Source organism: Gymnodinialimonas phycosphaerae (assembly GCF_019195455.1).
In the GTDB taxonomy this organism is placed as follows: Bacteria; Pseudomonadota; Alphaproteobacteria; order Rhodobacterales; family Rhodobacteraceae; genus Gymnodinialimonas; species Gymnodinialimonas phycosphaerae.
This window is the reverse complement of record NZ_JAIMBW010000001.1, coordinates 2755335-2811950: the sequence shown is the minus strand read 5'-3', so window position 1 is coordinate 2811950 and position 56616 is coordinate 2755335. Positions and strand designations below refer to the sequence as shown.

Genomic DNA, 56616 nt, shown 5'->3' with positions numbered 1-56616 from the left:
CGTAGCAGCCGCCATAGGCGCCGACATCCTCGCCCATCAGAAACACGCGATCGTCGCGGATCATGGCGTCGCGGATCGCCTGTTTGACGGCCTCGCGGTAGGTCATCTCGATCATATTGCCGGATGATGTGGGCAGCGTGGGCGGGTCTGGCTGCGGTCCCAACACATGGGCCGTGAGGGTTTCGACCGGCTCCCATGTGCCGGCCTCAGCGAAGGCGACTGCCTCGGCGATCTCGGCGTCGGCCTCGGCTTCCAAGGCCTCGATTTCTTCTACGTGGATCAGGTTGTTGTCCGTAAGCCAGGTCTGGAACCGCACGATCGGCCCCTTCCTGCGCCAGACCGCGACCTCGGCCTTGTCGCGATAGAGTTGGGCGTCGAACATCGAATGTGGACGGAAGCGATAAGTCAGGCACTCCAACAACATCGGTGCACCGGTATCACGCATGCGGGCCACGGCTTGGCGGGTGGCGGCTTCCACAGCCACGACATCCATGCCATCCACCTGCCGCGCTTCAACCCCGTAGGCGGCGGCCTTCTGCGCGACATTGACCTGCGCCTCGGTCCGGTCCAGCGCCGAGCCCATGGCGTATCCGTTGTTTTCGCACACGAACAGCACCGGAAGCTTCCACAACTGTGCAAGGTTCATCGCCTCGTGGAATTCGCCCTCCGCCACGGCGCCTTCGCCGAAGAAGCATACGGTGACGCTGTCGTTTCCCTTCATGCGATCCGCCAAGGCCCGCCCCGTTGCCAACGGCAGCCCCCCGCCGACAATCGCATTGCCGCCAAGGAAGTTCCTGTCTGCATCGAACAGATGCATGGACCCGCCGCGCCCGCCCGAGCATCCCTCGGCCTTGCCATACATCTCGGCCATGATCGTCGTCATCGGCACACCGCGCACAAGCGCGTGGCCGTGTTCGCGGTAGGTCGCCACGACGGCATCGTCGGGTCTCAGCACCGGGATGACGCCCACGGCCACGGCTTCTTCGCCATCATAAAGGTGCAGGAAACCGCGGATCTTTTGTTGTGTGTAAAGCTCGGCGCATTTGTCTTCGAAGCGGCGGATGCGGATCATGTCGCGGAGCAGCGCACGCACATGATCTTTGTCGAGGCGGGGTTTGAGGGAAGCGTTCATGTCTCATCCGTCTCCAATGTGGAAATGTCACCTTCCGGCAGGCCCAGTTCGCGGGCCTTCAGAAGGCGGCGCATGATCTTGCCCGAGCGGGTCTTGGGAAGGGTCGTGCGAAACACGATCTCACGCGGGGCGACGGCGGGGCCGAGCTTCTTGCGGGCGTGTCCCCGGATCTCACGCTCCAGCGCGCGCGAGGAGCCAAAACCCGGGTTCAGCGTCACATAGGCCTTCACGACCTCGCCCGCTGTCTCATCCGGCAGGCCGATCACGCCCGCTTCAGCCACGGCCTCGTGTTCGATCAACGCGCTTTCGACCTCGAACGGACCGATCAGATGGCCGGATGTCTTGATCAGGTCATCGGCGCGGCCGACGAACCAGAAATATCCCTCGGCATCGCGCATCGCCAGATCGCCGGACAGATACCGCCCATCGACGAAGCATTTGTCGTACCGAGCTTGCTCATGCAGGTACGTGCGCATCATGGAGGGCCACCCGGGGCGCAGAGCCAGTTCGCCGATCTCGCCGTCAGGTAACTCGCGCAAGCCCGCGTCCGTGCGGTCCACGATCCCGGCAGTGATGCCGGGCAGGGGTTTGCCCATAGAGCCGGGCTTGACCGTTTCACCGGGGCAATTGGCGATCATGATGCCGCCGGTTTCCGTTTGCCACCAATTGTCGTGGAAGGGCTGGCCGAAGACCTGCTCGCTCCAGATCACGGCTTCGGGGTTCAGGGGCTCGCCCACGCTGGCCAGAAACCGCAGGGCGGAAAAGTCGAAGGGCTTGGCGGCTTCTGCGCCCGCGCGCATCATCATGCGGATCGCGGTAGGGGCAGAGTACCAGACCTGCACCGCTTCACGTTCCACGATGCCGTACCACCGCTCCAGATCGAACTCCGCCTCATCCACGATCATTGTCACGCGGTTCACCAGGGGCGCGATGATCCCGTAGGACGTGCCGGTCACCCAGCCGGGATCGGCGGTGCACCAGTAGATTGTGCCAGGGTTCAGATCCAGCGCGTGGCGGCCCGAAAACGCGTGATACGCCACCGCGCCGTGGACGTGCACGGCCCCTTTCGGCTTGCCCGTGGTGCCGGACGTGAAGTGGATCAATGCGGGGTCTTCGGGGGCTGTCTTGGCGACGGTGAATTCGGGCGCGGCGGCGGCCATCGCAGGCGCAAGCGCAACGCAGCCATCGGGGGCCTCATCACCAAGAATGAGAACCAGCTTGAGCGAGGGCAGATCGTCCCGCCAGGGCGCAATCTTGCGGTTGTAGATCGACGCCGTCGTCACAAGCACCTTCGCATCGCCGATTTCCATCCGCGTTCGGATCGGTTCAGGACCGAAGGCCGAGAACAAGGGGGTGAAGACCGCACCGGCTTTCAAAGCGCCCAAGGCCGTTGCGTAAAGCTCAGGCACGCGGCCCATCAGGGCGAACAGGCTGTCGCCGGGGGCGCATCCATGAGATGTCAGCACGTTCGCAAACCGAGACGCCATCGCGGAGAGATCCGAATAGGAAATCTCTTGCCGGGTGTCGTCCTTTCCCAGCCAGATCATGGCAATTTCCGTGCCGTGACCGTCTTCAACGTGCCGATCAAGCGCCTCATAGGCGATGTTGAGGGTGCCGTCCTCGCCGAACGTCCGCCCGGAGGGATCGGTGAACTGTCCAACTCTGTCGCGCGTCATCGTGTCGGTCATGGTGGCCCTCCCTTGGGAAAAGCGTGCCAGAGCGCGGTGGGGTGGAATTGACTTCAATCAATCCGATTGCGCGCTCACGACCGCAGGGCCGCGGCGGCATGTGTGCCCATGGGGCGAATGTCGAGGCTGAAATCATCGGTCGTCTGGAAGACGGACGCATTGGGAATGTTGATCCACGTCTCATCTTGCGTCACCGGTTCCGAGGCAATCTCGACCGCGCGGTAATCGATGGTGGGTTCGTGCTTCACATGGGTCTGGCCGCAGACCAGACAGACATGCAGGTGATCGCGCCGCAGGTGCACGAGAGAGCGGTTGAGCCGAGAGCCGACCATCCTTTCTCCATCGGTGAGCACGGTGTTCAGCCCGATGGTCTTTGTCGGGTCGACCTCTCGGCACCATCCGACAATCTGGTCGAGGCCCCGGCGCACGGTTTCCAGAAGGCCAACTTCGGGATGACGCAGAAAAAGGCTCAGCAGGTAGCGGAAGACATGCTCGCTGTCGGTCTCGCCCTGTATCTCGGACCGGTGCAGCGGGTCCATGTGTTCCAGGAACGTCATCCGAAGGGCTTCGAAATTCGGCACGGTGCCGTTGTGCGCGAAGATCCATCGACCGTGATGGAAGGGGTGCGTGTTCTCAAGGCTCGTCTTCCCCACGGTGGCGCGGCGCACGTGGGCCACGGCAGTGCGGGCGTAGACCCGCGCGGCGGCCTTCTGGAAGTGTTCTCCATGGAAGGCGGCCCACGTCTGCTTTTCGACAATCGGCACGCCATCGGGATAGTCGGCGACGCCCCAGCCATGGCCATGCATCATCCCGGTCAAATCGCCCGCACTTTGCGCCATCAAGGCGTTCTGGGCGTTGACCAGGCCGCATTCGACGCGGGTCGGCTCGTTGGCATGCATGGCGTAAAGGCGGCACATTTCGCGGACTCTTTGTCATGGGATTGTACGTCGGATTGGGCGCAATCCTTGCGCCTCTCTTCCAGCCAACGAATTGACGCGGATCAATCGGGGCGTCGAATCGTGACGCCATACTCGGCCATGACACCGCCTGAGCGGCACGAACCGTGTGCCTGCCGAGGGCGACGTGCGAGCGGCAGCCGGAACGGCTTGCCACCATCAACGGAGGATCCTGATATGACGATACAAGGGGCAATCAAAGCGGCACTCCTGCCACTTGCGGTGTGCTTGGCCGCACCCGTCAGTGCGTTCACCGCCTGCCAGATCACGGACACCGGCGGCATTGACGACAACAGCTTCAACCAGACCGCGTGGCGAGGCGTGCTGGAGGCGCAGACCGCCATGGGCATCGATGCACGTTTCCTCGAGTCACAGGCCGAGACGGATTACGAGGCCAACATCACCTCGCTGCTGGGCGGGGAATGTGACATCATCTTCACCATCGGCTTCCTTCTGGGCGACGCCACACAAGAGGCCGCTGCCGCCAACCCCGATCAGCTGTTTTCTATCGTCGACTTCGCCTATGACCCGCCGCTCGATAACGTGCTGGGGCAGGTCTACGCGACGGACGAGGCCGCCTTCATGGCAGGCTACCTGGCCGCAGGAATGACCGAGACGGGCATCGTGGGCACCTTTGGCGGCATCAACATCCCGCCCGTCACGATCTTCATGGATGGGTTCGCCTACGGCATCGATTACTACAATGCGCAACACGGCACCGATGTGACCCTGCTGGGATGGTCCCCGGATACCCGTGAGGGGCTGTTCACCAATAATTTCGAATCCCTCGATGACGGGCGTGCCTTTGCCCAAAACCTTTATGATGAGGGGGCAGACATCATTCTTCCCGTCGCGGGCCCCGTGGGCCTTGGCTCGGCGGCGCTGGCCAATGAACTTGGCGTGGAAGAGCTGATGATCATCGGAGTGGACGCCGATCTATATGAGACCGACCCCGAACGCGGGCATGTCTACTTGACGTCCATCGTCAAGCGCATGGATGCGACCGTCTTTCAGGTGATCGAACGGGTCATGGCCGGTTCGTTCGAAGGCGGCGTGATCGTCGGCACCCTGGCCAATGGCGGCGTCGATCTTGCGTCTTTCCATGACTTCGAGGGCACCGTGCCCGAGGATCTGGTGGCCGAACTCACGGCACTGCGCGCAGGCATCATCGACGGCACCGTCGCGGTGGGGCCGAACTGAACTGAACTGAACGGGCGGCGGGCGAAGGGACACGGACATGGACGTTGAACTGAAAGGCATCACCAAGCGCTTCGGCCCGGTGATCGCCAATGAGGACGTGTCCCTGAGCATCCGCGCAGGCGAGGTCCTTGGCCTGCTGGGCGAAAACGGCGCGGGAAAATCGACCCTGATGAACGTGCTGTGCGGCCTCTACCGCCCCGATGAGGGAGAGATACTGATCGATGGCGTTGCGTCAAAGTTTGACGGTCCCCGTGATGCCATCGAAGCGGGGATCGGCATGGTGCATCAGCACTTCATGCTGGTCCCCATCTTTACCGTTGCCGAAAATGTCGTGCTGGGGGTAGAGCCCGTTGGCCGCCTTGATCACCTTGATCTGGAGACGGCCAGCGCGAAGGTCCGCGACATCGGGGAAAGCTACGGCCTGGCCGTCGATCCCGATGCATTGATCGAAAGCCTGCCGGTTGGCGTTCAGCAGCGCGTCGAAATCATCAAGGTGCTGTTCCGCTCGGCCGATGTCCTGATCCTTGATGAACCCACCGCCGTCCTGACCCCGCAAGAGGTGGAGGAGTTTTTCGGCATCGTCCGCTCTCTGCGCGACGCGGGCAAGGCGATTGTTTTCATCACCCACAAGCTGAATGAAATCCTCGACATTGCGGACCGGATCAGCGTTCTGCGCGCCGGTCGCATCGTGGGCGAGGCGGATCCGAAAACCGCGACAAAGGCAGATCTGGCCGAGTTGATGGTAGGGCGCCCCGTGCATTTCGAGGTCGAGCGGACAGAATTCACCCCCGGCGATCCGATGCTGGAGGTCAAAGATCTTACCGTGTTGCGTGATGAGGCCGTGGCCGTCGATAACGTCAGCCTCACGGTGCGCGCCGGCGAGGTCGTGGGCATCGCGGGCGTGCAGGGCAATGGGCAGTCTGCGCTGATCGAGGCGATTACCGGGCTGATGTCGGTCGCGCAGGGAAGTATCCATTTTCTGGGGCAGGACATCACCCATGCCTCTGTTCGTGCGCGGCACGCAATGGGGCTGGCCCATATCCCCGAAGATCGCCAGCGCATGGGGCTGATCCCTGATTTCACCGTGGCCGAGAACATGGTTCTCGACAGCTATTATGACGCCCGCTACGCCAAGGGCCCACAAGTGCAATGGGGCGTCGTGAACGAGTGGGCCGCCACGGCGGCTGCGCAGTTCGATGTCCGCACGTCGTCCATTTTCGCGGATGCTGGGCATCTGTCAGGCGGCAACCAGCAAAAACTGATCGTGGCCCGCGAGTTGTCCCGAGATACCCGTGCCGTGATCGCGGCACAGCCCACGCGGGGGCTGGATGTGGGGTCTATCGAATATATCCACGCCCGCCTGATGGCCGCGCGCGCCGAGGGGGACGCCGTGCTGATCATGTCGTCCGAGCTCGATGAAATCCTGGCGCTGTCGGACCGCATTGTCGTGATGTTCAAGGGCCGCATCGTGGCCGAGTTCGACGCAACGACCCACCGCCCCGAGAAGGCCGAAATCGGCTTGGCCATGGCCGGAGTAGTAGCATGAGTGTGAATGAAGCCCTCGACACCGCCCGCGACAAGCTGTTGGAGCGCGCCGCGCCGGGGCGTGTTCAGTTCGAAGACCTGGTGATCGTGCCTCTCTTCGCGGTGGTGGCCGCGCTTATGATCGGCGCGCTGGTCATGCTGGCGACGGGCGTCGATCTGGCCACGATCGGGCGGTCCTATGTGGCGCTGGTCGTGGGCTCTGTCGGATCGGTCGCGGCACTCTCGGAAACCTTGGTGGCCGCCGTGCCGCTGGTGCTGGCCGCGCTGGGCCTTGCGATCGGCTTTCGCACCGGCCTGTTCAATATCGGGGCAGAGGGGCAGATCCTGATGGGGGGGCTGGCCGCTGTCATTTTCGGCTTCACCTTCGCCAACCTTCCCTTCGTTCTTCTGATGCCTCTTTCACTGCTGGCTGGCGCCGTGACGGGCGCTTTCTATGCCGGGATCGCGGGCTGGCTGAGGGCGGCAACGGGTGCCCATGAGGTGATTTCCACCATCATGCTCAACCTCATTTCCTACCGCTTGCTGGACTATATGCTGAGCCTTGATTGGGTGCAGCGCGAAGGCCGCGCTGATCCGGTTTCGCGCTCTGTGCCGGACGCGGCGGAACTGCCGAAACTGCTGGAGTGGCTCGACCCGAACCTGCGCGTTCATGCAGGCGTGTTCCTGATGCTTCTGGCCGTGGCGCTGGTCTATTGGCTGATGTTTCGTACCAAGCTGGGGTTCGAGTTTCGCGCCAGCGGCGCCAGCCCGGACGCGGCTCGGTATGCCGGAATTCGCGCCTCGCTGATCATCGTTGTGGCCATGGCCACGGCGGGGGCGCTTGCGGGCCTTGCTGGGGCCAATCAGACGTTGGGTGTTCTGGGCCGTGCGACGCCGGGCTTCTCTGCGGGCATCGGTTTCGATGCCATCGCGGTGGCGCTGATGGGCCGGTCCCACCCGGTTGGCGTGCTGTTTGCGGGGCTGCTGTTCGGCGGGCTGGAGGCAGGCGGGCGGCAAATGCAGGTCGATGCGGGGGTCAGCATTGACCTGATCGGCATCATCCAGGCCCTGATCATCGTGTTCATCGCCGCGCCCCTTCTGGTTTGCGCCATCTTCCCATGGGGTTTCCGAAGTGATCCGAAAGGAGGCGCGCAATGAGCGTTGCTGAAACCTCTCCGACCCGCGCCGTCGATCTGGCCGCCAAGCGCCGGACGCGCATCGTCGGGGCGATTCTCATCCTGCTTGGCGCATTTCTCGTGCTGGTGTTTGGCGATGCTCCGGGCGATGCAACCTTCCGCCTGTCGCGCCCCCGCGACACCTGGGTGCTGCCCGACCTGATCGTGCCTGCGCAGCCGTTCATCTACATCGCGGCGGCGCTTACGGCGTTTTTGGGTGCGCGGCAGTTCCTGCGCGGCGGCGGACGCTGGACGACGCTGTCGCTTGGCCTGGGTCTTGGATTGGCGGTCATGGCGTTCCTGGTTTGGGCAACGGCAGAAAACGCCTTCTCCCTGACGGGCATGCTGCAAGCCACGATGGTCCGCGCGGTGCCGATTGCCTTGGGTGGCTTGGCCGCCGTGATGTGCGAGCGCGTGGCGGTGGTGAATATCGCGGTCGAGGGCATGCTTCTGGCGGGCGCCTTCACCGGGGCCTTGATGGGATCGGTGATCGGAGGCTGGGGCGGGTTGTTGTCGGCCGTCGTCGTCGGCGGCTTCTTCGGTTTCATCCTTGCCGCGCTTGTCGTGACCTATCGAATGGACCAGATCATTGCGGGCGTCGTGATCAACCTCTTCGTGCTGGGGCTGACAAGCTATGTGTCCAGCCAGGTCTTTGCCGACATGCGTCACCTCAACAACGCGCCGGTGTTCCGGTCCATCAAGATCCCGATCCTGGGCGACATCCCGGTCATCGGCCCGATGCTGTTCAACCAGAACCTCTTCGTCTACGGCGCGCTGATCATGGTCGCCGTTTCGACCTACTACCTGTTTCACACCCGCAGCGGCCTGCGTGCCCGTGCCGTGGGCGAGCATCCGCGCGCTGCCGACACCCTTGGCATAGACGTCTACTGGACGCGCTATGTTCACGTCACCATCGGCGGCATGATCGCGGGTTTCGGGGGCGCGTGGTTCACGCTTGGCTCTGTCGGGCGGTTCGATGAAAACATGACGGGCGGGCGCGGCTACATCGGCCTTGCTGCGATGATCTTCGGGCGCTGGCACCCGGTGGGCGCCCTGATGGCGGCGCTGGTGTTCGGTTTCACGGATTCGCTGCAACAGAAGCTGGCGCTTCTCAACACGCCCATCCCGTCCGAATTCCTGGCAATGGCACCCTACATCGCGACGATTATCGTCGTCGCGGGCCTTGTTGGCCGTGCCCGGGCGCCTGCCGCCGATGGCAAGCCCTATGTGAAGGAATAACGCCGCCCGGCGCGGCTTGTGATCCGGGGTGTCGCGCGGCTACTGTCCGCCCAGACCGTTCACAAGGGCTACCCCATGACGCGCTTTTTTTCGGACAAGTCCCGGCCCGTCCATATGGGGCACTATCCAACCGAGCGTTTGGCGCGCACCGCGCAGGCGCCGGACCTGACCCATGTGCCCACTGCAACACCCCTGTCTTTCGACCGACCTGAGGCACCCCATTCGATCCTCAACGCCATGCGCGAGCATCAGGCCATGCTTGACGCGATCCGCGATGGTCTTGTGAACCGCGCCGTGGCCGAGGCACCCACGGACCCGCAGGACCGTGCCGATCACCTGAAGGCGTTCGGGTATTTCCAAGATGCCGCGCTGGTCGGCGTCTGTCGCCTTCCGGGCGCCGCCCTGTTGGACAGGCCCCACGCGAACCCCGATGTCGAACGGCTGGCCCATGACCTGAAGACACGGCAGACCAAGACTCTGGCGGCGGGCATCGACATGATCATGTCGGACCTTAAGGAAAGCATGGAGGCCCCGCCCTCGGGCATCGGCGGTCATACCCATGCGCTGGTATTCTTGTATGAGAACCCTCGCGTGCCCGACGCGGTCGAGCCCGGCACTGCTTGGATTAAGGACGCGGCAGCCCACCGCGCTGGCCTATTGGCGGCAGAGGCGGCCGTCGTTCTGGCGAACTACCTGAGGGTTCTGGGGCACGATGCGCGCGGCCATACGGTTTCCAGCGCCGATGTGGACCTGAACAAACTGGCCGTCGCCGCCGGGCTTGCCACGGTGGAGGGCGGCGCGCTGCACCATCCCTACATCGGCACGCGCTTCGGCCTTTCCGCCGTGACGACGACGTTCGAGGTCGCGCCAGATCTGCCTCTGGTCCCGCTGGACCAACAGCCGAAATCAGCCTTCGGGCTGGGTTGGAAGCTGGGGACAGCCTCGGCGAAGAACGCGCTGAACGCCGAGCCCTTCGCCAAGCGGCGCTTCGTCGACGGCGCCCATCCGTTCGAGACGCTTACCCGTGTCGACACCCCCACCACCTACATCGACGAGGCCCACGTCGCCCGCGTGCCCAAGCGCACCGACATGTTCGCCCGCGCCCAATTCGGTGACATGGGCAAGAAAATGCAGGAGGGCGCGAAGGGCGGGCATTACGTGCGCAAGGCTGCGCCATCCTCGGCCCAACGCCGCGCCTTGGGCGCGTTCGTCTTGTTGCAGGACGGAGAGGCCGCGCCCGAACAGACGCAGATCGATCCACAAGAAGCGGCGGATCTTGTTAAGGCCACCAGTTACTGGCTTGGCGCCGATGCCGTGGGCATTTCACGCTGTCCCGATTGGACGTGGTACAGCCATGACGCTCGCGGCGAACCCATCGACCCGCCCCATGACCAAGCCATCAACATGATCATCGATCAGGGCTATGAGACGATGGAGGGCAGCAGCGGCGACGACTGGATCGCCGTGGCCCAAAGCATGCGCGCCTACCTGAGGTTCTCGTTGATCGGGGGCATCATCGCCAAACAGATCCGCAACCTCGGCTACAAGGCCAAGGCTCACACCGTGATGGACGGCGAGGTTCTGCAACCACCGCTTCTGCTTCTGTCGGGCCTTGGTGAGGTTTCCCGGATCGGAGAGGTCATCTTGAACCCTTTCCTCGGGCCGCGCCTGAAATCGGGCACCGTGACCACGGACCTGCCAATGGCCCATGACAAACCCATCGACTTCGGTCTGCAACGGTTCTGCGAGGCGTGCAACAAATGCGCCCGCGAATGCCCCTCGGGCGCAATCACCGCCGGGCCGAAACTGATGTTCAACGGCTACGAGATCTGGAAATCCGACAGCCAGAAATGCGCCACCTACCGTGTCACCACACCCGGCGGTGCGATGTGTGGCCGCTGCATGAAGACCTGTCCGTGGAACCTGGAAGGCCTGTTCAAGGACAAACCGTTCCGCTGGGCGGCGATGAAGGTGCCAGCGCTCGCGCCCGCCTTGGCGAAGCTGGATGACGTTATGGAAAACGGGACGCTCAACCCGATCAAGAAGTGGTGGTGGGATCTGGAGGTTTGCGACGACGGTGCTTACCGCCCGACACAGCAGCCTGTTAACGCGCGGTCGCTGCAAAAGGACCTTGATCTGCGGTACGAGGACCAGACCCTCGCCGTCTATCCCGCGCCGCTGGCCCCCCATCCCTATCCCTATCCCTTCCCCATGGACCGCGAGGCCGGCATCGCCGCCTATCAGGCGATGATCACGGCTGAGGAATACAAATCCCTGCTGGAACGCGACGAGACAGGGCATCTGCACGTCTACACCGCAGCGGGCGAGAGCCCGGTGATCCAGGTCGAAATCACCCGCGCGGATGTCAGCGCGCAGGGGATCAGCGTCTACGAATTCCAGCCCGTCGGTGGCGGCGAGCTGCCCGAATGGCAGGCGGGCGCGCATCTGGATATCGTCGTGGCGCCCGAGTTCCTGCGCCAATACTCCATGTCCGGCGACCCGGCGGACCGCTCAAAATACCAGATCGCGGTCCTGCGAGAAGACGCGGGGCGTGGCGGCTCCATGTTGTTGCAGCGGATCTTCAACAAGGGGCGGCGGATCTTCATTTCGCGCCCGATCAACCACTTCCCGCTGGATGCCACCGCCACCCATAGCCTGTTGATGGGCGGCGGCATCGGCATCACGCCGATGGTGGCCATGGCCCACGAATTGCACGCCCAGGGCCGCAACTTCACCATGCATTACTCCGGCCGCTCGCGCGCCACGATGGGGCTTTTGGACGAAATCGCCAGCTTCCCCTGGGCCGACCGCGTTTGTCTGCACATCACCGATGAGGGCACGCGCGCCGATGTGGCGGAGATCATGGCGGGTTACCGCGCGGGCTGGCACGTCTACACCTGCGGCGCGGACCGCTACATGGCCGCCGTGATGGAGGCCGCCGAGGCTGCGGGCTTCCCGGAGGATGCGCGCCACCTGGAGTATTTCTCGGTCCCCGAGGTGCCAGACTACGTGAACGACCCGTTCATCTTGAAGCTGGTGAAATCGGGCAAGACGCTGCACGTGCCCGCCGACAAATCCGCCACCGATGTGTTGGCCGAGAACGGCATCCATGTGGATGTGAAATGCTCGGACGGGATCTGTGGCGTGTGCAAATGCACGCTGGTCTCGGGCGATGTCGAGCATCGGGATTTCGTGCTGTCCAAGGCGCAGCGGGAAACCGGCGTGATCCTTTGCCAAAGCCGCGCGGCAGCGGCGGGCGGGGTGATCGAGGTGGATCTTTAGATGGACGGGCGTCGGTTGATTGCGTAAGCAGCGGTAACGAAATGCCCCCTCTGGTGCAGATGACTGAAAGTCCGCCTTGACCATCCGCCTTCTTCGCACCCTTGTTGCCGTCGCCGACGCCAAGACGTTTTCAGCGGCGGCTGAGGTCGTTCATGTCACCCACGCCGCCGTCAGCCAGCAGATGCAGGCGCTGGAGGCTGATCTTGGCGTCGCGCTGTTCAACCGCGCCACGCGCACGCCGGAACTGACGCCGATTGCCCATCAGATTGTCGCGAAAGCCCGCGTGCTATTGGCGGATTATGACGGCCTCGTGGCCTCGGTCCTCGATGAAGACGGCCTTAGCGGGGACCTGCGCCTGGGCGCTTTGGGCACAACGCTGACCGGCCTTACCCCCCGCGCCATGGCGGTCCTGAAAGACCGTTTCCCCGGCATCGGCCTCCACATCCGTCCCGGTCTGACCGGTGAACTCCTGGCCGATATCGAGCGGGGCGCCTTGGACGCGGCCATCGTCAGCAAGCCCCACCTCCTGCCTCCGCGCATCCACTTCCGGCCCTTTGCGCAAGAACCGCTGCAACTGATCGCCCCGTTCGATGAACCCAGCGATGATCCGTTTGAACTGCTGCGCATCCGTCCGTTTATTCGCTTCAATCGCAATGCCGTGCTGGGCACGTTGATCGAGAACTGGATCCTCTCCAAACGGGTCCAGGTCTCCGAGGCGATGGAGCTGAACAGCGCCGAGGCGATTTCGTCGATGGTGCAGGCGGGTCTGGGGGTGTCGATTGTGCCGGACCTTGCGGTCAAGCCGCAGGATGGTGTGCAGGTGAAACGTCTGGCACTGGGGGGCGACGCCCCGATCCGCGTCCTCGGCCTCGCTTCCCACAGGGACCAGATCAAACCCCGCGTCATCGATGAGGTCTTCGACGCCCTCATCAGCGTCATCCCGGATGGGCAAACGATCACCCCATGACGCCCGATCTCATCATTTTCCTGATCCTGGGCGCGGCGGCCGGGGGCTTCATCAACGGGCTTTCGGGCACCGGCACGGCGCTTTTCGCGCTGGGTTTCTACCTCGTGGTGTTGGACCCCGTGACGGCGGTGGCTATCGTCGCGCTGATGTCCGTAGTGGCAGGCGTGCAAGGCGTCTGGGTCGTACGTCGCGCGATCCTCGCCAATCCACGCCGCTTGTTGCGCTTCGTGTTGCCGGGGCTGTTGGGCGTGCCTGTCGGGGTCTGGCTGCTGAACGGTCTGGATGCCAGTGTCTTGCGCCTTGGCGTGGCGGGGTTCCTGATCGTCTACGGCGGATATTTCGCCGTCCGCCGTTCGTTGCCTGCGTTCTCTCGGCCCACACCTGTCGCGGATTGCGTCGTGGGCGGAATTGGCGGCCTTCTGGGCGGGGCGGCGGGCATGTCGGGGGCATTGCCCGCAATGTGGATGTCGCTTCGCCCCTGGACCAAGTTCGAGACGCGCGCGGTGCTGCAACCGTTCAACATGGTGATGCTGACAACGACGGTTACGCTTCTGTTCCTGCGGGGTGCCTACGTAAGCGCGGGCCCGGCGCTGCTGATCACCCTTCCTACGGGGCTGATTGCGGCGCAGATCGGCATCGCCGTCTTTCGCCGCCTGTCAGACACCGCGTTCCGCTGGGTGTTGATCCTGCTGACCCTCGCCATGGGGATCGGGGTTGGTGTCAGCGAGCTGTTCTAGATCACCTCATCCGTGCGATCATCACTCTCGCCATAGCGCTTCAACGTGGCTGGCCGTGTGCCCTCATAAACCCGCGCGACATTCTCGGCGATCTTGGCATTCTCCCGCTCGAACAGGCAGTCGCCGTTCATGTCCGAGGCGACGATAAACGGCCCCATCTTGTTGCATTTCAGAACCCACATCGCCTGCGCGAGGCCCAGTTCCTCGTTCCAATGGACCGCCTCCACGTTCTCCACCCCGCGCCCGAGCAACGCACCCGTGCCATAGCCCACGGTCGACAGGTAAACCGCCCCGTTGGGCACGAAGTATTCCTTGTAGTCCTTCGAGGTCATGCCCCCCTTGCCAACGATCAGCTTTGCCCCGGTCTTGGCCATCCACTCCGGCAACCACTTGGCAAAGCGGAAGGAGGCCGTGGCCGTCACGGCCCCCATATCAAACGAGCCATCAGGGTTGATCCGAGCGGCGGGGGAGCAATGAAAGTTCGCCGCCGACTGCGCGGGCAACTCCATCGGGATATTCGCCCGCTCTTCCAGCGCGCGCATGTAGACGCCCTCCCGCGCCGTATACATCAGGCCCGACAGGTAGACGACATCGCCGAGTTTCAGCTTTGCAATGTCCGCGTCCGAGGGGGTCGTGGACAGGATGATTTCACGAATGCTCATTCCGCCGCCTCCATCGCTGGTTCCCACTCCACGGTCTCACGCCGCTGATAGTCGGTGAACCAATCCGGGTCCGTGCGATGTTCCACCCCCCCATCCTTGTGGATGCGCGCGACCGCGCGGCGCGACGACAGACAGAAAGCGTGCACGGACATCGGCAGGCCGCCGGTGTGGCAGTACCCCACTTCGATGTTGCAATCGATGACCATGTTCTTGCCCACAAACCCCATGGCACCCATGCCGATAGAGTTCCCAAGCTCCTTGAACTCATCCTCCATTTCCGCAATGCGCGGATCAGAATTCCGAGACCCCACAATCCGCAACGTCGAGGCCCGCTTGCCCAAGGTCATGCAGATATCCTTGGACCCACCCAGCCCGATCCCGATGATCGCCGGCTGACACGCCAAGCCCCGCTTGCCGAACGCCATGAGGCTATCGAGGTAGAACCGCTTGATCCCCTGCACCCCGTCACTGGGGAACAGCATCCGGTAGTCCGTTCCGAACAAACCACCCTTGTGGACAGTAATCAGGTCAATCCATTGGGCACTTCCCTCGCCGGGGGCTGGCGGCTCAAACCCATACTCAATCTCCGGGGCGCCGATGCCGACGTTGTTGTTGTGGTCCGTCCGCCACAGCGGATGCACCCGGTTGGGCCGCAGCGGCACGCCGTTGGTCGCATTCGCCGTGGCCCGCCGCAACGCGGCCTCCAGCGCCACCATGCCGCCTTCAACCTGCGCCTCATTGCCCATCTTCACGAACCAGCGCGGCACGCCGGTGTCGCCACACATCGCGCGGCGGTCCTCTTTGGCGGCCTCGTAATTGTCGAGCATCGCCTTCAGGACAAACGACGACAAATCCCCGTCCTCGGTCCGCGCGGCTTCCTGCAACCCATCAAGGTAATCCTGCGGAATCTCGATGGCGGCTTTGTCCATCAGGCCCTCCGCCACCTCTTGAATCAGCGCGATCGGTATCATTCTGCTCCTCCTTCATCTTGCCCATACAACTCCGGGGAGCGCGAGGGGCAGCGCCCCTCGCATTGGGCGGCCTGGCCAAAGGTCAGGGCGCAACCCGTCATTGCGCCGCCACCAACGTTTCGGGCGCACCTTCGGGCAACACCGTCTCGCCGGGCCGCACGATGGTGAATTGCACCGGCTCACGGCCGACCTTCACCCCATTCCCGTCGATACGCGCGACGGTGAACTCGCTGTCCTCCATGGCGCCCGGTTCGGGGAAGTCTTCGCGGAAATGTGCCCCGCGGGAGTTTTCGCGCGCGATCCCGGCTTTCGTGACCACCTCCGAGACATCACAGAGCGAGCGGAGGTTCAGCCAATCGTGCCACGTCAGATTGAACGCCAGGTTGGCGTCGTCCACGCCTATGTCCATCAGCGCGTTCGACACCTCGGCAATGCCTTTCAGGCCTCGTTCCATCCCTGCCGCCGTGCGCATTACGCCGACTTCTTCCCACATCACCTCCTGCAATTGCTTGCGCAGCGGCAGCACCAGATCGGGCTTCTTCGACAACGGATAAATCGCCCGCTCAAACTCAGCCGCCAGCACGTCCTCATCTGGCTCCCGCAAAGACATCGCGCCCACGTCACGGCCCATCGTGTCGCCTGCAATGCCGCCGTAGACGGTGGAATTCGCAACACCATTGCCGCCCAAACGGTTGGATCCGTGGGCGCCGCCCGCGTCTTCCCCGGCCACGTAAAGCCCCTCCATAGCGGTGCGCGTGTCCACGTCCACGATCACACCACCCATGAAGTAATGAGCCGTCGGCACGACCTCCACCTTGCCAGCGGCCAGATCAAACCCGCTGTCGGCACAGCGCTGGACCATGCCTTTGAACTTCTTGCGCACGAAATCCGGCCCGAGGTGGGACATCGAGATGAAGACCCCCTCCTGCTCGGGATTGTTGTTCTTGCGCATCTCGGCGTAGATCCCACGAGAGACGACGTCGCGCGTCGCCCGTTCACCCTTGCCGTCGTAGTCGAACATGAACCGCGCGCCGGAATGGTTGATCAACTGCCCCCCCGCGCCGCGCAACCCTTCCTCCAGAACCGTGCCAGTCATCCGGGTATGATCGCCCGCCAGCAAGCCCGTCGGGTGGAACTGCACCATCTCCATATCGCGAAGCGACAGCCCCGCGCGCAGGGCCATGGCGAGGCCATCCATCGTCTTGTCGCCCGACGGCGTATGGTACTTGTACATCGTGGGCCCGCCGCCGGTGCCCATCATCACGGTCTTGGCGCGGACAAGACGGAACTTGCCCGTCCGCATGTCGATCATCAGAACGCCCGCCAACGCGGATCCGTCCTTCGTCGGGATCAGCCCCACGGCGCGGTGCTCTTGCAGCTTCTCGACCCCGCTCGCCAGGACCTTCTCCATCAGGCGGTTGATGATCTCGATCCCCGTCAGGTCGCCCTTGTGGACGGTGCGATCCGCCGTTTGCCCGGCGAAGGCCTTCTGGTGCAGCGAGCCATCCTTGTTGCGGTCGAAGAAGCAGCCGACCTCATTCTCCAACTCGCGGATGCGCACCACGGCCTGTTCGCACAGCCGCCACGCCATGTCCTGATTGGGCAGCCATTTGCCGCCGTTGATCGTGTCCATGAAGTGCCGCTCCACGGTGTCGCCGCCGCCGAGCGCCACGTTATAGCCGCCCTGTACCATTCGCGTGCAGCCGCATTTGCCGATCAGGCCTTTCACGGCGATGGTGATCTTGGTGCCTTCGGGCGCGGTTTGTTGCGCATGAAGCGCCGCGAAAAGGCCAGCGCCGCCCGTCCCTAAGATCAGGATATCGGTGTCATGGCGTTCGATATCGGAAATGCGCATCAGATGGCCTGCATGAAGAAAAGTGTTGCAATGAAGAAGGACAGGGCGGCGGCGGCTGCGGCGAGGGTCTTTTGCGGGCCGTTCCACGGCAGCCACTCCATCGCCATCAGGCGCAACCCGCCGAACATGTGCACGGCCAGCAGGAACACGAGGCCGAATTCCGCGACCTTCAGAAGGTTCAGGCGGGTTATCTCGGCGAAAGCATCAAAGCGGGCGGGGTTGGTCAGTGTCATCGCCATCACCCAGAAATGTGCGGGCAGGAACAGCGCCAACGCCAGGCCCGACAGGCGGTGGATGATATACGCCAGCCACAGGGGGTGGGCGCGGTTTGCATAGGCTTTCATAGGCCACCTCCAAACGTCACGGCCCAGACGGCGCGGGCGCCGAGCGCGAACAGCCCCGCGCCGACGACCCACATCAGCACCTCCAGTGCCGGACCTTTCACCCCGCCCCATTCATGGACAACGGCGCGCAAGCCGATGGCCCCGTGGATCGAGACGGCCGCCACGAAGGTGCCGTAGAAGGCGAACCACGCCAGCGATCCCTGCGTGCGGCCCAGGATTTCCTCCGCCGAGATCCCGCCCTGAATTGCGTAGATCATCACCGCAAGGTGGCCGATGACCAGGGGTGCCATCAAAAGCGCGGTGATCCGTTGCAGCATGTAAAGCCGTATGGTCAGCATCTCAGCGCCCCCTCCGGAACCAGTTCTTTGCGGTTTCCCGTTTCAGCCCCGCAATCGCCGACATCGGGTCCAGATCGTTGGGGCAATACGCCGTGCATGACCCCATCGAGTGGCAATTGTGGCATCCGCCCGTGCCCGACACCGCGTCGAGAATCGCCGCGCGGCCCTCGTCCTTCGTGTCATTCAGCAGCGTCCAGGCCCGCTGCAACGCCGCCGGGCCAAGGTAATCCGTATTCCCCGCCACCGTATCACAGGCCGCGTAGCAGACCGAGCAGTTGATGCATTCGATCCCCGCGTTTGCCTCTACCCGGCCTGCGCTGCTCTCGTCGACCGGGGCGATGGGATCATCGCGGGTCAGGCCACCATGGTGGACCCCTTCGGCGGCGACCCACTTGTCGAAGAACGGGTCCATATCCACCGCCAGGTCTTTGATAACAGGCAGATTCCTCAACGGCCCAATCGTGACCTCGTTTCCTTCCAATACCTTGGAGATATGGGTCCGGCAGGTCCAACGCGGTACGCCGTTGACCATCATCGCACAACTGCCACACATGCCGACGCGGCAGGCGAAACGGTAGCTCAACGTGGGGTCGGCATTCTGCTGAACCCAGGACACGACGTCGAGGACAGTCTGGCTGTCGTAGGCGGGCACCTCGAACACATCCTGGCCCGCGCCACGCTCGATTGTCACTTTCAGAACGTCTGTTGTCATACTGGCCCGTGCTTCCCATTCCGGCTGGCTTCATGGCAGAGTATATCGGACAGTGCAGCTTTATGAATGCGATAATTTCTTTATCTTCTTGTAAGCAAGCCTAACGAACTGCGGAGAGCCACATGCCACAAGACCCCCTCCCGGCCCGCTACGGCGATGCGCCCGACATGGTCCAAGATGACTTATTGGCCTCCATGGCCGCACGGGGGTCGTGCCGGATGTTTCAGGATCGCGCCGTGCCCGACCCGCTTTTGCAAACCCTCTGCGCCGTGGCGTTGGCCTCGCCCACAAAAAGCGACCTGCAACAGCGCGATATCGTCTTGCTGACGTCGGCAGATGTTCGGGAAGAACTTGCGCGCCTTGTCGGCGGGCAGGCTTGGGTTGCGGGGGCGCCGATGCTCGCCGTGTTCTGTGGCAACAACCGCCGCCAACGGCTTTTGCACCAATGGCACAACATCCCCTTTGCCAACGACCATCTTGATGCGGTGATCAACGCCACCGCTGATGCGGCCATCGCTTTGGGCGCGTTCGTCACGGCGGCAGAGGCAATGGGCCTTGGATGCTGCCCGATCAGCGCTGTGCGCAACAGGGCGCGCGCCGTCGCCGACTTGCTGCACCTGCCGGACCACGTCTTCCCCTTCGCGGGGCTGGCGATTGGCTATCCGGCGCAAACGCCGCCGATTACCCCGCGCCTGCCGCTGTCTGTGACCGTCCACTCCGACCGATATCGCGAAGACAATCTGCAAGAGGCTGTCGCCGCCTACGACAAGACCCGCCCTTACGCGACGCAACGTTTCCCTGATATCTTCGGCACATCGGACGCCTACGGCTGGTCCGAGGACAAAGTCCGCCAATACAGCCAGCCGGAACGCGCTGACTTCGGGGCCTACATCCGGTCCATCGGGTTCAAGCTGGATTAAGCGGTGAAATCCGTGATCACCGCCGTGCCCGGCGCGGTCGGTCCGCCCATGGCACGCAACTCGGCGCTGGCATCCGATAAGCCCACTTCGCGTGCGACCATCGGGCTGATGTCCACGTCGCCGCGCTCGATCATGCCCAACAGCGAGGGGTACTTCCAGGCGGGCATGCCGCGCGTGCCGTAGAACGCCAACTGCTTGGAATAGATCGCACGCATGTTGATCTCCATCATGCCATCGCCCGAGGGCATGCCGACATGGACGTGGCGGCCAAGCGTGGCGAGGCATTCGACCGAGGCATTGGTTGTGGCCGCGATCCCCAGCGCCTCGACCGAGACCTGCGCACCGCCGCCCGTGATGTCCCGGATCGCCTCGGCCGCATTGACCTTGGCCGCGTTCACCGTGGCGTCCGCGCCATGAGCCACGGCGTGGGCCAGCTTGTCGTCAACGATATCGACGACCACAACTTGCGCGCCCAACATCTTCGCCAGCAACAAGACTGACAGCCCGATGCCGCCGGTGCCATGGACGGCGACCCATTCGCCTGCCTTCACGTTGGCACGGTCGGTCAGGGCATGCCACGCGGTTGTCACCCGGCAGCCAAGGCCTGCCGCCAACGCAGGCGTCAGGCTCTCGGGCAGATGAACGAGGTTGTGATCGTACGGGACGGCGACGAATTCCGCGTAAGCGCCGGGCGTCCCGAAGCCGGGGACAATCTGATCGGCGCAGGTGTTGGACGCGCCGGTCTGACACGCGGGGCAGGCGCCGCACCCAAGGATGAAGGGCGCAATCAGCCGATCACCCACCTTGTGGTGCGACCGCGCACCGGCCTCGACCACCGTGCCGCAATACTCGTGCCCCATGATCGAGCCGGCGACGACCTTCGGATGCCCGCCGACCCAGCCGTGGTAGTCCGACCGGCACACGCCGCAGGCCGCGACCTTCAGCACGACGCCATTCTCGGGGCAGACCGGGTCCGGCACCGTTTCAATGGACAGATCCTCGTTGAACTCTCTGACAACCGCTGCGCGCATCATGCCGCTCCCGTTAATCCGCCGATCTTCTCGCGCGCGATATGGCGCGCCACGAATAGGGCCATGATAGCCCCAGTCGCGGCGGCAGTGGAAGTGCCGAACCAGACGCCGATTTCGGACATGCCGAAATAACCGACGTAGAGCCACACGAAAAAGGCCACCCCGAAGGCTTGGCGGTAAAGGCTGATCCACAGCGACCAGATCGGGCGCTTTGCGGCTTGCAGGAAGGATGTGATCGAGAAGTGGATAAGGTAGACATAAAGCATTACAGAGCCCACGCGCAGGTAGTCCCTGCCTACGCGAATGACCTCTGCATCATCGGTAAAGAGGCTGACGAAAAAGGGACCGGCAAACCACAACATGGGCCCCGCGATCATGGCGATCACGGCGCCCGCCTTCCAGCAATAGAACATCGCCTCTCGCACCCGATCAGGGTTCTTGGCGCCAAGGTTCTGGGCCGCAATGGGCAAAAGCGCGCTCGATAGCCCCATCAGCGGCAAGATGATCAACTGCTCCAACCGGATACCGATGCCATAGCCTGCAACCGCATGCTCCCCGAAATCCTTCAGGGCAAACTGCACCACGACGCCGGCAAGGATCATGATCAGGAAGGCAAAGCCCGAGGGGATGACCTGTTCCACGATCTCCCGGTAGCGGGGCATATCGGGCACGAAATGGCGCGTTTCCGTCGCCTCCATCGTATCGAGGAGGACGACCTGACGGATCAGATACACCATGACGCCCGTCTGGCTGACGATGGTCGAGATGGCGAGGCCGGGAAAGCCAAGGCCATCCCAGATGCCGGGAATGCCGAACATCAGAAGGGGGTTCAGGGCGAGGTTGGCGAAGAAGGCCACCACCAGCGCGCGGCGCATCGATCTGCCATCGCCATGGGCCTGCAAAATGCCATTCGCTCCTGCCGCGACGATGAATCCCGGCAGCGCCAGCGTCAGCAGGCGGAAATAGGTGATCGCCGTGGTCTGGTATTCCGCATCCGCCGACACGAATTCGATCAGTCTTGGTCCGTACCACTGACCTGCGCCGCCAAGGATCACGGCCCCCAACAGCCCAAAGCTGATACCTTGTGCGCAGTACCGCCGCGCCAGCCGGTTGTCGCCTTCGCCAAGGGCGTTGCCAACCAATGCGCCCATGGCCGCACCAAGACCCACGCCAAGCGCCATGGACAGAAACAGGATCTGGAACCCCAACGATAGGCCCGCCTGCGCTGCCGTGCTGACAAGGCCCGCGAAATAGACATCCACGACGTTGTAGAGTGTATTGAACAACATCCCCACGGCTGCCGGAATGGCCAGCGCCCAGAAATGTTTCGGGATGGGACCCTTGGTCAGGTCCTTGTCAATTGCCGCCGCCATTCAGGAGTTGGCGTAATAGCCGACGACATCGCCGTCGGTGGTTACGCCAAGCCCGTTGAGCAGACGATTGACGTAGCAGAAATAGCCGACGATCTGGTTGATCTCCAATATCTCTCCGTCGCTCCAACCCGCCGTGCGCAGCGCCTCCACATCCGCCTTTTCCATCGCCCCCGGATGCAGCGTCAGCTTGCGGGCATGGACCAGCGCCTCCAGATGCTTGCCCTCGAACGCCTCGGCCAGATCGCCCTTCAGCGCCGCTTCCACGGCATCGGCCCGCGTGTCATCGCCGATCAGGTGGCGCGCATTAGCCCAATGGTTGGCATAGGAGTAGGGGCAATCGTTCAGCACGGACACCAGTGATGCGATCACTTCCTGAAACCATTCGGGGATCGTGTTGCCATCGTCATGCAGACACGCCCGGTAGAGCGTCACATGCCCATCCATTGTCGAGGGGCGCAGCGAATGCACCCGCATCACGTTGTCCACCGTGCCATGGGGCGTGCGTGCCTTGTCCAGCGACGCCCGAAGCCTCTCGTCTGCGTTTTCATCTGAAATCATTTCAATCCAGGCAGACATGTCAATTTATCCTTGCGCGGGTGTAAAAGTGCAATCTTTGGCGATAGGCTTCATCTCAAGGGGCCCTGATCCCCGATGCCCTCGCATAAGGTAAAGAAATTGCCGGTAAAGCAAGCCTACCCTTCGCCCCGATCCAGCCTAGGTCTGTTGCGAATGCGTCAGAGAGCCGGGACCTATCCACGATGAACGACCAGCAAGTGATTATCGAGGCGACGCACCTCGACAAGTTCTATGGCGATTTCCATGCGCTGAAAGATATCAACTTGAGCGTCCATCAGGGCGAGAAGATGGTCGTCTGCGGCCCATCGGGGTCCGGCAAATCAACCCTGATCCGCTGTTTCAACGGGTTGGAATTCCACAACTCCGGCACGCTTGTGATCGACGGGATCGAAGTCCACGAGAACGCGAAGGAAATCCGCCAGCTGCGCCAAAACGTCGGCATGGTGTTCCAGCAGTTCAACCTCTTTCCCCACCTCACGGTGCTGGAGAATCTGACCATCGGCCCGATGAAAGTCCGCGGCCTTTCCACCTCGGACGCCGAGGCCACGGCGCGCAAGTATCTTGACCGGGTGCATATCCCGGAACAGGCCGACAAGTACCCCTCGGCCCTGTCGGGCGGGCAGCAGCAGCGTGTCGCCATTGCACGATCCTTGTGCATGGAGACCAAGATCATGCTCTTTGATGAACCCACAAGCGCCCTTGATCCCGAAATGATCAACGAGGTTCTCGACGTGATGGCCGAGTTGGTGGACACTGGCATGACCATGGTCGTCGTCACCCACGAGATGGGCTTTGCCCGCAAGGTCGCCGACACCATGGTGTTCATGGAAGAAGGGCGGATCATCGAGACGTCCCCGCCCGAGCAGTTCTTCACCAACCCCTCGTCCGAGCGGTGCCGCATGTTCCTTGACCAGATTCTGGCGCACTGATTTGGCGATGGTCGACCATACGCCGCGTCACGTCCCAAGGGGCGCGGCCTTGCCGCAACCCTCTGCGGTGCAGCGGGTCTTTGGCTCCACCGCCATGTCGGTGCTGATCTACCTGGGTGTCATGGCCGCGATCATCTACGGCTCGTACACCGGGGCCCAGAACATGGGCTACAACTGGCAATGGTCCCGCGTGCCCCAATTCCTGTGGACGTTCACCGACGACGGATTTCAGCTTGGTGAGATTTTCGAGGGCCTTTGGGTGACGCTGCAACTGTCGGCGACCGCCTTTGCGCTGGCCACTGTCCTTGGCCTGCTGATTGCCCTCCTGCGCCTGTCGGATCTGGTGATCGGGTCCGCCGTCGCGGTGGCTTTCCTGGAATTCAACCGCAACATCCCGCTGCTGGTCCTGCTTTACCTGTTCTACTACGTCCTTGGCCCCATCTTCGGGTTTGACCGTTACTGGGCCTCTGTCCTGACGCTGGCCGTGTTCCACTCGGTCCTGATCTCGGAGATCTTTCGCGCGGGCATTAACGCTGTGGACAAGGGCCAATGGGAGGCCGCGAAATCCATCGGCATGACCGAGGGGCAGACCTATCGCTACATCATCCTGCCCCAATCGGTGCGCTTCATGCTGCCGCCGATGTTCGGCGAGGTTGTCCACCTGATCAAATCTTCGGCCATCGTCTCCGTCATCGCCGTGGCGGAACTTACCACGATTGGCCGCAACATCATCTCGGACACGTTCCTGAGCTTCGAGATCTGGTTCACCGTGGCGCTGGTCTACATGGCCGTCACGCTGATCCTTTCCATCGGCGTGTCGTTTGTGGAACGACGATATGCCCAAGACTAACCAACTAAACGATCCAACAAGGAGACTACCCATGACCTTATCTCGCAGACTTTTCGGTGCCGCCCTGGGGGCCGCTGCCGCCATGACGACGCTGCCCGCCACGGCGCAAGACACCGCGCAAATGCTGGCCTCCGAGTCGGTGCTCACCACGATCCAGGAAGAGGGCGTGATCCGCGTCGGCCTGTCGATCTTCACGCCATGGTCCATGCGCGACGTCAACGGCGAGTTGATCGGCTTTGAACTGGACGTGGCCCGTGCCCTGGCCGAAGACCTCGGTGTCGAGGTTGAATTCGTGCCCACCGCTTGGGACGGCATCATCCCCGCGCTTCTGGCGGGCAACTTCGATGTCATCATCTCGGGCATGTCGGTCACGCCGCAGCGTAACCTGACGGTGAACTTCACCGATCCTTACGCCTATTCCGGCATGGCCATCCTCGCCAACATCGAGATGACCGAAGGCATGACGATCGACGATTTCAACTCTCCCGACATCACCTTCGCGGGTCGCCGGGGCGCCACGCCCGCCACGGTCATCGCCGAGATGTTCCCCGAGGCCGAGCTGCTGCTCTTCGACGAAGACGGCGCCTCCACCCAGGAAGTCCTGAACGGCAACGCCCACGCCACGATGTCCTCGCAGCCCACCCCGGACCGCGAAGCGCGCCTGAACCCAGACGTGCTGTACGTGCCGTTTGATGAACTGATCAACCCAACCGGTGAGGCGTTCGCGCTTCGCAAGGGTGACCCGGACGCGCTGAACTTCTTCAACAACTGGATCGCCGCGCGCACGCGTTCCGGCTGGCTGGAAGAGCGTCACGATTACTGGTTCGTCGGTGACGAATGGGCAGATCAAGTTCCTGAATAAGACCTTATCGGGGGGGCGTTCGCGCCCTCCCACCCCCTTCGAAAGCCGCTTCCATTGACAAAGTTCTTCAAACGCCTCCGCTGGCCGGATTACCTGATCGCAGGCCTGCTGGTCGCGTTCTTCGGGTACATCGCCTATGCGATCGAGGGCACGCTGAACTACAACTGGCGCTGGCACCTGATCCCCAATTATATCGTCGGCTGGCACACATCGCGCGAGGAGTGGTTTGCCAACCTTCTTCTGCAAGGCCTTGCCGCGACAATCCGCATCTCCATCTACGCCAGCATATTGGCGCTGATCTTCGGCACCATCCTCGGCATTGCGCGTTGTTCCGGTAACCTGACGATCCGCATGCTGGCGCGGACCTATCTGGAGTTGCTCCGCAACATTCCGCCCGTTGTGGTAGTGTTCATCTTCTTTTTCTTTTTATCGCAACAACTTATCGACCTGCTCAACCTTGAGCGATGGGCGAGGGGCATCGCCCGCCAAGACGACATCGCGGTGTGGGAGTTCTTCTTCGGCGAGATGCGCCGCTTCCCCTCCCTGATCTCGGGCGTGATCGTCCTGGCCCTGTTCGAATCCGCCTTCGTCGGAGAAATCGTCCGCGCCGGTATCCAATCCGTCCCCAAGGGCCAGCGCGAGGCCGCGCGGTCCATCGGGATGAGCCGGGGCCAGGAAATGCGCTACATCGTGCTTCCCCAGGCGATGAAAAAGGTCGTGCCGCCGATGGCCAACCAGTTCATCACGCTGATCAAGGACAGCTCCATCATCTCTCTGATTTCCGTGCAGGAGCTGACCTACAAAACGGTCGAACTCGTCGCCTCCACCCGGATGATCTTCGAGGCCTGGATCACCACCGCCGCCTTCTATTTCATCATCTGCTTCGGCCTCAGCCGTCTGTTCGCGAGGCTAGAGAAGGGGCGGAAGAAGGGGTGATAATATGCGCCCAATAGCGAAGACCCGGATCAGGAAGATATAGACGAACCCATGGATTTGGTGCCGCTGATCGTCTTTCTTTTGTTCATTGCCGTCATCGTTTGGCTGTTTGCTCTTATCGGCGGCATGGCAAGTGATCGCGGGCACAGCCCTTGGCCATGGTGGTTTCTTTCAATTTTTTGGTCGCCGTTCGGGACGATCTTTGTCCTCTGGCTGTTTTTCAGGAAGGTAGATCGCCTGGATGAGGATTGGTGACGGCTCCCATACGGCGTGATTCCGCTTGAATCGTGCCATCTCAAGCCCTCCGCAGATAACCCTTGCTTACCTGCACCAGCCCGCGTAGACGAGCCAAGTTACGTTACCTCTATCGCTTATCTGCTCCTAACGGCTCAGTGACACGATCTAGCACTGACTGGCCGAGCTGCCGCATGTCGCGGGCAGTGATTTATCAGGAGACTTACGATGGCTAATGGCACCGTAAAATGGTTCAACTCTACTAAAGGTTTTGGTTTCATCGCCCCCGAGGGCGGAGCCAAGGATGTGTTCGTTCACATCTCCGCGCTTGAGCGCGCCGGCCTGACCTCGCTGGAAGACAACCAGAAAGTCACGTTCGACATCGAAGCCGGCCGTGACGGCCGCGAAAGCGCCGCCAACTTGGCTCTGGCGTAAGCTGAAGCCCTTCACAGGGCGCAAGCTGAAGTGAATTTCGGGCGCATCGGAAACGGTGCGCCCTTTTCTAGTCCCAGACATGGGCGCACGCAGATTGCCAAAGTGCAAGCTGGCGCTTCACACCAACACCTGCACCATCCCCCCCTCGACCCGAACCTCATAGGTCAGCATCGCCCGCACCGCAGGCGCGCCCACGGCCCGCCCATTCCGGACATCAAACGCCCCCTGATGCAGGGGGCACTCGATGACGTGCCCGTCGAAATATCCGTCGCATAGGTCCGCACCGCCGTGGTTGCACAGCGCCGCTGACGCAAACAGCCCGCTCGGCGTGTCGTAGATCGCCAGAAGCCGCCCACCGACCTTGACCCGCGTCACCCAGCCCTTCTCCAACTCAGCCACGGGAATGGCGTCCCCCCACGCCTTCTCACGCGGCATTATTTGCCCTGATCTGTCGCCATATATCGCGATGCGCCCCGATGTAGCCACCGGGCTCCACATGGATGTGGTCCTTCAACGTCTCGTGCAACCTTGGCAGCGCGTGGAACGGGACGGACGACACGTAGTGATGCTCCGCGTGGTAGTTCATGTTCCAGCACAGGAACCGCATCGGCGCAGAGACCAGATTGGTCCGCGTGTTGTCGCTCATCTGCGGCACCGTTGGGCGGCCGACGTGTTCGGTCATGCGGATGAAACGCATGACCGGCTCGCCCAAGATCAGTGGGATGAGCCATAGCCACACAAGACCCCACCAGCCCGTTACCGCCATCCCGGCAATCACCACCGCGTAGAACCCCAACATCAGTCGCGCATCGCGGGCGACCGCCGCCCATTCTTCCTTCGGGATGAAACCACGCTCGGCCTCGGATAACCCGCCCGAAGCATGCCGAAACACCTCGGTGAATTTGGTTTTCCAATAGGGCAGGGCGCTCAGATACAGGAAGTATGCGCCAAACGATGTCGGCATCGGGATCTGCTCTGGATCTTCGCCCGTCACCTGCGTGTAGGTGTGGTGGTCGCAGTGTTCATACCGAAAGAAGCGGTGCGGCAGCAGGATCGTGTAGCCGCAGATCTGTCCCACAACGTCGTTCAGCCAGCGGGTGCGAAAGACGGTGTAATGCACGCACTCATGTTGCAGCGAGAAGTGATGCACTAGGATTACGCCCTGCACGAACATCGCGGGCCAGATCAGCCAACTGTCCCACGCCAGCACCACCAGCGTCGTAGAGCAGGCCAGCATCACCAGCCACAACGCCACGCGCCGCAGCCCCGGGCCATCGCTGCGTTGCATGAAGTCCTTCAATTGATCGCGGGTCAACTTCCCCTCGGCCAGGGCCTGAGTCAGGGGGGTGACGATCGCTGACGTCTTGGACGTTTGCGTCATTCGGAGGTCTCGTATGCTTTAACCGAAGCGGCAGACGTCCTGCGCATCGGGACCGGAGACGGGAGTGCTCCGCACCATGGCCGCCGTCTATCGCCGCCATTGCGGCCAAGTATAAGCCACCGCTCCCGGCGTTCAAGCCCGCGCGAAGGCAGGCGCGGCGAAGCCGATGGCCCTGTCGGGTCGTGCGAACATCGCGGCGATGTCCGGGTATCGGGCAAGCACCTCTGGTCCGCCGGGGACGCGATGCGCATGGAAGGTGCCGTCCTCCCACACAGGCACGCCGTCCAACGTGATTGTCGGGTCAACGACGTTCCAGCTGATTTCGCCGGGCGCTTGTGCACCGCAGGTGTGGAAATGGGCGATGCGGGGGTTGCCGAAAGCTGTGCCGCCCCAACGCTCCACGTGGTCGGCCATGTTCCACGGGAACCCGCATCCGGGATGGATGCCCGCATGCCAGGAATGCACCGCGGTGCGGTCCAGATTGTAGCGTCGGGCCACGTGATCATAGTGGGCCTCGGCGCGGGCCACCTCATGCGCTGCGCCCTCGAACCGCACCAGCCGTCCTGCGTCGAGCCGCGCAAACAGCGGCCCGTCAAGGTCCAGGTGATAGGGGGTGTAGTAGCGAGAGCCCGTGCCCGTCAGAAACCCCGCCATTGCCACCCGCCCCGAGAACGAATGCGCCGGAATGGGCGCGAAGACCGACAGCGGGAAACGCGTGACCGATGTTTCCGTGCCGTCCATCGCGGGCACCCCGCGCACATCGGTGCCGTTCGGGCAGGTCAGGCGCATCTCACGGGTTCGGCCCAAGGCCCGGTCCGTGGCCGTTTTCAGTGCCTTGAAGCCGTCGTAGTGCCCCGTGCCGAAGGAGGATCCCAATAGCTCCAGCGTGGCCGCGAAACACGTGATGAGGGTCTTGCCCGCTGGCATCTCGGTAAACCTCAACTGGTCGCCAAGGCGGGCCAAAAACACGACGATATCGGCATGCTCCATCTGTGCCAGCAGGGCGGGGGGCAATGTCGGCTTGTCGGGCTCGAACCCTACATCGACCTGGCGCACATGCAGGCCCAATTCCCGGGCTTCGCGCGCCACGCAGGCTGCTACCTTGTCGTCGAAGTAGCCAAGTGCCGGGGGCTCCACGGCGATCAACAGGCTCTGACCGACCCGCGCCTTGGCGCAGTTCTCAAGCAGGTTGCGGGCGCCAACGGCGGGCGACATGGGCAAAGGCTCCTTTTGCAGATAGTGAGTGCCTACAACTTATGAGGGTGTTTCCTATCATTCCATTTGAAAGAGTTAATGAGTTCCATTAGTCTCGCTAATATGATCCTCAACCTTCCCTATGCCTCCCTGCGGGCGTTCGAGGCCGTGGTACGCCTTGGTGGATTTTCGGCGGCGGCGAACGAATTGGGGGTCAGCCAAAGCGCCGTCAGCCAACACGTGAAATCGCTGGAAGAATGGCTGGGGCAAGAGCTTTTGGTGCGTGGCGCGCGCACCTCCAAGGCGACGCGCTACGGGGCGCTTTTGGCGCGCGAGATCGATCGCGGTCTTGGTGGCATTTCCGAAGTTTGCACACAGATCCGCACCGCCTCTCACGTGGATACGACCGTGGTGATTTCCTGCCTGCCGGGCTTCGCCTTCACATGGCTATTCCCACGCCTGCTGCGTTTTGACCTGGCGCACCCGGATCTGTCGATTTCCATTGCCACCGACACCGGTGGGCGCCCGTTCAATCCTGCCGATGCCGATATCGGTATCCGCTACGGCCACGGAGAATTTGCCAACCTGCGTGTCGATCATTTGATGAGTGAGCGGCTTTTCCCCGTTTGCGCCCCCTCGGTCGCTGTGACCCTGACAGACGTGGCCTCCCTGGGAAGTCACACGCTTCTGCAAGACGAGATTCTCAATTTCGGCTCTGCCAATCCGTCGTGGGAATACTGGGCCGAGGCTTGCGGCGTCCTGCTGCCGTCCCGCGCCCGGACACGGCGTTTCGGGCAGTCCAACCTGGTGCTTCAGGCCGCGATCGAGGGCCTGGGCGTGGCGCTGGGGCGTGAACCCCTCGTGTTGGATGCCCTCGCCGATGGTCGCCTTGTGCGGCCCTTCGCGCAGATCACCCGTTCGCCGCTGTCCTACTGGCTGGTAAGACGCGAACAGACCGACGACAGCCCCAAGGTGCAGGAATTTCTCAAATGGATCAAAGAAGAGGCGGAAAGCCAGCCCGATATTCCCGATCCGCTTAATAAGTGCGCCTAATGTGAAGCATTAACGATATCGGATGGATTGCGGGGCCGCGGCCCCGCATATTCAACCCAAACGAAAGGTCCCGCCCATGTTCCTGAAAAACTGTTGGTACGTCGCCGCATGGAGCCATGACATCGACCGCACCCTGCGGGCCGAGACTTTCCTTGGCGAGCACATTGTCCTTTATCGCAAGCAAGACGGCACCCCCGTGGCGCTGGAAGACGCCTGCCCGCACCGCAAACTCCCCCTCAGCGATGGCGCGCTGAATGGCGATGCCGTCGAATGCGGCTACCACGGGCTGACCTTCGATTGCGCCGGGTCCTGCGTTGCGGCCCCCACCCAGAAGGACGCCATTCCGGCGCGTGCGCGGGTCAAATCCTACCCCGTCGTCGACCGCTACCGCTTTACCTGGATCTGGATGGGCGACCCGGACCGCGCCGATCCTGACCTGATCTTCGACATCCCCAACTTCGACGACCCCACCTGGGGCAAGACCGATGGTGGCGTGTTGGACATCGACTGCAACTACCTTTGGGTCGTGGACAACCTGCTGGATCCGTCCCACGTCGCGTGGGTTCATGTGACCAGCTTTGCGGGCGGCGGCACCGACGGTGCGCCACTGGACGTGAAGAAGACCGACCAAGGCGTGCAAGTCACGCGATGGATCTTCGGCCAGCCCCCGTCGCCCTATTACGAGAACCTGCTGGCCTTCAACGGCCCCTGCGACCGCCTGCAACATTACGAGATGACGCGCCCCGCCATGGCGACCAACATGTCGATCTACACGCCGCCGGGCACGGGGGGCTATGGCTCCACGCCGGTGGCGGACACCTTCATCAACGTTTCCTACAACTTCATGACACCGATCACCGAGGACAAGACCCGTTACTTCTGGTTCCAGCACCGCAACTCCGAGCCCGACAATCGAGAGATGTCCGAGACCATGAACAAGGGTGCCATCATGGCCTTCAACGAAGACAAGGCGATCCTGGAAAAGGTCCACAAGGGCATGAAACACGCGGTCACGCCGCATATCGATCTGGGGCTGGATGCCGGGGCGAAGACGTTCCGGCTTGGCCTTGCCAAGGCGATCGAGGCCGAGGGCTAGCGGGTTTCCAGGTAATCCAGCACCTTCATCCACCGGATCACGTATTTCATCCCGAACACCTTCATTCGCCGCAGGGGAATGCCCGCAACCTGCGTCACCGGAAACGGCAAATCCTCGGGGCGCGCGCCCAGGATGCGCTCTGCCATGACCCGGCCCATGACGTTGGACATCGCCACCCCGCGGCCGTTGTAGCCCAAGCCCACGATCAGCCCGGCCTGCGGTTCGTGCAGATGCGGCAGGTGGTCTTCCGTGACCGCGATATTGCCGCCCCAACGGTGGGGCCAGGATACGCCGCGTAGCTGGGGAAACACGCGCTCGGCATCCTTCACCAGCCACTCGAAACCTTTCAGGCCGCCTTTGCCATCGGGCTCTCCGTGACCGCCATAGACCATGCGATTGTCGGGCTCGCGCCGCGCATACATGATGACCCGGCGCGAGTCCGAGATCGTGTGCCCCTTGGGCAGGATGTCCCCCATCACGTCCTCGGGCAGCGGCTCGGTGGCGATCTGGATCGGGCTGACGGGCAGGATCGACGCCGCCAGATCCTTCACCAACCCGTCCGTATACCCGTTTGTCGCCACCACAACCCATTCGGACTTCACCGCGCCGCCGTCCGTGCGGGTGGCCCACGTCTTCGCTTCCTTCAAAAGCCTCGTTACCGCGCTCTGTCCGTATATCGCGACCCCGCGCGCCTTGCCTGCCGCTGCCAGCCCGCGTACGAACATAAGCGGATGTACCGCGCCGCCCTTGGGGTTCAGCGTGCCAGTTCGGTAAGCACGTGTGCCCGAAATGGCGGCGACAGCGTCGCGGTCGATCACCTGCATCTCGGCCCCCACGGCGTTCCACTCGGCAATGTCGGCGCTGGCTTTCGTCTGCGCCGCCTTGCTGTGATGCACGCGCAACCAGCCGTTCTGGCGGGCTTGGCAATCGATCTGATAGGTGTTGATCAGATCGAAGACCTCATCCGCCGACCCCAGCGACTGTTCGGCCAGCTTTTCGAACGTTCGCGCGCCGACCATGGCCTTCACCTGCGCCGGAGAGTTGAACGGCAGCATCGGGTTGACCTGCCCCCCGGTGCGCCCCGAGGCACCCCAACCCACTTCGCCCGCGTCCAGCACGACGACCCGCAATCCCGCCTCCGCCAGCGCCAGCGCCGCGCGCAATCCGGTGTAGCCCGCGCCGATCACGGTGACATCGGCGGTGACCTCTTCACGCAGTGGCGCATGCGCCTCTGACGTTGGGGCGGTGTGCTTCCAAAGCGAGTTGGGCCAAGGGATCTGAGCGGTCATCGTAACACTCTCCTTCCGGGATCGAGCGTGGCTATTGTGCGGTCACCCGCCCGACGGTCAAGGCCTGCCTCAGGTCGCAACATGACCAATCTTTTGGCGATCTTTTCAATCCTTGGGCTGTCGGTGCGCAAAGGTACAGACTCTGCTTGGCCGCCATTTTCACGCCATCTGGCCCTATAGAATCTCCTTGACGCAAAGAAACGCAGACGCCTAGCTTCCGCACGCGGAGCCGGGGTTCCGTGCAATGACAAGGTGGGGCGAAATGCGCCGGAACTGAAAAGAAATGAGTCCAGTGCCGTGTCCGCCGAAACAACAAGACTATCCCGACAGGAGAGACCTGATGAAAAAGACAATCGCATCGTTGCTTGCGGGCACCGCCATTCTGGCGTCCGGACAAGCCGCGCTGGCCGACGGCCACATTGAAGAAATCACCGTCGCCTATTTCCTCGAATGGCCGCTGCCGATGTACGACGCATGGGCCAATGGCGAGTTTGACGAGGCGCTTGGCGTCACCATCAACTGGGTGTCGTTCGAGACCGGCACCGCCATGTCCGCCGCAATGGCATCGGGCGACGTGCATATCGCCGTTTCCCAGGGCCTGCCGCCCTTCGTTGTCGCCGCATCCGCGGGCCAGGACATCGAAGTCGTTGACGTCGCCGTGACCTATTCGGACAACCAGAACTGCGTCGTGCGCTCGGATCTGGAAATTGACGCCGACAACGCGGGTGAACTTGCAGGTCGCCGCGTCGCCGTGCCGCTTGGAACCGCTGCCCACTATGACTTCCTGCGCCAGATGGAGCACTTCGGTGTCGATCTCGCGTCGCTGGAAATCGTCGACATGGCGCCGCCAGAAGGTGCTGCCGCCTTGTCGCAAGGCGCCGTTGACTTCGCTTGCGGCTATGGCGGCGGCTACACCCGCATGCTGGAGTACGGCAACATCCTGTTGACCGGTGCTGAAAAAGAAGAAGTCGGCATCCTGGTGTTCGACGTGATCTCTGCTCCGGCCGAGTTCGTGGCCGAGAACCCCGATCTGGTCGCCTCCTTCCTGGCCGTGACCCAGGCGGCCAACGACCGTTGGAACGAAGCACCCAATGACGAAATGCTGGCCAACATCGCGCAGCAGGCCGGTATGGATCTGGAAGCGGCCCGTGCTGCTATTGCCACGATGGCGTTCCCCTCGGGTGAAACCGTGCTTGGCCCGATCTGGATGGACGGCGGCATGGCCACGTTCATGGCAGGCGTTGCCGGTGTGTTCGTTGAAGCAGGCTCCATCGACGGTGCGCTGGACGATTACACCGACCGCGTGAACCCGGGCCCGCTGTCCGAGGCCATCAACTAAGCGGCGCACGCCCAAGGGGTCCGGCCACCGTTCCAACAGGTCGGCCGGGCCCTTTTTCCTTTGCGTTCCCTCAGACCTCTGACACGGAAGGGCCGCTTATGACCGGCTTGGCCATTCGGAATATCTCCATGCGCTTCGATCTGCCTGGAGGCGGCGCGGTGCAGGCGCTGCAAGATGTCTCCCTTGACATTAAACAAGGTGAAATCATGTCTGTCCTCGGCCCGTCGGGCTGCGGCAAGACCACGCTTCTCAACATCGTCGCAGGCTTTCTTGCCCCCACCGAGGGCGTGATCGAGCTGAATGGTCACGCGGTCCACGGCCCCGACGCCGAACGCGGCATGGTGTTCCAGAAGGGCGCGCTGTTCGAGTGGATGTCCGTGCGCGAAAACGTCAGCTTCGGGCCCCGCATGAAGGGCCAGCGCTCGGCGGAATACAGCGCCAACGTGGATCACCTTCTCGACGTTGTCGGCCTGCAAGACTTCAAGGAAAAGGCGATTTACGAGCTGTCCGGCGGCATGCAGCAGCGTGTGGCCCTGGCCCGCTGCCTTGCCAATGACCCTGACGTTATCTTGATGGACGAGCCCTTGGGCGCGCTAGATGCGCTGACCCGCGAGAAGATGCAAAGCCTTGTGCTGAAGCTCTGGAAAGAGACGGGCAAGACCATCATCCTGATCACCCACTCGGTCGAGGAAGCCCTGCTTCTGGGCGAGCGTCTGATCGTCATGGCCCCGCGCCCGGGTCGCATTCACAAGGAATACGAATTGCCGTTTGCCGATGCCGGCGTCGATGCCGACCTCCGCGAGGTCAAGAAGGACCCCCGGTTCCATGAGGTCCGCGAAGAAATCCTTGGGATGATCTGGGACATGGAAGAAGAAATCATGGGCCGGACGGAGGCAAGCGCATGAAAAATAAACACGCGGAGGCAGCATCATGATTCCCCTCCTTATTTACATCGCCATTTTCATCGGCGCCTTCCTTGCCGTCCGCCTGATCGCGGGCGCCGTGTCGCCCACCGGGTTCGGCTCGCTCAAGACGGTGACCTTCGGAGACGAAAGCGCCGTGATCCCCGATCGCCGCGCCTCGGTCATTTCCGTGCTGGCGCTGTTCTTCCTGTGGTGTTCGTTCACCGGGTCGATCCTGATCCCATCGTTCCTGCACATGCCGGGGCCGCCCCTTGGCCTGCATTCCTTCACCCACACGGTGCAGGATGCCGAGGGAAACACCGACGACGCTACCGTCACCTTCCTTCTGTGGGAGGCCGAGTTTGACGAAGACGGCAATGAGTTGCCCGAGCCCGAGCCGCCCGTGGTCGAGCCGGGTGATGGCTTCGCCCTCAACGACAGCCTGACGATCGAGGCCTACGGGTCCGAGCTGGCGCGCCTGCAAGACAACGATCTACTGACCCGCGACGATGGCACCACGATCATCGCCGTGAACGGCCAGCCGATTGTTGGCGGCGACCGGCTTGATCTGGACTTCGGCACGGTGACCATGTCAACGCGCGGCTCGATCAACATCCTGCCCGACCAGGGCCTTCAGATGGAGCCGATCTGGCTGCCGCCCCCGGAAGACGTCTGGGGCCGCCTGATCGAGATCAGCACCGAAGGTTTCCGCAACTTCACCCTGCTCGAACACCTCGGCTACTCGCTGTTCCGGGTGGTCGTGGGCTTTGCCTTGGGGGCGCTGGTCGGCATTCCGCTTGGCTACGCCATGGGCCTTTCGAACTGGGCGCGGGGCTGGTTTGACCCCATTGTCGAGTTCATGCGCCCCGTGCCGCCGCTGGCGCTGATCCCGCTGGTCATCATCTGGGCCGGGATCGGCGAGCCCGGCAAGATCGTCTTGTTGTTCCTTGCGGCGCTGTGGATCATGGCGATTGCGGCGCGGGCGGGTGTGTCCGGCGTCAACATCTCGAAGGTCCACGCGGCCTATTCGCTGGGGGCCAGCAAGGCGCAGATCATGCGCTACGTCATCGTCCCCAATTCCCTGCCCGAGATTTTCACGGGCGCGCGGGTGGCGATGGGCGTGTGTTGGGGGACCGTTGTGGCGGCGGAACTTGTGGCCGCCGTGCAAGGCGCGGGCATGATGATCATGGTCGCCTCGCGGTTCCAGAACACCGATATCGTGATCCTGGGCATCATCCTGATCGGGATGATCGGCTTTGGCATCGATATCCTGATGCGCATGGCCGAGAAATGGCTCGTGCCCTGGAAGGGCAAAAGCTAACCCGCAAGTCGCGCCAGGCGCGGTCGTTCAAACAAGAAAGGCGCTGGCCCGTCACGGGTCCAGCGCCTTTTCATTCAGCTCAGATGGGCGGCGGTCATGTCGGGGCGGAACACGAAACAGTCGGTCCCCCAATCATAGGGCCCCTCGGTGGGTGCAGGCTTTGCGACCTCCGGGACATGGGTCAGACCCATCGGAGCGAATGTCGTTTGAAGCGCCTTCGGATTGGAAATCGTTGTCATGTTGAACCTCTTGGGCAATTGGATCGGCTCTTGCTCGGCCTTGCCTACTTTTCGCTGACCGAGGTGTCGTAAAACGGCAAAGGACGTGACCAAACTGTGAATGGATTTGCCCAGATTGCGACTTTCCGCGCAGAGTTTCCTAAAATGCCCACAACGCCCAAGGCCCTTCCGTGTCGCTTGTCTCGCCTTCAGGATGGGTTACTGCTAGGCCTCATGCCATGACCAAGACCCCGTTTCATCTGCCCTATTTCCTGCCCTATCTGCTGAATCAGGCCGCCGAGGCTGCCAGCCGCGAGTTTCAGGATTACTACCGCGCCAAATTTGGGATGTTGCGGAACGAATGGCGGGTGCTGTTTCACCTCGGCTGTTATGGGGACCTCTCGGCCAAGCAGATCTGCGAAAAGGCGCTGCTCCACAAAACCAAGGTAAGCCGTGCGGTCGCCGCGCTGGAGGACAAGCGCTACCTGATCCGCACTCCCACCCCCCAGGATCGCCGGATCGAGGTGCTGTCGCTTACCCCCGCGGGCCTAAGGGTCTTCAAGGACCTCAGCGGCGCGGCCGAAGGGTTCGAGGCCAAGCTGCACGACGGCCTGACGCCCATAGAAGTCGAAACACTGCGTCGCGTGCTTCTGACCCTTTCGAACCTGCCGTCCTGAGGGCCGTCGATTCGCGAATTAGCGGTATCCGTCAAGAATTCCGCCCCGATTGCCGGAAGGGGAAAGATCTGGATTGATCTACCATTGATCTACCATCCCCCTCTCTACGTTTCGCCAAGACGTTCCATACGGAACGATTGATATATCCCAACGAGGTTGCCGCCGAAATCGCAGAAATCGCCGATGCGATAACCTGTGGACGGCGGACGCGCATGTCTTCTATCGTCGTCCAAAAGACCAAGAACAAACGAACCACATAAAGATCCGATGGGAGGATTCTAATGACAAAACTTCAAACCCTGCGGCTGACTTGTGCTGCGACCGCTCTGATGGCGGCTGGCGCGGCTTCGGCGGATGAAATCAGCTTCCTTTGCTACCAGAACGGCAATGAATGTGACGTCCTGGGCGGGATTGCCGCTGATTTTGAGGCCGCCACCGGCCACACCGTCGCGATGGAAGTCGTCGGCTACGAGATCATCCGCGACCAGCTTGAAAACCAGCTGCAAACGGGCGCAGCCCCAGATGTGGCGCGCGTGACAAACCTTGGAGGGTTGAACCAGTATTATCTGGATCTGACGCCCTATGTGGACGCTGACTATATGGAATCCGCTTATGGCGCGGTTCTGCCGTGGTACCGCGCCCCCGGCGGCGAGGATACCGGCATCTACGGCTGGCCGACCGAGCTGACCGTCACGGGCCCCTATATCAACGTCACCATGTTCGACGACGCAGGCGTCGACATCCCCGGCGACGGTGCCACTTGGGATGAATGGATGGTCGCCCTTGGGGGGGTACAGGAAACCCTTGGCATGGACGCCGTCTTCGCGATGGACCGCACCGCCCACCGTTGGGCCGGTCCTGCCTTTGCATATGGCGCTGGCTTCTTCGATGATGCAGGCGAGCCTATCCTTGTGGATGACGGTTTCCGTTCCTTCGCCGCGACTTTCGTCGGTTGGCACGAGCAGGGTTTGATGCCTGTCGAAGGCTGGCCCGCAGGCACCGGCACCGCTTATCAGAATGCGGCGCCGCTGTTCCTGTCTGGTTCGGTCGCGATGCACATGTCGGGGTCCTGGATGATCGGCAACTATGCCGAGAACATCACTGATTTCGAATGGCGTGCGGTGCCCGCCCCTTGTGGCCCCGGCGGCTGCGGTGCGATGCCCGGCGGTGCGGGCATCGTAGCGTTCGAATCCAGCGATGTGCCTGAGGCCGCAGCGGCTTTCGTGGCCTTCCTCGCCGAGGAAGAGAATGCCGCCCGCTTCGCGGCCGAGACCCGCTCCATCACAGCGCATCAGGGCTTGCAGGCCTCTGGCGTAGACTATGGTGACGCGGACCCGGCGGTGGCCCAGGCGCTGTCGACCTTTGCGGCTTCCATCGGCGTCTCCGCCGAGACCACGCCCCAGGCCTTCACCTTCCAGGGCTATTCGAAGAACTTCGTGATCTACGGTGTCGTGCCCGACTACATCACGCAGGTCATCACCGGCGAGATGAGCCTGGATGACGCGCTGGCCGCCATAGACGCGGACGTCGCCGCACAGATCGCGGAATAAGGTCGGGCAGGGGCCAGGACGATGTGGACGGCGATTGAAAACGCCTTCGCGGGCTCGTCCTGGCCGCTGGCTTTTCTTGTGTACCTAATCGTGGGGGCGGTCATTGCCCGCCCCTCCGGCACCCTCGGCTCGAAGGCCATGGCCGTGCTTGGCTGGCCGATCGAGTTGGCCCAGAAGATGCGCGGCCATGGGCCGTTGCCGTACCTCTTCCTGTTGCCCAACCTTCTGGTCTTCGGCATTTTCACCTTCGCGCCGCTGTTTATCAACGTCGGCTTCAGCCTCACCGAAGGGCAATCCATCAACTTCGCCGAACGCCCTTACGCCGGTACCGACAACTGGCAGCGCCTGTTGGCCGAGACCCAAATCGACACCGGCAACCCGAACCTTGAAGACGACCAGTTCTACCGCGCCGTTATGGACACATCGGTCTTCGTCATCTTTCAGGTTCCGATCATGGTGCTGTTTTCCCTGATCACGGCCCTCGTCCTGAACCGCGACATCATCGCCCGCGGCTTCTGGCGCTCAATCTTCTTCTACCCTGTCATGCTGTCGCCCGTCGTCGTGGGCTTCCTTTGGACCCTGATCCTGAAACGCCAAGGGGTGCTGTCGATCACGCTGATGGAATGGGGCTGGATAGACGCGCCGATCCAATGGCTGGTCGACCCCGCGTGGACGATGTTCTGGTCCGTCTTCGTGTTCACATGGGCGCATCTGGGCTTCTACATGCTGATCCTGCTGGCGGGTCTGCAAGCGATCCCGGCGGACCTTTATGAAGCCGCCGAGATGGACGGCGCGTCGCCCTGGCGCGTGCTGCGCAAGATCACCCTGCCGCTTCTGATGCCCACGCTACTGGTCGTTACCGTCCTGTCGTTGATCAAGGCGTTTCAGGCCTTTGAAGAGCTTTACGCCATGCAAGTCGGCTGGATCTCCATCGTGGCCTATATCTTCGAGACGGCAGGCCTGCGCGGCAATCCCACGCCCAACGGCCTTGGTATTGCGGCGACGGCCTCGTTGATCATCGCGGGCGCATTGGCCATCTTCTCGATCATCCAGATCTTCCTTTCAGGCAGGAACGCGCGATGAGCATGGTGTGGGATTTCCTGTCGCGCACGCAAGGCCGCGGGCGGCTCACCTGGACGGATTGGCTGTCCTACGCCTACCTGATCTTCGGTTTCCTGATCATTCTCGTGCCCGTCATTTGGCTTGGCCTGAATTCGATCAAATCGCAGTTTCAGATTGAATCCCAAGACCTGTCCCTTCTGCCCGGCGATTTCGACCGCGTTGCCCGCGCCACCGTCAACGGCCCCGATGGCCGAGAGATCTTCGTCATCGCCGATCTGCCCCTGTGGGTGCTGAACTGGTCCGATCTGTCCGAGGCCGAGCAACAGGGCCGCGACGTCACCGCCTACCTTAACGGGTTCGAGGGCAACGCCCTCTACGCCCTCCGCTCCCACCTCGGGCAAGTCAGTAACGCTGCGAGGAGGCTTATTGCCGAGGAGGGGTTGCCCGATTGGCTCAACCGTTACGCCGCGCTGACGCCGCAATCGCGGGAGGCGTTTGACCTCGACGCCGTCGTCGAGATGCTAAACGAAGATCAGCGGCGCCTGATCCTCGAATACCTTGGCGTCGAACCCTATCAGCCCAACCGCATCGTGACACAAGTCCTCGTGACCGCACCGCACCCCGAAACAGGCGAGGTGATGGAATGGGCGATCCCCAACCCCAATGCCTCGTCCGAGTTCTTTCCGGGCCGTGCCGTCCGTGGTGATGCAAGCCAAGTCGTGCGGCTGCCTGCGGAAACGGTCACAGCCAACCGCACCATAGCCCCCTCCTGGGGCAATTATTCCGAGCCGCTGACCGGCACCGCCTACGGCGTCAACGTTGATTTCGCGACCTGCATCACCAATAGCGTGCTTGTAACCGTCATCGCCACGCTGATGACGCTGCTGATCAACTCCATGGCTGCGTTTGCGCTGTCGAAATACACCTTCAAAGGCCAGACGCTGTTCCTTGTGGTGATCCTTGCCACGCTGATGGTGCCAGCCACGATCACGTTGGTGGGCGTGTTCAAGGCAATCAACGCGACGGGGCTTTCTGGCAGTATCTGGGGGGTCATCATCCCGGGCGCGGCAACGCCCGCCGGTGTCTTCCTGCTGCGCCAGTACATGCTGACGATCCCCGACGAATTGCTGGAGGCCGCGCGCATGGACAGCGCGTCCGAATGGAAGGTGTATTGGCGCATCGTCCTGCCGCTGGCGCTGCCCGCCATCGCGGCCCTTGGCATCCTGTCCGTCATCTGGCGCTGGAACGACCTGATCATCCCCATGGTCGCCATCGCCACGAATACCGAGGCCTACACGATCCAGCTGTGTCTGCTGGAATTCCGCGGCGAGCATATCAGCCAGGAACACTACCGCCTTGCGATGACGGTCGTGTCGTTGATCCCCACGACGCTCGTCTTCGTGTTTCTGCAAAAGTACATCACCACCGGCATCGCAAATACGGGGATGAAGTAACCGCGCTCAAGTAGCGAAGCGATAGCGCATAGAAGGTAGTCCAATGGCTTTACTCGAACTCAGAAACGTCAAGAAAGCCTACGGCGAAGTGGAGGTGATCCACGGCGTCGATATCACGGTCAAATCCGGCGAGTTCTGCGTGTTCGTCGGCCCCTCGGGCTGCGGCAAGTCCACGCTTTTGCGGATGATCGCGGGGTTGGAGCAGATCAGCAGCGGTGACATCGCAATTGACGACGAGGTGCTGAACCACGTCCCCGCCTCGAAGCGTGGGCTGGCGATGGTTTTCCAATCCTACGCCCTGTACCCGCATATGTCGGTGCGCAATAACCTGTCCTTCGGGCTGGAAAACATTGGCATGGCCCGGGCCGAGATCGACACGCGCGTGACCGAGGCCGCGCGCATGTTGCAAATCGACGATTACCTCGACCGTCGCCCCGGCCAGCTGTCGGGCGGGCAGCGCCAGCGCGTCGCCATCGGCCGCGCCGTGGTGCGAGAACCGCGCGTGTTCTTGTTTGACGAGCCATTGTCGAACCTTGACGCGGAACTGCGCGTCGCCACACGCGGCGAGATATCTGAACTGCATCAACGCCTTGGCAATACGATGGTCTACGTCACCCACGACCAGGTCGAAGCCATGACCATGGCCGACAAGATCGCCGTTCTGCGTGCGGGACGGCTGGAACAATTCGGCCCCCCGCTGGAGCTGTTCAACGCCCCCGCCAACCGCTTTGTGGCGGGGTTCATAGGCTCGCCCAAGATGAACTTCATCCGCGGCGTGATGGGCGAGGGCGGCGTTTTCGTCTCCGAAGGCGGGGCTGAGGTCGCGCTGGACGTTCGCCGTTTCACCACCCGCCCGGGCCAAGCGGTCGAACTGGGCGTGCGCCCGGGTCATGCAAACCCCGCCGATGGCGCCGGTGTGCCTTTGCAGGTTCGCGCGGTGGAGCAGCTTGGCACAGAGACCTTCGTTTATGGGGCCGTTGCAGGCTCGGACGATTTCGCGATGCAATTGCCGGGTCAGGTGGACATCAAGGCGAAGACCACGCTTCAGGTCGCCATCGACGCTTCTTCCGCGCATCTGTTCGATGTTGAAACGGGCATAAGCTGCGCCGCATCCTGATGAGGCTTGACTCCGCATGTGGAACGTTCCAATTATCTCCCTATAGGAACGTTCCAAAAGAGGTGAGCGATGCGTTGGGGACTGATCGGGGCAAGCACGATTGCGGCGGAACACATGATCGGTGCGATCCGCGCCTCGGGCGGGGAAATCGCCACCGTCCTCAGCTCTAGCCCTGACCGCGCGGTAAGCTACGCGGCCAAGCATGACATCCCCAAAGGCGTCACCGATCTGGACGCCGCGATGGACGGGGTGGATGCCGTCTACATCTCTACCACCAACGAAAAGCACCTGCCTCAGGCCATGGCGGCGATTGCCGCGGGCAAACACGTTCTGTGCGAAAAGCCTTTGGCGATGAGCGTTGCGGATGCCGTGACCATGGTGAAGGCGGCGCAGGCCGCGAATGTGACCTTCGGCACCAACCACCACCTGCGCAATGCGGGCAGCCATCTGGCGATCCGCGAATTGATCGCGACGGGCCGCATCGGCACCGTCCTCTCGGTCCGCGTTTTCCATGCTGTTCATCTGCCACCGCACCTACAAGGCTGGCGTATCGACAACCCGGACGCGGGCGGCGGGGTGATCCCCGATATCACCGTGCACGACGCCGATACCGTGCGATTCCATCTGGGCGAGGACCCTGTCGATGTGGTCGCCATGAAGACGGCCAGCGGCATGGGGCAGGGGGTGGAGGACAGCGCGATGTCCATCTGGTCCATGCCCTCTGGCGCGATGGTGCACACCCACGAAAGCTTTACGCACCGCTTCGCCGGATCGGGGATCGAGGTGCACGGGACCGAAGGATCGATCATCGCACGGGGCGTGATGACCCAAGCGCCTGTGGGCGACGTCACGCTGCGGTTCGAGGGTGGTGAACAGGCTGTCGAATATGCCACCCACGGCCTCTACGACCGGGCTGTTGATCTGTTCTCGAAGGCCTGCGCGGGCGAAGGCCGCCCTGCGGCGGACGGTGTGGATGGGGTCAAATCGCTTGCGGTAGCGGCGGCTGTCGCGAAGGCGGCGGAAACCGGCACGCGCACCGCCGTTGACTACGGCGGGGTCTGAGATGTCGAAGATCGTATCCGGGCAAGAGGCGGCCAAACGCATCAAGGATGGCGCTGTCGTTACAGTATCCTCCTCCAGCGCCTTGGGCTGCCCGGACGCTGTATTGCAGGCCATCGGCGCGCGGTTCGACTTGGAAGGCGCGCCCCGGAACCTGACCACGATCCACCCCATTGCGGCGGGTGACATGTATGGCGTTAAAGGCGTGGATCACATCGCCAAGGACGGTCTTCTATCCCGGATCATCGGCGGCTCCTACCCCTCGGGCCCGTCGTCCCTGCCGATGCCCGCAATCTGGCAGATGGTCGTGGATGACCGCGTCGCCGCCTATAACGTGCCCTCCGGCATTCTCTTTGACATGCACCGCGACGTCGCCGCGCGCCGCCCGGGCGTTTTGACCCAAGTAGGGCTGGAAACCTTCGTGGACCCGATTCGCGAAGGCTGCGCGATGAACGCCCGCGCCGAGGCCGCCCCCATCGTGAGCCGCGTGGACTTCGCGGGCGACACCTGGCTTCACTTCCCCAATATCGTGCCTGACGTTGCCATCATCCGCGCCACCACCGCGGACGAAAACGGCAACCTGACCTATGAGCACGAGGGCGCGTATCTGGGGGGGCTCGATCAGGCGATCGCCACGCGAAACCATGGCGGGCTGGTGATTGCGCAGGTCAAACGGGTGACGGCGGCGGGGTCTCTGCGGCCCCATGACGTGCATGTGCCGGGGCATCTGGTGGACCTGATCGTGGTAGACCCTGATCAGAAGCAGACCACGGAAACGTCCTATGACCCCGCAATTTCCGGCGAAGTGATGCGCCCATGGAGCAGCTTTGCCTTGGCAGAACACGGAGTGGAGAAGATCATCGCGCGCCGCGCCGCGATGGAACTGCGCCGCGGGATGACCGCTAACCTCGGCTTCGGCATCTCGGCGATGGTGCCGCGCATTCTGCTGGAAGAAGGCGTCCACGACGCGGTGACATGGGCGATTGAGCAGGGGGCTGTGGGCGGCATGCCCCTGACCGGCTTCGCCTTCGGCTGTGCCTCCAACGCGGATGCCTTTGTGCCCTCTCCCCAACAATTCGCCTACTTCCAAGGCGGCGGGTTCGACGTAAGCTTCCTGTCGTTCATGGAGGTCGACATAGACGGCAACGTCAACGTCTCCAAGCTTGGCAAAAAGCCCTACCTCACGGCGGGCTGCGGCGGCTTCGTGGATATCACGGCCCATGCAAGGAAGATCGTTTTCAGCGGATTCTTCGAGGCGGGTGCGCAGTTTGAAATCACCGATAGCGGCCTGAACATCGCCAAGCCCGGCAAGTTCACCAAGATGGTCGAGGCCGTGGAACACGTGACCTTTGCGGGCCGCCGCGCCCGGGCGCGGGGGGCAGAGGTGCTTTATATCACCGAGCGTTGTGTCATGCGCCTGCAAGATCAAGGTCTTGTGGCCACCGAGATCATGCCGGGTATCGACCCGGCCAAAGACATCGTCGCCGCCAGCGAAGGCCGCGTCAGCGTGGCCGAAGACGCCATCACCCTGCCGCAGAGCTTGTTGTGCGACAAACCAATGGGATTGCCGGTATGAGCGCCATTCACCTTGCGATCGACGGGGCCATGGCTCGGATCACGCTGGATAACCCGTCCAAGCTGAACGCGTTGACGGTGCAGATGCTGGGGCAGTTGGAAGATGCCTGCGCGACCCTCGAACGGGATCCGCTGGTGCGCATCGTTCTGATCACCGCAGAGGGGGAGCGCGCCTTTTGTGCGGGCGCGGATATTAGCGGATGGGGCGGGCTTTCTCCTACCGATTTCGCGCGCCATTGGGTGCGTGAAGGCCACAGGATCCTGGACCGTCTGGCAGGCCTGTCCAAGCCCACGATTGCGGTCTTGCAAGCCCACGCCTTTGGCGGCGGGCTCGAACTGGCCGCCTGCGCGGACCTGCGGATCATGGCTCCGGGCGCGACGTTGGCCTTGCCTGAAGCCCAGGTCGGCATTGTGCCAGGCTGGGGCGGCAACACACGGCTGTTGCGTTTGCTGCCGGAAGCGGTCGTCAAGGATATGGCGCTGTTTGGTCGCCGGGTCTCGGCGGAAAAGGCGCAGGCGCTGGGGTTTGCCGAGGTGGCAGACAACCCGCTTGCCACGGCAGTCGCCATCGCGAAAGAGGCGATGAAGGCCTCTCCCCGCGCCCATGAGGTTGCGAAATACCAGATCCACGCGGCGGTCGGCGAAGATCGCAATGCGATGATCGAAGCCTTGGGCGGCGGCATGGTCGGCGCGACCGAGGACAAGGCCGAGGGCGTGTCCGCCTTCGCCGAGAAACGCTCACCCGATTTCCGAGGGACTTAGCCCATGACCGAGATGACGATTATTCCCTCCGCCGGCGTTGCGACCCCCGCGCCGTTCACGGGGCGGCACCTGATTGCAGGCGCGTGGTGCGACAGTGCCGATGGCTCGGTGTCAAAGCGACATTCGCCCGCCCATGGCACCCACGTCAGCACGTCCGCCAAAGGCGGCGCGGCCGATGCCCATGCCGCGATTGCAGCGGCGCGCGCTGCGTTTGACCAAGGCGATTGGGCGTTCTCAAGTGGTGCGTCACGGGCGGCGATCCTGCTGAAAGTGGCCGAGTTGATTGAGCGGGATCTGGACCGGATTGCCCTGCTGGAAACGCTCGAATCCGGTAAACCCATCAGCCAGGCCAAGGCCGAGATCGGCGGCGCAGCGGACCTTTGGCGTTATGCGGCCAGTCTTGCGCGGATGATTCACGGCGACAGCCACAACAGCCTTGGGCCGGACATGTTGGGGGTCGTCTTGAAAGAGCCCATCGGCGTCGTGTCGATGATCACGCCCTGGAACTTCCCGTTCCTGATCGTGTCCCAAAAACTGCCCTTCGCCCTGGCGGCGGGCTGCACTGCGGTGGTCAAGCCATCGGAACTGACGCCGTCCACGACCTGCATTCTGGGCGAGTTGCTGATTGAAGCGGGCCTGCCTGCGGGTGTGCTCAATATCGTGCTCGGATTTGGCGACCCGGTGGGGGAGGTGCTGTCCACGGACAGCCGCGTCGATATGATCAGCTTCACCGGCTCCACCGGTGTGGGCAAGCGGATTTCAGCGGCGGCAAGCGGGACGCTGAAAAAGGTCTCGCTAGAGTTGGGCGGCAAGAACCCTCAGGTCATTTTCCCCGATGCGGATCTGGATCAAGCCGCCGATGCGATCACCTTTGGCGTGTACTTCAACGCGGGCGAATGCTGCAATTCAGGCTCGCGCATCATCGTGCATGAGGACGTGGCCGAGGCGCTGACCGAAAAGGTCGTGGCCCTGTCGCGGCGGGTGCCCTTTGGGGATCCCCTGGACCCGGCCACGCAAGTCGGCGCGATCATCTCGCCCGAGCATATGGCGAAAATCGATGGCTACGTTCAGGCTGCCGTTGCCGATGGCGCGCGGGTGGCGATCGGTGGCGCGGCCTTTGGCGTAGACGGCGTGGGGCCACAATTCTATCAGCCCACGGTCGTGACAGACCTGCGCCCCGACATGCCCATCGCGTGTGATGAAGTCTTCGGGCCGGTGCTGGCCGTGCTGACCTTCAAGACCCTCGATGAGGCGTTACGCCTGTGCAATGGCGCGACTTACGGCCTTTCTGCGGGGGTGTGGTCCAAGGACATGTCCACCTGCCTCAGCTTCGCGCGGAGGGTGCATGCCGGGACGGTTTGGACAAATACCTGGATGGACGGCTACCCGGAAATGCCTTTCGGCGGCTTCAAGGAAAGCGGGCAGGGGCGAGAGCTTGGACGCTACGGGCTCGAGGAATTCCTGGAGGTGAAGACCGTGCAGATGCGCATCGGCGACACCCGTCAGCCTTGGGTCGCGTCATCGCAGGGTTTGTCGTGACCGAGTTGCTCGAAATCCGGCTGCAGCAGATGCGTCAGCTCTTCGGAGGGCTCTCCGGCCATACGGCGCAGAAGCATTTCCGCCATCTTGTGCCCAGTCCCGCGCAGGTCTTCGTAGACCGTGTCGATGCGGGGGCGGATGTTGTCGAAGATCGGCGAGGCGCGTTTGGCGAAGATGTCGGCGTCGCGGCCAAGAACGGCGCCGCTGTCGGACAACGCCGAAAGCGTGACCAGCGCCGTGACCTCTCCGACGCAGACGTAGCCGTCAGGCGGGGTATCAGACAGGCGGCTTTCTCGCGTGGCGCGTGCAATATCGCTCGACGAGCTGTCGAGCGTGACACCTTCGACGATCTCATAGTCCACCCCTGCCTCGCGCACGGCGCTGAGGAAGCCGTAGCGCAGGTGTTGGGTGAAGGTGAAACGATCCTCGGGCAGGATCAGGGACAGACGTTTGCGGCCCTTGGCGACAAGGCGTTCCACGGCACGGCGCGCGAAGGCCTCGTTATCGAAATCCACGAAGGGATGGGGCGTGGTGAATTCAGTGCGGCCATGGCTGACGAAGGGAAAATCGGCTTCCAACAGCAGGCGGACACGCGGGTCGAACGCCTCGGTTCGGGTAAAGAGGATGCCATCGGCCAGTTGGTTGCGCAGGATGTTGCGGACCGGTTCCAACCGATCTTCCCCCACGTGATCGGGTACAACATTGACGGAATAGCCGGTGCCGCGCAGGGCCTCGGTGATGCCGGACAGGAATTCATGGGTGAAACCCAGAAATTCATGTTCCGTATTAAGCAGAAGCGTCACCACTTGGGTGCGCCCGGTGCGCAAGCGGCGCGCGGCGCGGTCCGGCACGTAGCCCGCCGCTTCGGCAGCACGCGCCACGGTCGCGCGGGTCTTGGCCGCGATTCGCGGATCATCGGCCAAGGCGCGACTGATCGTGGCCACAGAGTACCCGGTCGCCTCCGCCAAAGAGCGCAGCGTCGGTTTGTCGCCTGTCTGTGTCAGACCGGGATCGCTGCTCATGGGAGGGCATCGCCTTTGGGTTGTGTCGCCAAGTATATTGCGCAGGATTTCAAACGTTTCAATAGCGTGTTTCATCTTGCCTTGCATTCTGCATTGCAGAAAAAACCCCGCAAAACTTGCTGCTTTGCGGCGAAACTTGCAAACGAAAAGCGTAAATTCCGGTTGACTTGACTGGGATTTATAACGTTTTAATTCATGCAGCCCCGGTAAGGGGATTGGTCAATTGGGAGGAAATCGAATGACCTTGATGAAAAAACTGTCCACGGGCGCGGCCGTACTGGCGTTGTCCACGACGGCGATCACGTCCGCCGCTCAGGCGCAGGATGTGGAGGTTCTGCACTGGTGGACGTCCGGCGGCGAAGCGGCTGCCCTGAACGTTCTGCGCGAAGATCTGGCCGGTGGTGGCATCGGTTGGACCGACATGCCCGTCGCCGGTGGTGGTGGCTCTGACGCCATGACCGTTCTGCGCGCGCGTGTGACCGCAGGCGACCCGCCCACCGCCGTGCAGATGCTTGGCTTCTCGATCCAGGACTGGGCCGCCGAAGGTGCGCTGGCTGATCTAAACGCCTTGGCAGAAGAGCAGAACTGGAACGAAGTTGTGCCCGAGGCGCTTCAGCGGTTCTCTACGTACGAAGGCAACTGGGTTGCCGCGCCGGTCAACGTCCACTCCACCAACTGGGTTTGGGCCAACACCGCGCTGATGGAAGAGCTTGGCATCGAACAGCCCGGCACCTGGGAAGACTTTGTTGCCGCAATGCAGACCGCTGCGGACGCGGGCTACACCGCGCTGGCGCACGGAGGTCAGGCCTGGCAGGACGCTACCATCTTCGATTCGATGGTGATGGGCGTCGGCGGGCCCGAGTTCTATCAGGCCGCGATGGTCGAGTTGGACCCGGACGCACTTGGCGGTTCCCAGATGGTCGAGGCGTTCGAGCGGATGGCCACTCTACGCGGTTTCGTGGACGACAACTTCTCGGGCCGCGACTGGAACCTGGCCTCGGCCATGGTGATCAACGGCGAAGCGTTGTTCCAGATCATGGGTGACTGGGCGAAGGGTGAATTCGTCAACGCGGGCCTCACAGCCGGCGAGGAATTCCAGTGCTTCCGCGTACCCGGGACCGAGGGCACCGTGACGTTCAACTCGGACCAGTTCGCGATGTTCAACGTCGCGGACGAAGGCGATCAGGCCTCGCAAGTCGCCATGGCCTCTGCCGTGATGTCGCCTGAGTTCCAGATCGCGTTCAACGTGGTCAAAGGCTCGGCCCCTGCGCGCACTGACATCGACGCCTCTGCGTTCGATGCCTGTGGTCAGGCGGCCATGGCCGATCTGGCAGCCGCCGGTGAAGCGGGCACGCTGTTCGGCTCCATGGCCCACGGCCACGCCAACCCTCCGTCCGTCCAGAACGCGATGTACGACGTGATCACCGCGCATTTCAACGGTGAGTACGATGCGGAAACCGCCGCGGCCGAGATGGTCACCGCTGTCGAGCTTGCTCAATAAGTAGGTCCCGGACCGGCCCCGATCGTGGGCCGGTCCACCCTTCTCAACCATCCCGTCCAGACCGCAAGGAGAGGCCCCATGGCCGCTACCGATCCCATGTTAGGGGGCGCGGACTTCCGCACACGCCTTCAGAACTGGCTGCCAAAGATCGTGCTCGCGCCGTCCTTCGCGGTGATGGTGATTTTCGTCTACGGCTTCATCGCCTTCACGGTCTACCTCAGCTTCACCGGCTCGCGCATGTTGCCGAGCTTCGATCTTGTGGGCTTCCAGAATTACGAGCGTCTGTTCCGCATCCGCGAATGGGACACGGCCGTCACCAACCTGGCGATCTTCGCCTCACTTTACATCATCATTTGCACGATCATCGGCTTGATGCTCGCGATCTTGCTGGACCAGAAGATTCGTGGCGAAGGGCTGCTGCGCCCAATCTTCCTCTACCCCATGGCGCTGTCATTCATCGTGACGGGCACGGCGTGGAAATGGTTTCTCGACCCTGCCATTGGCATCGAGAACACGATGCACCTGTGGGGCTGGGCCAGTTTCGAGTTTAATTGGATCAAGGACCGCGAGATGGCGATTTACACCATCGTCATTGCCGCCGTCTGGCAATCCTCGGGCTTCGTCATGGCGATGTTCCTTGCCGGTCTGCGGGGCATAGACAACGAAATCCTGAAAGCTGCCCAGATGGACGGCGCGTCGACATTCCAGATGTACCGCCGGATCATCCTGCCGCAACTTCGGCCCGCGTTCCTGAGCGCCTTCGTGATCCTCAGCCACCTTGCCATCAAGTCCTACGACTTGGTCATCGCGCTGACCGGCGGCGGCCCCGGCAACGCCACGGCGCTGCCTGCCACGTTCATGTACTCCTACACCTTCACCCGCAACCAGATGGGCATCGGCGCGTCGTCCGCCGTCATCATGTTGATGACGATTGCGGCGATCATGGTGCCTTACCTCTATGCCGAGTTGAGGGAGAAGAAATAATGGCCATCGCTTCTGCCGACAGCGCCATCAAGACCTCCAAGGTCGCGCGCACTTTCATCTACCTCGTGCTGCTCCTGTTTGCACTGTTCTACCTGCTGCCCTTCGGGATCATGCTGGTGAACTCCCTCAAACCGCTGGAGGAAATCACCGGCGGCAACATGATCGCCCTGCCGCAGCAATGGACGATCGAGCCATGGCTATCGGCCTGGTCCACGGCACAGATCGGGGTAGAGCCGACGGGCCTGCGCCCCTATTTCATCAACTCCATCGCCATGGCGGTGCCTGCGGTCGCGATCTCGACCATCGCGGGGGCGCTGAACGGCTACGTGCTGACCAAATGGCACTTCCGGGGCGCGACGTGGATCTTCGGGCTCTTGCTGTTTTCCTGCTTCATCCCCTTCCAGATCGTCCTGATCCCGATGGCACGGATCCTGGGTATCCTGAACATCTCGGGCACCACCTACGGGTTGATCCTGGTCCACGTGGTCTACGGTATCGGCTTCTCCACGCTCTACTTCCGCAACTACTATGCCGCTTTCCCGACCGAACTGGTGCGCGCGGCCCAGATCGATGGGGCGGGCTTCTTCCAGATCTTCTGGCGCATCATGTTGCCAAGCTCCGGCCCGATCATCGCCGTCTGCTGCATCTGGCAGTTCACCAACATCTGGAACGACTTCCTCTTCGGCGCGTCCTTCGCGTCAGGTGGGGCGGCACCGATGACGGTAGCGCTCAACAACCTCGTCAACTCAAGCACCGGCGTGCGCGAGTATAACGTCCACTTTGCAGGCGCCATCATGGCTGCCGCTCCAACCCTTCTCGTCTACATCGTGGCCGGTCGATATTTCGTCCGTGGCCTGATGGCTGGCTCGGTCAAAGGATAAGTCCCATGGGTTTTCTAGACATCAACAACGTCACCAAATCCTACGGCGCGGTGGAGGTTCTGCATAAGGTCGACATCCAGGTGCAAGAGGGGGAATTCCTTGTTCTCGTTGGCCCCTCGGGCTGTGGCAAGTCCACGCTACTCAACATGATCGCGGGGTTGGAGGGGATCACCAGCGGAGAGATCGCCATCAAGGACCGGGTCGTCAATGACGTCACGCCCTCCAAGCGCAACATCGCGATGGTGTTCCAAAGCTACGCCCTCTACCCGAACATGACCGTGGGCCAGAATATCACTTTCGGGCTGGAGATGCAGGGCACGCCGAAACCTGAACGCGACAAGGCCATGGCCGATGTCGCCAAACTGTTGCAGATCGAAGACCTGCTGAAGCGCAAGCCCGGTCAGCTTTCCGGCGGACAACGCCAGCGCGTAGCCATGGGCCGCGCCTTGGTGCGGGACCCGGATGTCTTCCTCTTCGATGAACCGCTGTCCAACCTTGACGCGAAACTGCGTGTCGACATGCGGACCGAGATCAAGAAGCTGCACCAAAAGCTTGGCACAACAATCGTTTACGTGACCCACGACCAGATCGAGGCGATGACGCTTTCGACCCGGATCGCTGTCATGTATGACGGCTACGTCCAGCAGCTTGGCACCCCCAAAGAGATCTACGACAACCCTGCCAACCTGTTTGTAGCGACCTTCATGGGCTCGCCCGCAATGAATGTGCTCGACGCCACACTGGTGGAAATGAACGGCGCGCTGCATGCGCAGTTCACCGGGGCCGAGGGGGCGGATGTGGCGCTTCGCATCGAGGATGCGCCCGAGGCCTACCGAGCTTACGTCGACAAAAAGGTGATGCTTGGCGTCCGGCCCGAGGCGATCACAGACCCCGAGGGCGCTGACCGAAACGCGCGCAACATCCAGATGATGACCAACACGGTCAGTATAACGGAACCTGCTGGGGCGGACACCTTCGTCAGCACCACGCTGTCGGGAAAGGATTGCATCGCGCGGATGCGTGCCGATGCCGACGTGCACCCGAACCAACCGTTCGAATTCGCGGTGAACATGGACAAGGCGGTTCTGTTCGACCCCACGTCCCAAGCCCGGATTGCCTGAAAAATCCGTGTCGTCGTCCTGTAGTAAACCTGTAGTTTTTTCGTAACTACTGGTGTGACCGCGCCCCGAGCGGCCCGCGTGCTTTTTGACTTGGAATTGGAACGTTCCAAATGTATTGCTGAGAGGGTAATGACCGACGCGGATATCATCATCGTAGGCTCCGGCATGGGCGGGGCGACATTGGCCGCCGGATTGGCAGGGTCGGGCTTGCGCGTACTGATCCTGGAGCGCGGGCAGCTTTTGCACGACAGCCCGGAAGCGCGCGACCCTGTCGCGATTTTCCGCGACGGCCACTATCGCCCCGATGAGACTTGGCTGACGCCGGATGGTGCGCGCTTCAGTCCGGGCAATTACGCCTGCGTGGGCGGCAATTCCAAGTTCTATGGCGCTGTCATGTTGCGCTATCGCGAGGCCGATTTCGCCCCGATCCAACATATCGGGGGCACCACGCCCGGATGGCCGGTCTCCTACGACGCACTGGCTCCGTTCTACGCCCGCGCTGAACAGCTGTTTCGTGTGCGCGGACAATCCGGGATGGACCCCACCGACCCGCCCCATGACGGCTACGGGTTCCCGCCGGTCCCCCACGAGCCAGAGATCTCGGACCTTGCGGTGCGCCTTACGAAGGCGGGCCTGCACCCGTCGCCCTTGCCCTTGGCGGTCGACCTGGAGCGATGGTTGAGCCGTGCGCAGACCCCGTGGGACGCTTTCCCCGACACGAACGGCGGCAAGCTGGACGCCGAAAGCGCGGCGCTGGTCACGGCCTTGGAAGACCCGAACGTGATCCTGCGCACCGGGGTCGAAGTCCGCAGGATCGAGGTTGAAGGCGACAGGGTCACGGGGCTGCTGACCTCTGCCGGGCGCCTGACTGCACCGCGCATCGTGCTGGCGGCGGGGGCGGTCCGCACGGCGGCGTTGCTGCTACGCTCGGCCGATGAGGCGCATCCGACCGGGCTGGCGAACCGGTCCGATCAGGTGGGGCGCAATTTCATGAACCACAACGCAAGCGCGGTTCTGGGCCTGAGCGGGCGGCGCAATCGGTCGGTCTACCAAAAGACGCTTCAGATCAACGATTGGTACCTGACGGGCGGCCCGGACGGCGCGCCCTTGGGCAACGTGCAACTGCTGGGGCGCGTGTCTGCGCCTATTCTTGCGGCGCAAACCGGGCTGCCGATGCCGCTGGCCCGGCTGATCGCGGGGCGTGCGATCGATTTCTACGCCATGTCCGAGGATCTGCCGAACCCCGACAGCCGCGTAAGCGTGCGCGGGGATGACATCGTGTTGGATTGGAAACGCTCCAACTGGAAGGCGCATCTGGCGCTGGTTGCGAAGCTGAAGGCGACGTTGAAACGGGTGGGCTTCCCGGTGGTTCTGTCCAAGGCCTTCGACCGTCGCACGCCCTCGCACCAATGCGGAACGGCGCGGATCGGGGACGATCCCGCGACCTCCGTATGCGATCCGATGGGGCGCACCCATGACCATCCGAACCTCTACATCTGCGACGCTTCGCTGCTGCCGACATCGGCGGCAGTCAACCCGTCCCTGACCATCGCCGCACTGGCTTTGCGGCAGGCAGATCATCTGAAGGAAACTCCATGAAAGCGCTTATTACAGGGGGCCAGCAGGGCATTGGCCTTGGCATTGCGACGGCCCTGCACGCGGCGGGATGGGAAATTGCGGTGGCCTCTGATGCGGCCACGGCTCAGATGCCGTTCGAGGCCAGTTACCACCAGCACGACGTGCGCCACATTGACGCCATTCCGGCGCTTCTGGACGCCGTGGGGCCCATCACGACGTTGATCTCCAACGCGGGCGTGGGGGCAATGGCGCGGGGTGATGTGCTTGATATGACGCCGGAAAGCTTTGACCGCTGCCTTTCCGTCAACACCCGAGGCGCGGTCTTTCTGGCGCAGCAGGTGGCACGGCGGATGCTGGAATTGCCCGCCGCGCCCTACCGCTCCATCACCTTCATCACCTCGGTCAACGCGTCAGTCCTCAGCCCCAACCGGGTGGAATACTGCATCTCCAAAACCGCCACCGCCATGGCCGCACGCGCCTTCGCCGAACGCCTCGCGCCGCACAACATCGGCGTCTTCGATATCCGCCCCGGCATCATCCAATCACCGATGACGGCCCCCGTGGCCGACCGCTATGACAGCACGATCCCCGATACCGTCCCCGCTGGCCGCTGGGGCACGCCGCGCGATATTGCCGACGTCGTCGTGCCCTTGGCGCGCGGGGATTTCGCCTTCGCCACCGGCGCGCAAATCCCCGTGGATGGCGGCCTGTCCATCCAGACATTTTGAGGCATTCCCATGGCTGAGGGTTACGATTTCATCATCATCGGCGGTGGCAGCGCAGGGTCCGTCATTGCCTCGCGCCTGTCCGAGAACCCTGACGTGCGAGTGTGCTTGCTGGAGGCCGGCGGCTCCGACCGCCACCCGTTCTTCCACCTGCCCGCAGGCTTTGCGAAAATGACCAAGGGCATCGCGTCCTGGGGTTGGAGCACGACGCCGCAAACCCACATGCAGGGCAAGGTTTTCACCTACACGCAGGCCAAGGTCATCGGCGGCGGCTCTGCCATCAACGCGCAGATCTACACGCGCGGCCACCCGCTGGATTACGACGAATGGCGGCAATTAGGGTGTGAAGGGTGGAGCTATGAGGATGTTCTCCCCTACTTCCGCAAGTCCGAAGGCAACGACACCTACGCAGGTCGCTACCACGGCCAGGACGGCCCCCTTGGCGTGTCGAAACCTGCCGCCCCGTTGCCGATCTGCGAGGCGTATTTCGAGGCGGCAAAGGCCCTTGGCATTCCCTTCAACGAGGATGTGACAGGAGAGGTGCAGGAAGGCGCGGCCTACTATCAGTTGACACAAAAGAACGCGCGTCGGTCGTCGTCGGCGATGGCGTTCCTGCACCCAAACCGGGGCCGCAAGAACCTGACCGTGAAGCTGCGCGCCAATGTTCGGCGGATCGTGGTCGAGCAGGGCCGCGCGGTGGGTGTCGAGATGCTGGACGGCACGCGGATCACGGCAGAGCGGGAGGTGGTGCTGTGCAGCGGGGCGATCGGCTCGCCGCGCCTGTTGCAGTTGTCGGGGATTGGCCCGGCGGATCATCTACAAGAACTTGGGATCGACGTGGTGCTGGATCAGCCGCAGGTAGGGGCAAATTTGCAGGATCATCTGGACCTCTATTGCATTGCAGAAGTCTCGGGCCCGCATACCTATGACCGCTTCGCCAAACCGCACCTCAGCGTGCTGGCGGGCATGAAATACCTGTTGACTAAAAAGGGCCCTGTGGCGTCTAGCCTCTTTGAAACCGGGGGGTTCTGGTACGCCGACCCCGATGCGCGGTCGCCCGATTTGCAATTCCACCTTGGCCTTGGCACCGGGATCGAGGCGGGCGTCGTCTCCATGCCGGAGGGGGGCGTAACGCTGAACTCCTGCTACCTGCGGCCCCGGTCACGCGGATCGGTGCGGTTGGCCAGCAGCGACCCGGCGAAAGCGCCGTTGATCGACCCGAACTATTGCGCCGATCCGCGTGACCGCGAGATGTCCATTCGGGGCCTCAAACTGACGCAACAGATCC

The 56616-nt window shown here is 62.6% G+C and carries 53 protein-coding genes (2 of these 53 running past the window's edge); 35 read left to right on the top strand and 18 right to left on the bottom strand.

Features of this window, described 5'->3' with window-relative positions; genetic code table 11:
• The 3 genes from pdhA to KUL25_RS13935 all read right to left on the bottom strand — a co-directional run.
• A protein-coding gene (gene pdhA, locus KUL25_RS13945) for a pyruvate dehydrogenase (acetyl-transferring) E1 component subunit alpha (RefSeq protein WP_257893491.1) crosses the window boundary here: on the bottom strand, nt 1-1132 show its 5' portion. It extends 863 nt beyond the left edge of the window; 1132 of the gene's 1995 nt are visible here — the first part of the coding sequence; the start codon lies at nt 1130-1132; its stop codon lies beyond the left edge, outside the window.
• Nucleotides 1129-2820 (bottom strand): acetate--CoA ligase, encoded by a 1692-nt coding sequence (gene acsA, locus KUL25_RS13940; RefSeq protein WP_257893490.1) that lies wholly within the window; start codon nt 2818-2820, stop codon nt 1129-1131. Before acsA ends, pdhA begins: the two co-directional genes overlap by 4 nt.
• Nucleotides 2821-2894: 74 nt before the next feature.
• The gene (locus KUL25_RS13935) at nt 2895-3737 is read right to left on the bottom strand and encodes a class II glutamine amidotransferase (RefSeq protein ID WP_257893489.1); all 843 of its coding nucleotides are present in this window, start codon (nt 3735-3737) and stop codon (nt 2895-2897) included.
• 216 nt (nt 3738-3953) lie between these two features.
• Here KUL25_RS13935 and KUL25_RS13930 point away from each other — a divergent pair, with 216 nt between their 5' ends.
• The 7 genes from KUL25_RS13930 to KUL25_RS13900 all read left to right on the top strand — a co-directional run bounded on the left by KUL25_RS13930 (nt 3954) and on the right by KUL25_RS13900 (nt 13900).
• Complete coding sequence (locus KUL25_RS13930; RefSeq protein WP_257893488.1) at nt 3954-4976, top strand: BMP family lipoprotein; 1023 nt, start codon at nt 3954-3956, stop codon at nt 4974-4976.
• Between the two features lie 37 nt (nt 4977-5013).
• Complete coding sequence (locus tag KUL25_RS13925; RefSeq protein WP_257893487.1) at nt 5014-6522, top strand: ABC transporter ATP-binding protein; 1509 nt, start codon at nt 5014-5016, stop codon at nt 6520-6522.
• Nucleotides 6519-7658 carry an ABC transporter permease gene (locus KUL25_RS13920; RefSeq protein ID WP_257893486.1) on the top strand — a complete coding sequence of 380 codons (1140 nt, stop codon included), beginning with the start codon at nt 6519-6521 and terminating at the stop codon, nt 7656-7658. The genes KUL25_RS13925 and KUL25_RS13920 overlap by 4 nt, the downstream gene beginning before the upstream one ends.
• Nucleotides 7655-8914, top strand: a complete 1260-nt coding sequence (locus tag KUL25_RS13915; protein ID WP_257893485.1) for an ABC transporter permease — start codon at nt 7655-7657, stop codon at nt 8912-8914. The genes KUL25_RS13920 and KUL25_RS13915 overlap by 4 nt, the downstream gene beginning before the upstream one ends.
• A gap of 75 nt (nt 8915-8989) precedes the next feature.
• On the top strand, nt 8990-12196 hold the full coding sequence (locus tag KUL25_RS13910) for a reductive dehalogenase (protein WP_257893484.1): 3207 nt from the start codon (nt 8990-8992) through the stop codon (nt 12194-12196).
• Between the two features lie 76 nt (nt 12197-12272).
• Nucleotides 12273-13163 carry a LysR family transcriptional regulator gene (locus KUL25_RS13905; protein ID WP_257893483.1) on the top strand — a complete coding sequence of 297 codons (891 nt, stop codon included), beginning with the start codon at nt 12273-12275 and terminating at the stop codon, nt 13161-13163.
• Nucleotides 13160-13900: a sulfite exporter TauE/SafE family protein gene (locus KUL25_RS13900; protein WP_257893482.1), complete on the top strand. Its 741-nt coding sequence runs from the start codon at nt 13160-13162 to the stop codon at nt 13898-13900. Before KUL25_RS13905 ends, KUL25_RS13900 begins: the two co-directional genes overlap by 4 nt.
• Here KUL25_RS13900 and KUL25_RS13895 read toward each other — a convergent pair.
• From KUL25_RS13895 to KUL25_RS13870, 6 genes are all read right to left on the bottom strand, one after another.
• Entirely contained in the window at nt 13897-14562 is a 666-nt protein-coding gene (locus KUL25_RS13895) for a fumarate hydratase C-terminal domain-containing protein (RefSeq protein WP_257893481.1), read from the bottom strand. The two genes, KUL25_RS13900 and KUL25_RS13895, sit on opposite strands and share 4 nt — an antisense overlap.
• Complete coding sequence (locus KUL25_RS13890) at nt 14559-15533, bottom strand: fumarate hydratase (RefSeq protein WP_257893480.1); 975 nt, start codon at nt 15531-15533, stop codon at nt 14559-14561. The genes KUL25_RS13895 and KUL25_RS13890 overlap by 4 nt, the downstream gene beginning before the upstream one ends.
• Before the next feature lie 97 nt (nt 15534-15630).
• Entirely contained in the window at nt 15631-17388 is a 1758-nt protein-coding gene (locus KUL25_RS13885) for an L-aspartate oxidase (protein WP_257893479.1), read from the bottom strand.
• Entirely contained in the window at nt 17388-17732 is a 345-nt protein-coding gene (sdhC, locus tag KUL25_RS13880; RefSeq protein WP_257893478.1) for a succinate dehydrogenase, cytochrome b556 subunit, read from the bottom strand. The genes KUL25_RS13885 and sdhC overlap by 1 nt, the downstream gene beginning before the upstream one ends.
• Complete coding sequence (locus KUL25_RS13875; RefSeq protein WP_257893477.1) at nt 17729-18070, bottom strand: succinate dehydrogenase/fumarate reductase transmembrane subunit; 342 nt, start codon at nt 18068-18070, stop codon at nt 17729-17731. Before KUL25_RS13875 ends, sdhC begins: the two co-directional genes overlap by 4 nt.
• Nucleotide 18071: 1 nt before the next feature.
• A complete protein-coding gene (locus KUL25_RS13870) occupies nt 18072-18782 on the bottom strand; it encodes a succinate dehydrogenase/fumarate reductase iron-sulfur subunit (RefSeq protein WP_257893476.1) in 711 nt (236 codons plus the stop codon).
• Between the two features lie 122 nt (nt 18783-18904).
• Between KUL25_RS13870 and KUL25_RS13865 the strand changes: the two genes are divergently transcribed.
• Nucleotides 18905-19702: a nitroreductase family protein gene (locus KUL25_RS13865; protein ID WP_257893475.1), complete on the top strand. Its 798-nt coding sequence runs from the start codon at nt 18905-18907 to the stop codon at nt 19700-19702.
• On the opposite strand, the gene KUL25_RS13860 is transcribed toward KUL25_RS13865, so the two are convergent.
• Genes KUL25_RS13860 through KUL25_RS13850 form a run of 3 tightly spaced genes read right to left on the bottom strand, consistent with a single transcriptional unit; the run spans nt 19699 to nt 22682 of the window.
• Nucleotides 19699-20733, bottom strand: coding sequence for a zinc-binding dehydrogenase (locus KUL25_RS13860; protein ID WP_257893474.1), 1035 nt, complete (start codon nt 20731-20733; stop codon nt 19699-19701). The two genes, KUL25_RS13865 and KUL25_RS13860, sit on opposite strands and share 4 nt — an antisense overlap.
• Nucleotides 20733-22106: an MATE family efflux transporter gene (locus KUL25_RS13855; RefSeq protein WP_257893473.1), complete on the bottom strand. Its 1374-nt coding sequence runs from the start codon at nt 22104-22106 to the stop codon at nt 20733-20735. Before KUL25_RS13855 ends, KUL25_RS13860 begins: the two co-directional genes overlap by 1 nt.
• Nucleotides 22107-22682 (bottom strand): carboxymuconolactone decarboxylase family protein, encoded by a 576-nt coding sequence (locus KUL25_RS13850; RefSeq protein ID WP_068359901.1) that lies wholly within the window; start codon nt 22680-22682, stop codon nt 22107-22109.
• Between the two features lie 182 nt (nt 22683-22864).
• On the opposite strand from KUL25_RS13850, the gene KUL25_RS13845 reads away from it, so the two are divergent.
• The 6 genes from KUL25_RS13845 (at nt 22865) to KUL25_RS13820 (ending at nt 26928) form a co-directional block, all read left to right on the top strand.
• Nucleotides 22865-23611 carry an amino acid ABC transporter ATP-binding protein gene (locus KUL25_RS13845; RefSeq protein ID WP_282563169.1) on the top strand — a complete coding sequence of 249 codons (747 nt, stop codon included), beginning with the start codon at nt 22865-22867 and terminating at the stop codon, nt 23609-23611.
• A complete protein-coding gene (locus KUL25_RS13840) occupies nt 23589-24461 on the top strand; it encodes an amino acid ABC transporter permease (RefSeq protein WP_257893472.1) in 873 nt (290 codons plus the stop codon). Before KUL25_RS13845 ends, KUL25_RS13840 begins: the two co-directional genes overlap by 23 nt.
• Nucleotides 24462-24492: 31 nt before the next feature.
• Entirely contained in the window at nt 24493-25323 is an 831-nt protein-coding gene (locus KUL25_RS13835; RefSeq protein ID WP_257893471.1) for a transporter substrate-binding domain-containing protein, read from the top strand.
• A 54-nt stretch (nt 25324-25377) separates the two neighbouring features.
• Nucleotides 25378-26259, top strand: a complete 882-nt coding sequence (locus KUL25_RS13830; protein WP_257893470.1) for an amino acid ABC transporter permease — start codon at nt 25378-25380, stop codon at nt 26257-26259.
• Nucleotides 26260-26310: 51 nt separating this feature from the next.
• A complete protein-coding gene (locus KUL25_RS13825; protein ID WP_257893469.1) occupies nt 26311-26514 on the top strand; it encodes a hypothetical protein in 204 nt (67 codons plus the stop codon).
• A 207-nt stretch (nt 26515-26721) separates the two neighbouring features.
• Nucleotides 26722-26928, top strand: coding sequence for a cold-shock protein (locus KUL25_RS13820; protein WP_257893468.1), 207 nt, complete (start codon nt 26722-26724; stop codon nt 26926-26928).
• Between the two features lie 117 nt (nt 26929-27045).
• Here KUL25_RS13820 and KUL25_RS13815 read toward each other — a convergent pair whose 3' ends face one another.
• From KUL25_RS13815 to KUL25_RS13805, 3 genes are all read right to left on the bottom strand, one after another.
• Nucleotides 27046-27363, bottom strand: coding sequence for a non-heme iron oxygenase ferredoxin subunit (locus KUL25_RS13815; RefSeq protein ID WP_257893467.1), 318 nt, complete (start codon nt 27361-27363; stop codon nt 27046-27048).
• On the bottom strand, nt 27353-28309 hold the full coding sequence (locus KUL25_RS13810; RefSeq protein ID WP_257893466.1) for a fatty acid desaturase family protein: 957 nt from the start codon (nt 28307-28309) through the stop codon (nt 27353-27355). Before KUL25_RS13810 ends, KUL25_RS13815 begins: the two co-directional genes overlap by 11 nt.
• 132 nt (nt 28310-28441) lie before the next feature.
• Nucleotides 28442-29524, bottom strand: a complete 1083-nt coding sequence (locus KUL25_RS13805; RefSeq protein WP_257893465.1) for a hypothetical protein — start codon at nt 29522-29524, stop codon at nt 28442-28444.
• A gap of 102 nt (nt 29525-29626) precedes the next feature.
• Here KUL25_RS13805 and KUL25_RS13800 point away from each other — a divergent pair, with 102 nt between their 5' ends.
• Together KUL25_RS13800 and KUL25_RS13795 are read left to right on the top strand one after the other, a co-directional pair.
• Nucleotides 29627-30556: a LysR substrate-binding domain-containing protein gene (locus KUL25_RS13800; RefSeq protein WP_068359887.1), complete on the top strand. Its 930-nt coding sequence runs from the start codon at nt 29627-29629 to the stop codon at nt 30554-30556.
• A 76-nt stretch (nt 30557-30632) separates the two neighbouring features.
• Nucleotides 30633-31652 carry an aromatic ring-hydroxylating dioxygenase subunit alpha gene (locus KUL25_RS13795; RefSeq protein ID WP_257893464.1) on the top strand — a complete coding sequence of 340 codons (1020 nt, stop codon included), beginning with the start codon at nt 30633-30635 and terminating at the stop codon, nt 31650-31652.
• On the opposite strand, the gene KUL25_RS13790 is transcribed toward KUL25_RS13795, so the two are convergent.
• Entirely contained in the window at nt 31649-32941 is a 1293-nt protein-coding gene (locus tag KUL25_RS13790) for an NAD(P)/FAD-dependent oxidoreductase (protein WP_257893463.1), read from the bottom strand. The two genes, KUL25_RS13795 and KUL25_RS13790, sit on opposite strands and share 4 nt — an antisense overlap.
• A gap of 340 nt (nt 32942-33281) precedes the next feature.
• On the opposite strand from KUL25_RS13790, the gene KUL25_RS13785 reads away from it, so the two are divergent.
• The 3 genes from KUL25_RS13785 (at nt 33282) to KUL25_RS13775 (ending at nt 36503) form a co-directional block, all read left to right on the top strand.
• Nucleotides 33282-34280, top strand: a complete 999-nt coding sequence (locus KUL25_RS13785; protein WP_257893462.1) for a taurine ABC transporter substrate-binding protein — start codon at nt 33282-33284, stop codon at nt 34278-34280.
• 98 nt (nt 34281-34378) lie between these two features.
• Nucleotides 34379-35185, top strand: a complete 807-nt coding sequence (locus tag KUL25_RS13780; protein WP_257893461.1) for a taurine ABC transporter ATP-binding protein — start codon at nt 34379-34381, stop codon at nt 35183-35185.
• 25 nt (nt 35186-35210) lie between these two features.
• Nucleotides 35211-36503 (top strand): ABC transporter permease, encoded by a 1293-nt coding sequence (locus KUL25_RS13775; RefSeq protein ID WP_257893460.1) that lies wholly within the window; start codon nt 35211-35213, stop codon nt 36501-36503.
• Between the two features lie 74 nt (nt 36504-36577).
• Here KUL25_RS13775 and KUL25_RS13770 read toward each other — a convergent pair whose 3' ends face one another.
• Nucleotides 36578-36742 (bottom strand): hypothetical protein, encoded by a 165-nt coding sequence (locus KUL25_RS13770; protein ID WP_161489820.1) that lies wholly within the window; start codon nt 36740-36742, stop codon nt 36578-36580.
• A gap of 218 nt (nt 36743-36960) precedes the next feature.
• Here KUL25_RS13770 and KUL25_RS13765 point away from each other — a divergent pair, with 218 nt between their 5' ends.
• The 9 genes from KUL25_RS13765 to KUL25_RS13725 all read left to right on the top strand — a co-directional run bounded on the left by KUL25_RS13765 (nt 36961) and on the right by KUL25_RS13725 (nt 47516).
• Complete coding sequence (locus KUL25_RS13765) at nt 36961-37398, top strand: MarR family winged helix-turn-helix transcriptional regulator (protein ID WP_257893459.1); 438 nt, start codon at nt 36961-36963, stop codon at nt 37396-37398.
• Nucleotides 37399-37679: 281 nt separating this feature from the next.
• Nucleotides 37680-38948: an ABC transporter substrate-binding protein gene (locus KUL25_RS13760; RefSeq protein ID WP_257893458.1), complete on the top strand. Its 1269-nt coding sequence runs from the start codon at nt 37680-37682 to the stop codon at nt 38946-38948.
• Between the two features lie 21 nt (nt 38949-38969).
• Entirely contained in the window at nt 38970-40031 is a 1062-nt protein-coding gene (locus KUL25_RS13755) for a carbohydrate ABC transporter permease (protein WP_257893457.1), read from the top strand.
• The gene (locus tag KUL25_RS13750; protein ID WP_257893456.1) at nt 40028-41464 is read left to right on the top strand and encodes a carbohydrate ABC transporter permease; all 1437 of its coding nucleotides are present in this window, start codon (nt 40028-40030) and stop codon (nt 41462-41464) included. The genes KUL25_RS13755 and KUL25_RS13750 overlap by 4 nt, the downstream gene beginning before the upstream one ends.
• A gap of 43 nt (nt 41465-41507) precedes the next feature.
• On the top strand, nt 41508-42581 hold the full coding sequence (locus tag KUL25_RS13745) for an ABC transporter ATP-binding protein (protein WP_257893455.1): 1074 nt from the start codon (nt 41508-41510) through the stop codon (nt 42579-42581).
• Nucleotides 42582-42650: 69 nt separating this feature from the next.
• Nucleotides 42651-43643, top strand: a complete 993-nt coding sequence (locus KUL25_RS13740) for a Gfo/Idh/MocA family protein (RefSeq protein ID WP_257893454.1) — start codon at nt 42651-42653, stop codon at nt 43641-43643.
• A gap of 1 nt (nt 43644) precedes the next feature.
• The gene (locus KUL25_RS13735; RefSeq protein ID WP_257893453.1) at nt 43645-45216 is read left to right on the top strand and encodes an acyl CoA:acetate/3-ketoacid CoA transferase; all 1572 of its coding nucleotides are present in this window, start codon (nt 43645-43647) and stop codon (nt 45214-45216) included.
• A complete protein-coding gene (locus tag KUL25_RS13730) occupies nt 45213-45977 on the top strand; it encodes an enoyl-CoA hydratase/isomerase family protein (RefSeq protein WP_257893452.1) in 765 nt (254 codons plus the stop codon). The genes KUL25_RS13735 and KUL25_RS13730 overlap by 4 nt, the downstream gene beginning before the upstream one ends.
• Before the next feature lie 3 nt (nt 45978-45980).
• Nucleotides 45981-47516 (top strand): aldehyde dehydrogenase family protein, encoded by a 1536-nt coding sequence (locus KUL25_RS13725; protein ID WP_257893451.1) that lies wholly within the window; start codon nt 45981-45983, stop codon nt 47514-47516.
• On the opposite strand, the gene KUL25_RS13720 is transcribed toward KUL25_RS13725, so the two are convergent.
• Nucleotides 47480-48538: a LacI family transcriptional regulator gene (locus KUL25_RS13720; protein WP_257893450.1), complete on the bottom strand. Its 1059-nt coding sequence runs from the start codon at nt 48536-48538 to the stop codon at nt 47480-47482. The genes KUL25_RS13725 and KUL25_RS13720 overlap by 37 nt on opposite strands.
• 247 nt (nt 48539-48785) lie before the next feature.
• Between KUL25_RS13720 and KUL25_RS13715 the strand changes: the two genes are divergently transcribed.
• From KUL25_RS13715 to KUL25_RS13685, 7 genes are all read left to right on the top strand, one after another.
• Nucleotides 48786-50039, top strand: coding sequence for an ABC transporter substrate-binding protein (locus KUL25_RS13715; RefSeq protein ID WP_257894866.1), 1254 nt, complete (start codon nt 48786-48788; stop codon nt 50037-50039).
• A gap of 78 nt (nt 50040-50117) precedes the next feature.
• Nucleotides 50118-51023, top strand: a complete 906-nt coding sequence (locus KUL25_RS13710) for a carbohydrate ABC transporter permease (protein WP_068359855.1) — start codon at nt 50118-50120, stop codon at nt 51021-51023.
• Complete coding sequence (locus KUL25_RS13705; RefSeq protein ID WP_068359853.1) at nt 51023-51904, top strand: carbohydrate ABC transporter permease; 882 nt, start codon at nt 51023-51025, stop codon at nt 51902-51904. The genes KUL25_RS13710 and KUL25_RS13705 overlap by 1 nt, the downstream gene beginning before the upstream one ends.
• Nucleotides 51905-51909: 5 nt before the next feature.
• Nucleotides 51910-53025: an ABC transporter ATP-binding protein gene (locus tag KUL25_RS13700; RefSeq protein WP_068359851.1), complete on the top strand. Its 1116-nt coding sequence runs from the start codon at nt 51910-51912 to the stop codon at nt 53023-53025.
• Nucleotides 53026-53154: 129 nt separating this feature from the next.
• Nucleotides 53155-54624 (top strand): FAD-dependent oxidoreductase, encoded by a 1470-nt coding sequence (locus KUL25_RS13695; protein WP_257893449.1) that lies wholly within the window; start codon nt 53155-53157, stop codon nt 54622-54624.
• The gene (locus KUL25_RS13690; protein ID WP_257893448.1) at nt 54621-55331 is read left to right on the top strand and encodes a 3-ketoacyl-ACP reductase; all 711 of its coding nucleotides are present in this window, start codon (nt 54621-54623) and stop codon (nt 55329-55331) included. The genes KUL25_RS13695 and KUL25_RS13690 overlap by 4 nt, the downstream gene beginning before the upstream one ends.
• A 9-nt stretch (nt 55332-55340) precedes the next feature.
• Nucleotides 55341-56616: the 5' portion of a GMC family oxidoreductase gene (locus KUL25_RS13685; protein WP_257893447.1), read on the top strand. 311 nt of this gene lie beyond the right edge of the window; 1276 of the gene's 1587 nt are visible here — the first part of the coding sequence; it begins with the start codon at nt 55341-55343; its stop codon lies off the right edge, out of view.

Excerpts from the sequence above, each read along its gene's own strand:
- acsA (WP_257893490.1), bottom strand. The coding sequence starts at position 2,820 with ATGACCGACACGATGACGCGCGACAGAGTTGGACAGTTCACCGATCCC.
- KUL25_RS13935 (WP_257893489.1), bottom strand. The coding sequence starts at position 3,737 with ATGTGCCGCCTTTACGCCATGCATGCCAACGAGCCGACCCGCGTCGAA.
- KUL25_RS13930 (WP_257893488.1), top strand. The coding sequence starts at position 3,954 with ATGACGATACAAGGGGCAATCAAAGCGGCACTCCTGCCACTTGCGGTG.
- KUL25_RS13925 (WP_257893487.1), top strand. The coding sequence starts at position 5,014 with ATGGACGTTGAACTGAAAGGCATCACCAAGCGCTTCGGCCCGGTGATC.
- KUL25_RS13920 (WP_257893486.1), top strand. The coding sequence starts at position 6,519 with ATGAGTGTGAATGAAGCCCTCGACACCGCCCGCGACAAGCTGTTGGAG.
- KUL25_RS13915 (WP_257893485.1), top strand. The coding sequence starts at position 7,655 with ATGAGCGTTGCTGAAACCTCTCCGACCCGCGCCGTCGATCTGGCCGCC.
- KUL25_RS13910 (WP_257893484.1), top strand. The coding sequence starts at position 8,990 with ATGACGCGCTTTTTTTCGGACAAGTCCCGGCCCGTCCATATGGGGCAC.
- KUL25_RS13900 (WP_257893482.1), top strand. The coding sequence starts at position 13,160 with ATGACGCCCGATCTCATCATTTTCCTGATCCTGGGCGCGGCGGCCGGG.
- KUL25_RS13895 (WP_257893481.1), bottom strand. The coding sequence starts at position 14,562 with ATGAGCATTCGTGAAATCATCCTGTCCACGACCCCCTCGGACGCGGAC.
- KUL25_RS13890 (WP_257893480.1), bottom strand. The coding sequence starts at position 15,533 with ATGATACCGATCGCGCTGATTCAAGAGGTGGCGGAGGGCCTGATGGAC.
- KUL25_RS13885 (WP_257893479.1), bottom strand. The coding sequence starts at position 17,388 with ATGCGCATTTCCGATATCGAACGCCATGACACCGATATCCTGATCTTA.
- sdhC (WP_257893478.1), bottom strand. The coding sequence starts at position 17,732 with ATGAAAGCCTATGCAAACCGCGCCCACCCCCTGTGGCTGGCGTATATC.
- KUL25_RS13875 (WP_257893477.1), bottom strand. The coding sequence starts at position 18,070 with ATGCTGACCATACGGCTTTACATGCTGCAACGGATCACCGCGCTTTTG.
- KUL25_RS13870 (WP_257893476.1), bottom strand. The coding sequence starts at position 18,782 with ATGACAACAGACGTTCTGAAAGTGACAATCGAGCGTGGCGCGGGCCAG.
- KUL25_RS13865 (WP_257893475.1), top strand. The coding sequence starts at position 18,905 with ATGCCACAAGACCCCCTCCCGGCCCGCTACGGCGATGCGCCCGACATG.
- KUL25_RS13860 (WP_257893474.1), bottom strand. The coding sequence starts at position 20,733 with ATGCGCGCAGCGGTTGTCAGAGAGTTCAACGAGGATCTGTCCATTGAA.
- KUL25_RS13855 (WP_257893473.1), bottom strand. The coding sequence starts at position 22,106 with ATGGCGGCGGCAATTGACAAGGACCTGACCAAGGGTCCCATCCCGAAA.
- KUL25_RS13850 (WP_068359901.1), bottom strand. The coding sequence starts at position 22,682 with ATGTCTGCCTGGATTGAAATGATTTCAGATGAAAACGCAGACGAGAGG.
- KUL25_RS13845 (WP_282563169.1), top strand. The coding sequence starts at position 22,865 with ATGAACGACCAGCAAGTGATTATCGAGGCGACGCACCTCGACAAGTTC.
- KUL25_RS13835 (WP_257893471.1), top strand. The coding sequence starts at position 24,493 with ATGACCTTATCTCGCAGACTTTTCGGTGCCGCCCTGGGGGCCGCTGCC.
- KUL25_RS13825 (WP_257893469.1), top strand. The coding sequence starts at position 26,311 with ATGGATTTGGTGCCGCTGATCGTCTTTCTTTTGTTCATTGCCGTCATC.
- KUL25_RS13820 (WP_257893468.1), top strand. The coding sequence starts at position 26,722 with ATGGCTAATGGCACCGTAAAATGGTTCAACTCTACTAAAGGTTTTGGT.
- KUL25_RS13815 (WP_257893467.1), bottom strand. The coding sequence starts at position 27,363 with ATGCCGCGTGAGAAGGCGTGGGGGGACGCCATTCCCGTGGCTGAGTTG.
- KUL25_RS13810 (WP_257893466.1), bottom strand. The coding sequence starts at position 28,309 with ATGACGCAAACGTCCAAGACGTCAGCGATCGTCACCCCCCTGACTCAG.
- KUL25_RS13805 (WP_257893465.1), bottom strand. The coding sequence starts at position 29,524 with ATGTCGCCCGCCGTTGGCGCCCGCAACCTGCTTGAGAACTGCGCCAAG.
- KUL25_RS13800 (WP_068359887.1), top strand. The coding sequence starts at position 29,627 with ATGATCCTCAACCTTCCCTATGCCTCCCTGCGGGCGTTCGAGGCCGTG.
- KUL25_RS13795 (WP_257893464.1), top strand. The coding sequence starts at position 30,633 with ATGTTCCTGAAAAACTGTTGGTACGTCGCCGCATGGAGCCATGACATC.
- KUL25_RS13790 (WP_257893463.1), bottom strand. The coding sequence starts at position 32,941 with ATGACCGCTCAGATCCCTTGGCCCAACTCGCTTTGGAAGCACACCGCC.
- KUL25_RS13785 (WP_257893462.1), top strand. The coding sequence starts at position 33,282 with ATGAAAAAGACAATCGCATCGTTGCTTGCGGGCACCGCCATTCTGGCG.
- KUL25_RS13780 (WP_257893461.1), top strand. The coding sequence starts at position 34,379 with ATGACCGGCTTGGCCATTCGGAATATCTCCATGCGCTTCGATCTGCCT.
- KUL25_RS13775 (WP_257893460.1), top strand. The coding sequence starts at position 35,211 with ATGATTCCCCTCCTTATTTACATCGCCATTTTCATCGGCGCCTTCCTT.
- KUL25_RS13770 (WP_161489820.1), bottom strand. The coding sequence starts at position 36,742 with ATGACAACGATTTCCAATCCGAAGGCGCTTCAAACGACATTCGCTCCG.
- KUL25_RS13765 (WP_257893459.1), top strand. The coding sequence starts at position 36,961 with ATGACCAAGACCCCGTTTCATCTGCCCTATTTCCTGCCCTATCTGCTG.
- KUL25_RS13760 (WP_257893458.1), top strand. The coding sequence starts at position 37,680 with ATGACAAAACTTCAAACCCTGCGGCTGACTTGTGCTGCGACCGCTCTG.
- KUL25_RS13755 (WP_257893457.1), top strand. The coding sequence starts at position 38,970 with ATGTGGACGGCGATTGAAAACGCCTTCGCGGGCTCGTCCTGGCCGCTG.
- KUL25_RS13750 (WP_257893456.1), top strand. The coding sequence starts at position 40,028 with ATGAGCATGGTGTGGGATTTCCTGTCGCGCACGCAAGGCCGCGGGCGG.
- KUL25_RS13745 (WP_257893455.1), top strand. The coding sequence starts at position 41,508 with ATGGCTTTACTCGAACTCAGAAACGTCAAGAAAGCCTACGGCGAAGTG.
- KUL25_RS13740 (WP_257893454.1), top strand. The coding sequence starts at position 42,651 with ATGCGTTGGGGACTGATCGGGGCAAGCACGATTGCGGCGGAACACATG.
- KUL25_RS13735 (WP_257893453.1), top strand. The coding sequence starts at position 43,645 with ATGTCGAAGATCGTATCCGGGCAAGAGGCGGCCAAACGCATCAAGGAT.
- KUL25_RS13730 (WP_257893452.1), top strand. The coding sequence starts at position 45,213 with ATGAGCGCCATTCACCTTGCGATCGACGGGGCCATGGCTCGGATCACG.
- KUL25_RS13725 (WP_257893451.1), top strand. The coding sequence starts at position 45,981 with ATGACCGAGATGACGATTATTCCCTCCGCCGGCGTTGCGACCCCCGCG.
- KUL25_RS13720 (WP_257893450.1), bottom strand. The coding sequence starts at position 48,538 with ATGAGCAGCGATCCCGGTCTGACACAGACAGGCGACAAACCGACGCTG.
- KUL25_RS13715 (WP_257894866.1), top strand. The coding sequence starts at position 48,786 with ATGAAAAAACTGTCCACGGGCGCGGCCGTACTGGCGTTGTCCACGACG.
- KUL25_RS13710 (WP_068359855.1), top strand. The coding sequence starts at position 50,118 with ATGGCCGCTACCGATCCCATGTTAGGGGGCGCGGACTTCCGCACACGC.
- KUL25_RS13705 (WP_068359853.1), top strand. The coding sequence starts at position 51,023 with ATGGCCATCGCTTCTGCCGACAGCGCCATCAAGACCTCCAAGGTCGCG.
- KUL25_RS13700 (WP_068359851.1), top strand. The coding sequence starts at position 51,910 with ATGGGTTTTCTAGACATCAACAACGTCACCAAATCCTACGGCGCGGTG.
- KUL25_RS13695 (WP_257893449.1), top strand. The coding sequence starts at position 53,155 with ATGACCGACGCGGATATCATCATCGTAGGCTCCGGCATGGGCGGGGCG.
- KUL25_RS13690 (WP_257893448.1), top strand. The coding sequence starts at position 54,621 with ATGAAAGCGCTTATTACAGGGGGCCAGCAGGGCATTGGCCTTGGCATT.